General features: G+C 66.9%; 31 protein-coding genes and 1 riboswitch (2 of these 32 only partly in view). Of the genes, 14 read left to right on the top strand and 17 right to left on the bottom strand.

Annotated elements, in window-relative coordinates; all coding sequences use genetic code 11:
• The 5 genes from glgX to EWH10_RS12405 form a co-directional block, all read left to right on the top strand.
• A protein-coding gene (glgX, locus tag EWH10_RS12385; RefSeq protein ID WP_065846686.1) for a glycogen debranching protein GlgX crosses the window boundary here: on the top strand, positions 1-1,148 show its 3' portion. It extends 958 nt beyond the left edge of the window; only the last 1,148 of its 2,106 coding nucleotides appear in the window; its start codon lies beyond the left edge, outside the window; the stop codon is at positions 1,146-1,148.
• Positions 1,145-2,851 (top strand): malto-oligosyltrehalose trehalohydrolase, encoded by a 1,707-nt coding sequence (gene treZ, locus EWH10_RS12390; RefSeq protein ID WP_065846684.1) that lies wholly within the window; start codon positions 1,145-1,147, stop codon positions 2,849-2,851. The genes glgX and treZ overlap by 4 nt, the downstream gene beginning before the upstream one ends.
• A complete protein-coding gene (gene malQ, locus EWH10_RS12395; protein WP_065846682.1) occupies positions 2,848-4,563 on the top strand; it encodes a 4-alpha-glucanotransferase in 1,716 nt (571 codons plus the stop codon). The genes treZ and malQ overlap by 4 nt, the downstream gene beginning before the upstream one ends.
• Complete coding sequence (treY, locus tag EWH10_RS12400) at positions 4,560-6,977, top strand: malto-oligosyltrehalose synthase (protein ID WP_065846680.1); 2,418 nt, start codon at positions 4,560-4,562, stop codon at positions 6,975-6,977. Before malQ ends, treY begins: the two co-directional genes overlap by 4 nt.
• Positions 6,978-7,067: 90 nt before the next feature.
• On the top strand, positions 7,068-7,379 hold the full coding sequence (locus EWH10_RS12405) for a hypothetical protein (protein ID WP_065846678.1): 312 nt from the start codon (positions 7,068-7,070) through the stop codon (positions 7,377-7,379).
• Positions 7,380-7,415: 36 nt separating this feature from the next.
• Here EWH10_RS12405 and EWH10_RS12410 read toward each other — a convergent pair whose 3' ends face one another.
• The 5 genes from EWH10_RS12410 to EWH10_RS12430 all read right to left on the bottom strand — a co-directional run bounded on the left by EWH10_RS12410 (position 7,416) and on the right by EWH10_RS12430 (position 14,482).
• Positions 7,416-8,183, bottom strand: a complete 768-nt coding sequence (locus EWH10_RS12410) for an SDR family NAD(P)-dependent oxidoreductase (protein WP_065846676.1) — start codon at positions 8,181-8,183, stop codon at positions 7,416-7,418.
• A 127-nt stretch (positions 8,184-8,310) separates the two neighbouring features.
• Positions 8,311-9,156: a metallophosphoesterase gene (locus EWH10_RS12415; RefSeq protein WP_065846675.1), complete on the bottom strand. Its 846-nt coding sequence runs from the start codon at positions 9,154-9,156 to the stop codon at positions 8,311-8,313.
• A 130-nt stretch (positions 9,157-9,286) separates the two neighbouring features.
• Positions 9,287-11,083: a cytochrome c3 family protein gene (locus EWH10_RS12420; RefSeq protein WP_065846674.1), complete on the bottom strand. Its 1,797-nt coding sequence runs from the start codon at positions 11,081-11,083 to the stop codon at positions 9,287-9,289.
• 7 nt (positions 11,084-11,090) lie between these two features.
• Positions 11,091-11,969, bottom strand: coding sequence for a hypothetical protein (locus tag EWH10_RS12425; protein ID WP_025546680.1), 879 nt, complete (start codon positions 11,967-11,969; stop codon positions 11,091-11,093).
• Entirely contained in the window at positions 11,969-14,482 is a 2,514-nt protein-coding gene (locus EWH10_RS12430) for a cyclic nucleotide-binding domain-containing protein (protein ID WP_065846673.1), read from the bottom strand. Before EWH10_RS12430 ends, EWH10_RS12425 begins: the two co-directional genes overlap by 1 nt.
• A 168-nt stretch (positions 14,483-14,650) precedes the next feature.
• On the opposite strand from EWH10_RS12430, the gene EWH10_RS12435 reads away from it, so the two are divergent.
• Positions 14,651-15,556, top strand: a complete 906-nt coding sequence (locus EWH10_RS12435; protein ID WP_065846728.1) for a TPR domain-containing protein — start codon at positions 14,651-14,653, stop codon at positions 15,554-15,556.
• 8 nt (positions 15,557-15,564) lie between these two features.
• On the opposite strand, the gene EWH10_RS22235 is transcribed toward EWH10_RS12435, so the two are convergent.
• The 9 genes from EWH10_RS22235 to EWH10_RS12480 all read right to left on the bottom strand — a co-directional run bounded on the left by EWH10_RS22235 (position 15,565) and on the right by EWH10_RS12480 (position 39,949).
• On the bottom strand, positions 15,565-17,502 hold the full coding sequence (locus tag EWH10_RS22235) for an LVIVD repeat-containing protein (RefSeq protein WP_422917699.1): 1,938 nt from the start codon (positions 17,500-17,502) through the stop codon (positions 15,565-15,567).
• A 2,144-nt stretch (positions 17,503-19,646) separates the two neighbouring features.
• Positions 19,647-21,470 (bottom strand): hypothetical protein, encoded by a 1,824-nt coding sequence (locus EWH10_RS12445; protein ID WP_065846670.1) that lies wholly within the window; start codon positions 21,468-21,470, stop codon positions 19,647-19,649.
• 3 nt (positions 21,471-21,473) lie between these two features.
• Positions 21,474-23,444 carry a heme-binding protein gene (locus EWH10_RS12450; protein ID WP_130029994.1) on the bottom strand — a complete coding sequence of 657 codons (1,971 nt, stop codon included), beginning with the start codon at positions 23,442-23,444 and terminating at the stop codon, positions 21,474-21,476.
• Positions 23,441-24,832 (bottom strand): multiheme c-type cytochrome, encoded by a 1,392-nt coding sequence (locus EWH10_RS12455; protein WP_065847842.1) that lies wholly within the window; start codon positions 24,830-24,832, stop codon positions 23,441-23,443. The genes EWH10_RS12450 and EWH10_RS12455 overlap by 4 nt, the downstream gene beginning before the upstream one ends.
• Positions 24,833-24,943: 111 nt before the next feature.
• Positions 24,944-32,059, bottom strand: coding sequence for a histidine kinase (locus tag EWH10_RS22130; RefSeq protein WP_130029995.1), 7,116 nt, complete (start codon positions 32,057-32,059; stop codon positions 24,944-24,946).
• Complete coding sequence (locus tag EWH10_RS12465) at positions 32,059-33,864, bottom strand: ShlB/FhaC/HecB family hemolysin secretion/activation protein (protein ID WP_065847834.1); 1,806 nt, start codon at positions 33,862-33,864, stop codon at positions 32,059-32,061. The genes EWH10_RS22130 and EWH10_RS12465 overlap by 1 nt, the downstream gene beginning before the upstream one ends.
• A gap of 232 nt (positions 33,865-34,096) precedes the next feature.
• The gene (locus tag EWH10_RS12470) at positions 34,097-34,846 is read right to left on the bottom strand and encodes a hypothetical protein (protein ID WP_130029996.1); all 750 of its coding nucleotides are present in this window, start codon (positions 34,844-34,846) and stop codon (positions 34,097-34,099) included.
• Positions 34,833-36,872, bottom strand: coding sequence for an adenylate/guanylate cyclase domain-containing protein (locus EWH10_RS12475; RefSeq protein ID WP_065847891.1), 2,040 nt, complete (start codon positions 36,870-36,872; stop codon positions 34,833-34,835). The genes EWH10_RS12470 and EWH10_RS12475 overlap by 14 nt, the downstream gene beginning before the upstream one ends.
• A gap of 5 nt (positions 36,873-36,877) precedes the next feature.
• Complete coding sequence (locus tag EWH10_RS12480; protein ID WP_130029997.1) at positions 36,878-39,949, bottom strand: CHAT domain-containing protein; 3,072 nt, start codon at positions 39,947-39,949, stop codon at positions 36,878-36,880.
• Positions 39,950-40,310: 361 nt separating this feature from the next.
• On the opposite strand from EWH10_RS12480, the gene EWH10_RS12485 reads away from it, so the two are divergent.
• From EWH10_RS12485 to EWH10_RS12495, 3 genes are all read left to right on the top strand, one after another.
• On the top strand, positions 40,311-42,740 hold the full coding sequence (locus EWH10_RS12485; protein ID WP_065846928.1) for a TonB-dependent receptor: 2,430 nt from the start codon (positions 40,311-40,313) through the stop codon (positions 42,738-42,740).
• Positions 42,741-42,867: 127 nt separating this feature from the next.
• A complete protein-coding gene (locus EWH10_RS12490) occupies positions 42,868-43,791 on the top strand; it encodes a formylglycine-generating enzyme family protein (protein ID WP_065846930.1) in 924 nt (307 codons plus the stop codon).
• Positions 43,792-43,815: 24 nt separating this feature from the next.
• Entirely contained in the window at positions 43,816-44,058 is a 243-nt protein-coding gene (locus EWH10_RS12495; protein WP_025546665.1) for a hypothetical protein, read from the top strand.
• A 64-nt stretch (positions 44,059-44,122) separates the two neighbouring features.
• Here EWH10_RS12495 and EWH10_RS12500 read toward each other — a convergent pair whose 3' ends face one another.
• The 3 genes from EWH10_RS12500 to EWH10_RS12510 are packed head-to-tail and all read right to left on the bottom strand — an operon-like array spanning position 44,123 to position 49,887.
• Positions 44,123-45,517: an efflux transporter outer membrane subunit gene (locus tag EWH10_RS12500; protein WP_065846932.1), complete on the bottom strand. Its 1,395-nt coding sequence runs from the start codon at positions 45,515-45,517 to the stop codon at positions 44,123-44,125.
• On the bottom strand, positions 45,507-46,700 hold the full coding sequence (locus EWH10_RS12505) for an efflux RND transporter periplasmic adaptor subunit (protein ID WP_065846934.1): 1,194 nt from the start codon (positions 46,698-46,700) through the stop codon (positions 45,507-45,509). Before EWH10_RS12505 ends, EWH10_RS12500 begins: the two co-directional genes overlap by 11 nt.
• Complete coding sequence (locus tag EWH10_RS12510; protein ID WP_065846936.1) at positions 46,693-49,887, bottom strand: efflux RND transporter permease subunit; 3,195 nt, start codon at positions 49,885-49,887, stop codon at positions 46,693-46,695. The genes EWH10_RS12505 and EWH10_RS12510 overlap by 8 nt, the downstream gene beginning before the upstream one ends.
• Before the next feature lie 395 nt (positions 49,888-50,282).
• Between EWH10_RS12510 and EWH10_RS12515 the strand changes: the two genes are divergently transcribed.
• From EWH10_RS12515 to cobO, 5 genes are all read left to right on the top strand, one after another.
• Entirely contained in the window at positions 50,283-51,176 is an 894-nt protein-coding gene (locus tag EWH10_RS12515) for a LysR substrate-binding domain-containing protein (RefSeq protein ID WP_025546659.1), read from the top strand.
• Positions 51,177-51,267: 91 nt separating this feature from the next.
• Positions 51,268-51,496: riboswitch (cobalamin riboswitch) on the top strand.
• 154 nt (positions 51,497-51,650) lie between these two features.
• Positions 51,651-52,742: a HoxN/HupN/NixA family nickel/cobalt transporter gene (locus EWH10_RS12520; protein WP_044660794.1), complete on the top strand. Its 1,092-nt coding sequence runs from the start codon at positions 51,651-51,653 to the stop codon at positions 52,740-52,742.
• Positions 52,739-53,779, top strand: a complete 1,041-nt coding sequence (gene cobW, locus EWH10_RS12525; protein WP_025546655.1) for a cobalamin biosynthesis protein CobW — start codon at positions 52,739-52,741, stop codon at positions 53,777-53,779. Before EWH10_RS12520 ends, cobW begins: the two co-directional genes overlap by 4 nt.
• Entirely contained in the window at positions 53,779-57,558 is a 3,780-nt protein-coding gene (cobN, locus tag EWH10_RS12530) for a cobaltochelatase subunit CobN (RefSeq protein WP_065846938.1), read from the top strand. The genes cobW and cobN overlap by 1 nt, the downstream gene beginning before the upstream one ends.
• Positions 57,555-57,671, top strand: the beginning of a protein-coding gene (gene cobO / locus EWH10_RS12535; RefSeq protein ID WP_025546651.1) for a cob(I)yrinic acid a,c-diamide adenosyltransferase. The gene runs 489 nt beyond the window's last position; only the first 117 of its 606 coding nucleotides appear in the window; its start codon is at positions 57,555-57,557; the stop codon falls past the right edge of the window. Before cobN ends, cobO begins: the two co-directional genes overlap by 4 nt.

The following is a 57,671-nucleotide window of genomic DNA, read 5'->3' on the forward strand; positions in this document are numbered from 1 at the left end:
AGCTGACCCATGCCCGCGTGATCCAGATGGTGGCGGATTCGCTGCGTTACTGGGCGACCAGCTTCGGCGTCGACGGTTTCCGCTTCGACCTGGGGCTGACGCTGGGGCGCACCGACCATGGGTTCGATCCCAATGCCGGGCTGTTCGACGTGCTGCGGCAGGACCCGATATTGGGCCGGCTGAAGCTGATCGCGGAACCGTGGGACGTCGGCATGGGCGGATACCAGCTCGGCAATTTCCCGCCGGGCTTTGCCGAATGGAACGACCGCTTCCGCGACACCACCCGCCGCTTCTGGCGCGGCGATCCGGGGCAGCGCGCCGATCTCGCCGCGCGGCTTTCCGGCTCCGGCGACCTGTTCGACCGCCGCGCCCGCCGGCCCTGGGCCAGCGTCAATTTCCTCACCAGCCATGACGGCTACACCCTGGCCGACCTCGTTTCCTATGAGGAGCGGCATAATGAGGCCAATGGAGAGGATAATCGCGACGGGCATGACAATAATCTCTCGCGCAACTGGGGCGCGGAGGGACCGACCGACGATCCCGCCATCAACGACACGCGCAACCGGGTGCGGCGGGCCATGCTGACGACGCTGCTCGCCTCCCTCGGCACGCCGATGCTGGTGGCGGGGGACGAGTTCGGGCGGACCCAGGGCGGCAACAACAATGCCTATTGCCAGGATAATGAGATAAGCTGGCTCGACTGGTCGATGATGGAGGGCGAGGCCGGCCAGGCCTTGTTCGACTTCACCGCCCGGCTGATCGCCCTGCGCAGGAGCCATCCCGTGCTGCGCGCATCGACCTTTCTCTACGGCCAGGACGGCCCGGGCTCCGGCGTCGGCGACATCGAATGGTGGGACGAGCGCGGGAACCCGCTGAGCGAGGAGGACTGGAACAATCCGGAGGGGCGCGCGCTGGCGATGCGCCGCGCGCACCGATTAGAGGACGGGCGGGTAGAGGCCCTTTCGTTGCTGTTGAACGCCAGCGATGCGCCCATCGACTTCCATCTGTCGGCGCCCTCCGCTTCGCATGAAGTGCTGATCGACAGCGCCCAGCCCGAGCGCGAAGCGTTCGAGATCGCCGGCGATTATGGCGTGCAGGCCCATTCGGCCGTGCTGGTGCGCTGGGTGGACGAGAAGCCGGACGCATGACGCTCTGGGGCCCTGTCGAACTGGAAGAAGGCCGCTGGCGCTTCCGCCTTTGGGCACCGGACCGGGATGCGGTGACGCTGGAGATCGAAGACGCGGCGCCGATCGCCATGGCCGCGCAGGCGGACGGATGGTTCCTTGCCGAAGCGCCCGCCGGGCCTGGAACGCGCTACCGTTTCCGCCTCGATCCGGAACGGGCGGTGCCCGACCCCGCCTCCCGACGGCAATCCGGCGGAGTCCATGGGTGGAGCGTCATCACGGCGCTCGACCCGCCGGCCGAAAACTGGCGCGGCCGTCCCTGGACCGAAACGGTCATCTATGAAATCCATGCCGGTCTTGCAGGGGGCTTCGCTGGAGTCCGGGCCCGGTTGCCGGAACTTGCGGAACTGGGCGTGACGGCGATCGAACTGATGCCGGTCAATGCCTTCAGCGGGGCGCGGAACTGGGGTTATGACGGTGTCCTGCCCTTCGCCCCGGCCGAAGCCTATGGCTCGCCGGAAGACCTGCGCGCGCTGGTCGATGCCGCCCATGGCCATGGCCTCATGATCTTCATGGACGTGGTCTATAATCACTTCGGGCCGGACGGAAATTATCTCGGCGCCTATGCCTCGCCCTTCTTCCATGCGGAGCGGCATACGCCCTGGGGTGGCGCGGTCGCCGTGGAGCGTCCTCCGGTCGCCGCCTTCTTCCGCGAAAACGCGCTGATGTGGCTCAACGACTATGGCTTCGACGGTCTGCGCTTCGATGCCGTCCATGCCATAGGCGACGACCGGTTCCTCGACTGGCTGGCGGGTGAAATCCGCAGCGCCATCGGCCCCCAGCGCCATGTCCACCTGATGCTGGAAAATGAACGCAACGATCCCGACCGGCTCATGCCCGGCCGCTATGACGCGCAATGGAACGATGATTTCCACAATGTCCTGCATGTGCTGCTGACCGGCGAGCGGGACGCCTATTATGCCGACTTCGCCCGGCAGCCTGCGGAAAAGCTCGCCCGCTGCCTCGAACAGGGCTTCATCTATCAGGGCGAAGCCTCGCCGCACCAGCAGGGCAGGACGCGGGGCGCACCCAGCATGCATCTGCCGCCCACGGCCTTCATCGCCTTCCTCCAGAATCACGATCAGGTCGGCAACCGGGCGATGGGCGAGCGGATCATCGACCTGACCGATCCGGCACGGCTCAGGGCGGCGACGGCGCTGTTGCTGCTGATGCCGCAAATCCCGATGCTGTTCATGGGGGAGGAGGTGGGCGCGCACAGCCCGTTCCTCTTCTTCACCGATTTCCATGACGAACTGGCCGATGCCGTGCGCGAGGGGCGGCGGCGTGAATTCGCCGGTTTTGCTAGCTTTTCCAGCGCGGAAGCCCGCGCGCGCATTCCCGACCCCAATGCCCTTGAGACTTTCGGGCAGTCCCGCATCGCCGCAGGCGAGGACGCGGAGGAATGGCGCGCCCTCTACCGCAATCTGCTTGCCCTGCGCCACGCCTATGTCGTGCCCGGTCTGGAAGGATGCCGCGCGATCGGCGCTCGGGCGCTGTCCCCGAACTGCGTCAGCGCCCGGTGGCGGCTGGGAACAGGCCGCCATCTTTCCATTCTGCTCAATCTGGGCGACGCACCCGTCGATCCGATCCTGGCCGATCCACCCCTGTTCGCCACCAATTCCCCCGGCGCCCCTGCCAGCTTCGCCGCCTGGATCGAGGAGCCATGAGCGACCTTCATCGCCTTGCCGCCGAAGCCGGGCTGATGCGATGCTGGACCGATGCCGATGGCGCGGGGCAGGAGGTCAGCGACGGCAGCCTGCGCGCCATATTGACGGCGCTGGACCTGCCGGCTGGGACGCCGGAGGAGATCGCCAGAAGCAGGGCCTCGCTCCGCCACCGGCTGGATCGCCTGCCGGCCATGATCACGGCGGACCGGAACAAGCCCATCCCCCTGCCCGACCGGCTGCACAACGCGCAATTGCTGGACGAAGCAGGCCATGCCGTCGACATCGGCATGGACAGCCTGCGTCGATCCGGCTTGGCGGAACCGGGCTATTACCGCCTGGAATCCGCACAGGGCAGCATCCGCATCGCCATCGCGCCGGATTGCTGCCCGCCGATAGGCCGCCGTTGCTGGGGTGTCGCCATCCAGATCCCGTCCCTTCGCAGCTCCGGCGATTTCGGGGATTTCGGCACGCTGTGCGAGGCGGTGCGGCTGCTGGGCGCGAAGGGCGCCGATGCCGTGGCGATCAGCCCGGTCCATGCGCTGGACGACCCTGCCCGCTTCGCGCCCTATTCCCCTTCCAGCCGCCTTGCCCTCAACATCCTTTTCGGGGAAGCCGAGCCCATAGCCGCAGCGGATGGATCGGACCTGATCGACTGGAGCAAGGCCGGCCCGGCCAAATTGGCGGCGCTCCGCCAGACTGTCGGCGGTGACGACGCCGGCTTGTTGCAATCCCATGCCCGGCGTGGATTGGATGCCGTCCAGCAGGCGGCGCGGGAGGCGGGCATGGCCATCGGCCTCATCGCCGATCTTGCCGTCGGCGTCGATCCCGGCGGCAGCGACGCCCGATCCGATCCCGCCGCCTTTCTTCAGGGATTGCGGATCGGCGCGCCGCCCGACCCGCTCGGCCCCCGGGGGCAGGATTGGGGGCTGACGGGCTATAGCCCGCTGGCGCTGGTCGAACGGGGTTTCGAACCCTTCATCGCCATGTTGCGCGCCAATATGCCCGCGGGCGGCGGCATCCGCATCGACCACGGCTTTGGCCTGCAACGGCTCTGGGTCGTGCCGGAGGGACGGGCGGCGAGCGAAGGCGCCTATCTCCGCTATCCGTTCGACGATCTGCTGCGGCTGGTGAAGCTGGAAGCGTGGCGCGCCCGCGCCATCGTGATCGCGGAAGATCTGGGCACCCGGCCTGCGGGCTTCAGCGCCGCGCTGGAGGCGGCGGGCATCCATGGCATGGCGGTGCTGCCCTTCTCGCGCGATGAGGCTGGCGAATTCCTGCCCGCCGCCGCCTATCCGGCGCGATCGGTGGCGATGAGCGGGACGCATGACACGCCGACGCTGGCGGGCTGGTGGACCGGACGCGATCTTGAGTGGAGCCGCCTGCTGGATCGCGGCGGGGACAGCGGGGCGGAGCGGGACCAGCACCGCAAGGCGCTGTGGCGCGCCATCGGTGAAGCAACGCCCATGCCCGCGAAGGACGATCCGGACATGGTGATCGACCGGGCGCTCGCCTTTCTGGCCGGGACGCCTTCGTCCCTGCTTCTTGTCCCGATGGAGGATATGGTCGGCATGATCGAACAGCCCAATCTGCCGGGCACCGTCGACACGCATCCCAATTGGCGGCGGCGCCTGCCCGACAGGATGGAAAAGCTGCTCGACCGGCCGGATGTGTCCCGCCGCATCGACCGGCTGAACCGGGAGCGGGGCGCATGATCCCGCGCGCCACCTACCGCCTGCAACTGACCCGCGACTTCCCCTTCGCGGCGGCGGAGGACATCGTTCCCTATCTGGCGGCGCTGGGGGTGAGCCATGTCTATGCATCCCCGATCACGATGGCGCGCAGCGGATCGACCCATGGCTATGACGTGATCGATCCGACCCGCATCAATCCCGAACTGGGGGGCGAAAGCGGCTTCCGCAGCCTCGCCGCCGCGCTTCGCGCGCGGGGCATGGGCATCATCATCGACATCGTGCCCAATCACATGGGCGTGGCGGGCGGCGAAAACCCTTATTGGAACGACGTTCTTCGCCTTGGGCCGGATAGCCCCTATGCGGGCTGGTTCGACATCGACTGGCAGAGCGGTCCGCTGGTGCTGCCGCTGCTGGGCGCGACCCTGACCCAAGCGATCGAGGATGGCGACATCAGGCTTTCAGCCGGAAACGATCCGCACCTGCTGCTCTATGGCGACCAACGGCTGCCGCTAAAGCCGGGATCGCTGGAACAGGAACCTGACGAGCTGCGCCGCCTGCTGGACATGCAGCATTACCGGCTGGTCCACTGGCGCGCCGCCAATGACCTGCTGAACTGGCGGCGCTTTTTCTCGATCAACGATCTGGCGGGCCTGCGGATCGAGGACACCGCCATATTCCATGCCACGCACCGGCTATATTTCGACCTGTTCCGGGAGGGGCTGATCGACGGCGTGCGGGTCGACCATGTCGATGGCCTGTCCGACCCCGCCGCCTATTGCCGGTCCCTGCGCGCCGCATTCGATGCGATCCGTTCCGGACCGGATCGCGCCTATATCGTGGTGGAGAAGATCCTGGCCGCGGACGAGCCGCTTTCGCCCGATTGGGGAGTCGACGGCACCAGCGGCTATGATTTCATGAGCGACATGACGGCGCTTCTCCACGATCCGTCCGGTGAAGCGCCGCTCCGGGCATTGTGGCAGAACCTCGACCCCGAACATGGCGATCCGGCCAGGGTGGTGCTGGAGGCGCGCCGCGACATGCTGTCCTGGCAGTTCGAAGGCCAGCTTGCCGGCTGCGCCGCTGCGTTCGCTGCCATTGCCGGTTCGGCGCGGACCGCCGACGCCGCGCTGGAAGCCGTCACTCCCGCAATGATCCGCAGGGCGATCGAACGGCTGCTCTGGGTCTTTCCCGTCTATCGCACCTATGGCGACGGCCGCGCTGCGCCGATGAGCGACGCGACGGTCCGCGAACGGGCCTGGAACGCCGTTCAGCCGCACCTCCCACCCGGCGAGGCAGAGGTGGCAAGGCATATCCTTGACTGGTTGGGAGGCACTGGTCCGGGCGATGCCGATTGCGCTGCGGAGGCCGTGCGGCGCTTCCAGCAGCTTTCCGCACCCATCGCCGCCAAGGGCGTGGAGGACACCGCCTTCTACCGCTACGCCCCGCTGCTATCCGCCAATGACGTGGGGTCCGATCCGGAACGGTTCGCCCTTTCTCCGGAGGAATTTCACCGAAGGGTGCAGGCCCGTGCAGAGGTCTTTCCCCATGCCATGCTCGCGACGGCGACCCACGACCATAAGCGCGGCGAGGATGTTCGTGCCCGGCTTGCGGTGCTGAGCGCCGTCCCGCGACTGTGGGAGGAGGCGGTCGGCCGATGGTCGCGCATGGCGGACGAATGCGGCGCAGACGTTCATCCCGCTGATCGTTACCAGCTCTTTCAGACGCTTTTCGGCGCATGGCCGGCATCGGCCGATCGGGCTTTGCCGGAGGATTTTCCCGGCCGTATTTCCGGCTGGCTTGAAAAGTCCCTCCGCGAAGCGCGGCTGCGATCGAGCTGGGAACAACCCGAAGCGGGCTATGAGGCGGACGCCCGGAAGCTGCTGCATCACCTTCTGGCAAAACCGGAATTCACGCGGGACATGGGGGCCTTCGTGGCGCGGCTCCTCCCCGCGGCGCGCGCCGACAGCCTGGTCCAGACCGCCCTCAAATTCACCCTGCCCGGCATGCCCGACATCTATCAGGGTAGCGAACTGGAAGACCTGAGCCTCGTCGATCCCGACAACCGGCGGCCCGTCGACTATGCACGCCGGCTCCGCCTATTGGACGAGGGCGACGTGGCAGAGGGGGAGAAGATGGCCCTCATCCAACGCCTGCTCCGCTACCGGAAGGATCATCCCGACCTGTTCGCGCTGGGCAGCTATCGTCCGCTTGGCCCGGCTGGCCCCAGGGCGGAGCATATATTCGCGTTCGAACGCCGTCATGCGGGCGTGCGCCTTTGCTGCGCCGTCATGATCCGCTGCGGACGGATTTTGACCGAACAGGGCACCCTGCCCCCAGCCCAATGGTGGAGCGACAGCCGGTTGGAGGGTAAGGTCGATCCGATGGCAGCCGAAATGTTCGCCAGCACCCCCTATTTCATTAACCTGAGTGAATAAGGAGAAATGTCGAGGAACATAAGCAGGTTCCGCGAGTATACGCCAGAAGCGGCGATCTGTGTACCGGCCGCGTCATGCAAAGCAGGCCCGATGATCGACAGCAATATTCTTCCATGGTTGGCAGCCAACAGCGAAAATATCCAGTTGCACTTCAACGCGCATCTTGAAAGCCACACAACGGTTGCGCGTCATCTTCTGCACCGCGAGCGGCTCGGCGACGTGCTGCATTTCGCCGGTCAGGACGCTCGCGCCGCCTGCATCGACAGCGGAACGCTCTGGGAATTGAGCATCCGGCATTGGGACGGCAGCGACACGCATCTGGCCGGGCCGTCGCTCGAACAATGTCTGGCGCTGGCTGAGGCCCTTCTGATCTCCTCGACGCGGGATGCGCTCGCCGCCTGATCGCGGCGGCAGGTCATGTCCGGCAGGCTGGCGCAATCAGGGCAGGCCTATGCCCGTTATCTCCTCCAGCCTCTGAAGCAGCCGGTCCTGAAAGCCGGTGTCGGTCACTTCGCCGGCCGGCTCCTCCATCTGAAGATCGTGCCAATAGCGACCGCTGACCAGCGCCGCCGGGTCGGTGCTGGCGGCAAGCCAAACCTGAGTCCTGCGGCCCGTGTCGATGTCGACGGGCGCGCTGGCCCCGCCCATGCGCGTGCGCACCCATCCGGGGTCGACGGCGCTGCAGACGACATCCGGCCAACGGCGCGACAATGCGGCGGCAAGGGCAGCGACATGCAGCTTGGTCTCCGCATAGGCCTTGCCCGCGTCCCATTCGCGCTTTTCCCAGTCGAGATCGTCAAGGGAGCCCTCGCCGCCCCGATGCAGGCTGCTGCTGAGATAGACGAGGCGTGACGGCCGATCGATGAGGGCGGTGAGCATATAGGGCGCCAGGCTGTTCACGGCGAAGATCGTCGCATGTCCCGCTGCAGCCGGTCCCCGGTCCGCCGTGCTGTAGATCCCGGCATTGTGGATGATGGCGTCCATCCTGCCCAGGGCATTGACCTGATCGGCCACGTCGCGTGTTTGGGCGGCGCTGCTGAGATCGCCCACGACAAGCCCGCCGGACCGCTTTCCCAGCCCGTCCAGTGCCGCGGCCCGCTCCGGCGAACGCGCATGCAGGATCACCTCATGCCCATCGTCCATCAGCGCTTCGGCGGCGGCACGTCCCAGGCCTTCGGTGCTGCCGGTTATGAAAATGCGCGACATATCGGCTCCTTCCTTTTGCCGGCTTTGCCCCAGCCATATCCAATTGTGAACAAGGATAACGCATGCCGAGGCATCGGGTAGCAGCCCGGAACGGGCCAAACCGATCCGGCAATGCACAACCCTTGCCTCAGGGCCGCTCGTTCATCAGCGTCCGGACCAGAAGCTGCATGCTGCCGTCGAATTTCGCGAGCATCACATGATCGTCCGCGGTTTCGAAATGGGTGATCAGCCCCTCTTCGGTCCATCGGTGGAGTGCATAGGCCGGCGGATCGGCAACGATCATCGGGCGGTTGTCCGGAGCGTCCGGGTCCATCGGCCGCAGGTCGAGGGCAAGCTGCGGCGCGGTCGAGGAGCAGATCGCAATGGTCGTGCCTTTCCACGGCGCCACTGCGGATCGGTGAATATGACCGCAGAGGATCGCTTGCAGATTGGGGCGACCGGCGATCGTCGCAGCGAAGCGCCGGACCCAGGGTTCTTCGGGATGGGTGTTCATCCAGTCGATGCCGACCTCCACCGGGGGATGGTGCATGACGATCAGCGTCGGAGTGATGCTGTCCTCGTCCAGCCGCGCGGCGAGCCATTGCGCGCGCCGCTCGCAGAAGGCGCCACCATGACGCCCCGGCTCCAGCGTGTCGAGCATGATGATCCGCCGCCCATCCTGCGCGATCGCATAATGGACGAAGCCATCCTCCTGGGGAATGTGAGGGAAATGCGCGGCGAAATGCGCCCGGTCGTCATGATTGCCCATGCAGGGCCACACCGGGAAATCGCACTGGCTGAAGGCGTTGGCGAGGCGGCGGTAGCTGTCCGCATCGCCCCGGTCGGTCAGGTCGCCGGTCGCCAGCAACAGATCGGGCCGGTTGGGACCATCATTCAGGGCACGCAGGACCTGGTCCAGCCGCTTGCGGTTGAACTCGGCGGGATTGTCCGGATCGAACCCCAGATGGATGTCCGTGACCTGCGCGATCAGCATTGGTCCTTGCTCCCCTTATTCGTGTCCTCGGCCACTCGTCGGCGCCATCCGCTCCTGCAAAGGCTATGCCCGGTTCCGCCGTTTCAACCGGGCTCCCGCCCATGCAGCAGCACGCGATAGGCTGATGTGCTCAGCGCCTTCCGCCTGTGGCCGCATCTTTCCCGATCGAACGGCTGGCGGGAACCCATGGCGCGTCATCGCCGGCATGATAGCTGTGACACATGGCGCAACCCGATGGCACGTCCGCCTTGGCCTTTTCCCCGCCATGGCAGGTGCGGCAACTGTCGATGCCGGGCAGCAGCAACTGCTTGGCATCGTGCGATTTGGGCGCGGCATGGCAGCTTTCGCATTTCTCGGTCCGGTGTGCGGCATGGTCGAACCAGCCGTTCATCATATAGCGCATCGGCTGATGCACCGGCAGCACCTGCCAACCCGCATTGCCGTTCGTGCCCGGCGGCGTGACGGTATGGCAGTCGTAGCAGGCGCCGCCCCTGGAGAAGACCGCCGTGACGGCATCTTCCGCGCGGGACGGACGTGCCGCCGCCGCCCCGAAATAGGCATGGTAGAGCCGCCCCTGCGCATAATCGCCGGGCCGCCGCCGCGCCGTTCCGCCCAAGGCCGTCGGCTGGGCCGGGCCGGTCGAACGGAAATAGGCCCGCAGGTCCGCGACAACCTGATCCGGCTGGCCGTGGCGCAGCGTGCGGACGGTGCCGCCGATCGTCTCGAAGGCGAGGCTGTGGCACATCTGGCAGTCGCGCTCCATGTCCACCGGCAGGAAGCGCACGCCATCGGCGGTCGGCTTGTGGCAATCCTTGCAGGCAAGCGCGTCGCCAAAGCCATATTGCGCCTTCATCGTCCGCGCCATTTTCGCGACACCGCCCCTCGCGGACAAGTGGATGTCGTGCGGGAATTTAAGGCCGCTATCGTCCATCGGCCTGCTGTCGAGCGATGCGCGGGAGAAGCGGGGATGCTGGCCCGGCCGCGCCTGCACCAGCGCGGAAAATTGCGGATGGCTGGTGCCGAAATCGGCGGCATTGCCCAGTTTCGTGTCCTTCAGCCGGTCCTTCAGCGTACCGTGGCAGTCGGTGCAGAAGGCCTGCTGCGTGGGCTGCATCGGACCTGCGCCCTCATGTTCGCGGTGGCAGTCGACGCAGGCGCCCTCAGGCGGCTTGCCGAAGGCGGCGGCCACTCCCGCCAGCAGCTTGTCGCCCAGTCCCCCTTCAGCCCGTGCCATGGCGATGCGGGCGGCCGGTGCATGGTCGTGCGCATCCCTGTGGCATGTCTGGCAGGCGCTGTCGCGGACCGAGACGAACGCCTTTTGATGGCAGGTTTCGCAGCGGCCTTCGAGGGCGTGGTGGGCCTGACTGAGCGGACCGGAGGACCAGGCCTTGTCGCCTACCATCTTGTAGATGTTGCGCGTGTCGTCCACGGGACGACCGGCATAGCTCCAGATCGGAATGGCGAGGAAGCCGATCAGGATCGCCAACGCCAGCGCCCAGGCCGTCAGCCGCTTGCCGGGCAGCAGGCCGCGCAGGGAGAAGACCTTCGTCTCCTCCTTTTCCTCCGAGGCTTCTGACACGGCGTCGACGCGGCGGATGGAGAGAATGGTCGCGCCGTCGTCGCCCCGCGACAGGGTGACGCGATGACCGCCGAAGCGCAGTTCCGCGCCCTTGGCTGGGTCGATCTCCGCACGCAGCACCGTGCGGCCCTCCAGCTCGAAGCCCAAGGTGCCGGTGGCGCGCACGCGGATGGTGCGTTCGTCGACCTGCTCGATCCGGGCATGGTCGGGCTCCAGCGCCAGGTCGGGCAAGTGGATGTCGCTTTCAGCCGCGCGGCCGAGGGAGAGTTGCGCCTGGGCGATGGTGGCGGCGCGAACGATCTCACGGCCATCGGCGGTGAGGCTGATCTGGCGGACTAGAAAGCTCATCTCAGGCTCACCAGTAGAAGAAGACGCTGACGACATGCGCGGTCAGCGCGGCCAGCAGGGCAAAGGTGGCGGGCACATGGACGTAGAGCCAGATTTCCAGCAGCGCCTTCAGCTTCAGGTGGCGGCGCAGACGGGCCAGCATGGCCTGCTTGCGCTCCAGCAGGGCGTCGATCCTCTCCAGCGGGTCGTTGCCGGTATCGGGCGTCTCGCCCGTCCAGCGGCGCAGCGCAGCCTGCGCCCTCGCCGTGGCGCAGCGGGGATAGCGGCCCGACAGGCGGGCGATCAGGCCGCCGCCGAAGGGATCATCCTCCAGCGACTGGCGCACCAGCGCGGCCTGTTCATGGGTCAATGGCTGCGCGGCATCATGCAGTTGCCGGTCGATGGCGCGCACCGCGTCGAGCATCTGCACCTGCGTCATTTCGGCGCGGTTGTTGCTGAGCGCGGCGGGCAGCGTCGCATAGACGGCGATGCCGAACAGACCCGACAGGATCACCAGCATCATCAGCGCATAGGCGAGGGTATGGACATTCCATCCGAGCTGGAAGCCGGTGTGCAGCGTGGCGATGACGATCAGGCTGAGGCCGAGATAGACATGGGCGGAGGTCCAGGCCTTGAGCGACCAGCGTCCCCGCGTCATCGCCCGCTTGCGCAGGCCGAGCAGGGTCAGCCAAAGGATCAGCAGCACGCCGATCGTGCCCATGGCATAGCCGTACCAGCTCCCGCCATTATGACGCGGCGTGACGTCGACCAGCATGTAGCTGGCGATCGACAGGACGCAGATCAGCGTCGCGATCTTCAGCCAGCGGAAACCGGCGTGACGAAGAAAGCCGTCATGCAGCACTTCACCCTTGGCGCGGCGAATGGGGCTGGCGGCTCCGGCAGCCATCAGCGCGCCTCCCCGCCCAGCCGGGCGACCGTCAGGAAATCCTCCGGCGCGACACGGATGGCCGCGCCGGTGGGGCAGGCGCGGACGCAGGCCGGGCCGCCCTCAATGCCGGAGCACATGTCGCATTTGATGGCCTTCTTCGGCTTTTCGACGCCGGGCTCCGCATTTTTGGCGCGCCATTTCTTCGATGGTTCGCCGGGGCCGGGGCCTGCGCCGAAGAACATCCAACTGAGCAGGCCCGGCTTCCTGGGCGGCACGCTGTCCATGCGGATCACGCCATAGGGGCAGTTGCGTTGGCAATTGCCGCAGCCGATGCAGGTCTCGTCGATGAAGACCTCTCCATCGGGGCCGCGATGGATGGCGTTGGGCGGGCAGTCGGCCATGCAGTGCGGATGCTCGCAATGGCGGCAGCTCGTCGGCACATGCAGATGGGCATAGGTCCGGCCCGCCTCCCGATCGAGGCGGGAGAGACCGTCGTGACTGTCCGCGCAGGCCTTTTCGCAATTGTCGCAGCCGACGCAGAGATGTTCGTCGATCAGCAGCACGTCCGTCGCTTCGCCGATGCCGTTGTCGACCAGGAACTTCGCCGTTTCCGAATACATGTCGACAACGGTGGAGAAGCTGTCCTTGCGGCTTTCGATGAAGGCGTTGACATCCTGCCGCGCCGCCATGTCGCGGCGGGCGCGTTCCAGCAGGGCGGGCTTGGCGGCCATCAGCCGGGCGAAGGCGTCGCCATTCAGCCTGATGACCTCCGACTTGACCGTCGCCTTGACCGTGGCCGTGCGCGGCCCGCCCGCGATCAGCGCCATTTCCCCCACATAGCTGCCGGCGGGAAGATAGGAGAGGAAGACGTTTTTCCCGCCGATCTTCTTCTCCACAATCATGGAGCCGACCCGGATCACATAGATGTCATTGCCAAGGTCGCCTTCGCTGAGGATCGCTTCCCCCGCCTTCACCGTCCGGATTTCCGCCGTGTCGAGAATGTCGGCAAGATCCGCCGGGGTCAGGCCGGCGCCGAACATCTGGAGCAGTTGCCGTTCGGTCGAGATGCGGGTGATGGCGCGCTTGGCCGGCGGGTTGGAGGACATGAGCTTGAGCGCCGCCGTGCGCGACACCTCCACCATGATCGAGTCCGCGCCCGCCCGCACGGTCGCGCCGCGGCGGCGGCCGGAAATGAGGCCGACTTCTCCGAAGATCGATCCCTGGTCGATGGGTATGTCGACGCCCGGCGCGACCTCCACCAGCGCCTGCCCCCGCGCGATGCCGAAGAGCGAGGAGCCGGGATCGAACTTCTCGAAGATCACATCGTCCCTGCGATAGGCGCGCACTTCGCTGTCCAGCATGAATTCGCGCATCTGGAGCGGAGAAAGGCCCTCCAGGACGGCGACGTTGGCGCGCAGATACTCCAGCCAGTCCGCGACGCTCTTCTTTTCCGGCAAACCCGCGAATTTGGCGGCGAGTATGGGTTCGTCGGCGGGCTTCAGGTCGCGATTGCCGTTGATATATTCGACGACGTCATAACCCTGGTTCATGCAATGCTTGATCAGCGGATAACCCGCCAGCGCGCCGATCACGAAAATGCCGGGGGCGGTGCTTTCGAATACCGGCGACAATTTCGGGAAGGCCAGGCGGTCGCCGCTGGTGAACTCAATGCCGCAACTCTCCACAAAGGCGCGCGGCGGGGCGGAACCCATGCGGGCGATGATGCGGTCGCATTTCAGCTTCACCTCGCCGTCGCGGCTGTCGAGCGTGATGAAACCGGGTTCGACCTTCGCCGTGGTGGTTTCGGTCATGATGGCAAGGCGTCCCGCTTCGGCGGCGGCCATCAGCGCCTTGACGTTCGCGGCCTTGGCGCTGGCGAACTCGGTCGAGCGGTTGAGGATGGTGACGGCATTGCCCTGCGCCTCGTCGGCGGCGAGGCCCAGGGCGTTTTCTATGCCCGCATCGCCCGTGCCGACAACGAAGATATGCTCGTCATTATATTCCCCCGGATCGTCCAGCTGATATTGGACATGGGGCAGGTCGGCGCCGGGCACACGCATCAGATTGGGATTGCCCTGCGTGCCGATGGCCATGACGACCGCATCGGCAATCACATCCCGCCCGTCGCTCAGGGTCAGTCGATAGGGCGGAGCGAGCCGCTGGATTTCCTTCGTTTCGGTCGTGCCGTCGCGCCTGCGCTCGACGATCTTCTGGATGCTGCCGGGGATGGGATCGCCGATGCCGACAATCGCCTTCACCTCCGCATTATAGGCGACATTGACGCCTTGGTCCGCCGCCTGCGCGTTCCAGCGATCGAGAATCGCTTCGCGCTTGCCGGCTTCGAAGTCGCAGTCGGACCGCAGCACGAGCTGGCTGGGCGTCGCCATCACATGCTTGCCCTTCTGATATTTGAATATGGTGTCGGACAGATGGTCCGTCTTCTCGATCAGCAGGTGCGAAAGCCCCAATGCAGCGGCGCGCGCGGCCGCACTCAGCCCCGCCGGCCCCGATCCGACGATCGCGATACGCACGCGGTCAGTCAATGATTATCCCCCAATATGCCCCTGCGTTCCGGCTGTTACCGGATGCCTGTCCCGAGCGGCACTCTATCATTTCCGCAGCGTCACGCTAGAGAAGATCGCGGGGAACAGCCGGGGAGTGGAAGAATAATGGGTTGGAACTGGAGGCGCGTGGTCCTGATGGGCGCGGTCGGCATCGCCGCCGTATCGATCGGCTATAATCTGACGCACGCGCCGGAGGAGACGAAAGCGCCCGTCCTGCCCTCGCCGCTGACGAACGAAGGGCCGAGCGACCCGGAAGCGGCGATCCTCGCGCTACAGGACCGGGTGGGGGCCAATCCCAACGATGCGGAGGGCTGGCAGAGGCTGGGCTGGGCCTATTTCGAGAGCGGCCGCCATGCCGATGCGGTGCGCGCCTATCGCCATGCGACGAAGCTGGCGCCGGGGAACGCCACCTTCTGGTCTTCCCTCGGCGAAGCGGCAGTGATGGCGAGCGAGCGCGATCCCATGCCGAAGGAGGCGGCCGACGCCTTCGACAAGGCGATCTCGCTCGACCCCAAGGACCCCAGGGCACGTTATTTCCTGGCGGTGCGCAAGGATCTGGCGAAGGATCATGAGGGCGCGATCCGAGACTGGCTGGCCCTGCTGGGCGACACGCCGCCGGGCGCGCCATGGGAAGCCGATCTGCGCCGGACGATAGAGCAGGTGGGAAAGATCAACGGCATCAATGTCGCGGAGCGGCTGGCGGCGGTGAAGCCGACCGCGCCGCATCCTCCCATGGGCGCCGGCATGTCCGTGGCGGCAGCGGCGATACCGGGTCCAAGCCGCGAGCAGATGCAGGCCGCCGCGCAGCTTCCCAAGGGGCAGCAGGATGCGATGGTCGAGGGCATGGTGGCCAGCCTGGAGGCCAGGCTGAAGGCCAATCCGGGCAATGTCGACGGCTGGATCATGCTGATGCGCAGCCGCATGACGCTGGGCGAGACGGGCAAGGCGACGGCGGCCTATGCGCAGGCGCGGTCGGCCAATCCGGCGCAGGCGGGACGGATCAGGGATGAGGCGCGGATATTGGGCGTGCCGGGCGTCTGAAACCCGGCTCAGCGCAGCAGAGGCGGCCGCCAGCCCTTCATATCCACCTCGTCGCTGACCTTATAGGGAATCCCCCTGGAGTTCAGGAACAGTCGCTCCATTTCCGGGCGGGTGAAGGGCCGCGAGCCGAGGCGTCCGAACACCGCGATCTGCCCGCCCGTTTCATCGACCGCCCGGTCGCGGTCCAGCCCCTTGGACAACGCCAAAGCCGGCGAAGGCGTCCTTGCCCAGGCAATCAGTTCCGGCTTGGGCGCGGGTGAAAAGCCATAGAAATTCGGCTGGCTGGCCGGACTGGTGAGCTGGATCACCTTGAACCCGTTCCGGCCGTCCGCGACATAGGCGAACAGCGACGCATTGGTGGTGCCGACGATCACATCCTCCACATCGGTCATCTGCCCGCCGAACGTCTCCTTCGCATAGACGACCGGCCGCAACGGGTTGGTGATGTTGACGATCGCCAGCCCTTCGGACTTGGCCGCGACATAGGCAAAGGTCCGGGCGAGATAGATGCGGCGCGCATCGGCCAGCGGCACGGTGGCGGACGGCACCGCCACCGGATCGGTGAGCTTCGTCACGTCGAAGAGCTTCAATCCTTCCGCATCCGTCACCCACAGATAGCGGAACTGGATCGCGCTCGCCCGCGCATCCTTCATCGGGCGGACGGCGGCGAGACGGGGGTGGAGCGGATCGCTGAGGTCCACCACCACCAGCCCGACATCCGCCGTGATATAGGCGATCTGCCCTGCCAGCTGGATGTGCCGCGCGCCGTTGAGCACGCCGTCGGGGTTCCAGGTCACGGCCCGCTTCAGGAAATTGTTGCGGAATTCGCCATCGGCCATGGTCTCGATATTGACCATGATCAGCCCCTCGACGCTGTCCGTCACCGCCGCATAGCTGTAGATCGGCAGGAACGCCTGCTCCTGATTGATCCGGCGCAGTTCCGGCGTGTTGCGCAGCGGATTGACCGGCTGGTTGGTGGCCAGCGCCATGCATGTCGCGTTCTTCGACGGCACGCCGCTATCGTGACCCAGCTTCGAGAAAGGCCCGCTCAGGATCGGCTCGGAAAAGCCCTTGTTGGCGATGGACGCCACGTCATAGACGCGGAAACCGCCCTTCCCTTCGGCCACATACATATATTCGCCGCGCAGTTGCAGGCAGCCGACGCGGCCCGCCGTGCCCTTCACGACATTGCGGAATTCCTCCACGGCCTGGGTCTCGCCCGAAGCCCTGGCGTCGAAATATTGGCCGCGCACCCAGTTCTTGAGTTCGCGCTTGTTCTGGTCGACATGCAGCTTCCAGTAATCGGGATAGGCATATTTCTGGAGATAGCTGCCGATCACCGCCTGCGGCTCGTCCCATTCGGTGACGCGGATCGCCTCGAACCCACCCTCCAGCCCCATCCAGGCATTCAACCCCACGAAGTTCACGAAATTGGTGCCGAGCAGCAGCAATTGCGACATGATGGCGTTGTTGTCGTCCTTGGCCGACAAATGGCACTCAGTGCAGGTCTTCGTCTCCGTCCGGCGCACCGTATGCGGGAAATGGGGTGCGAAGGCCTGCGACGAGAAGCCGATGCCGGATATGGGCGGCTGCTGGATATAGATGCGCTCGCGATTGATGTTGGTGGACGACAGGACCAGCGCCGACGTCGAGCGAACCGGGGCGGTTTCATTGCCCTTGGTAGTCATGTGCTTGCCAAGCTGGAACATCTCGTCGCGCGCCACCTGGGGATTGTAGGTGGCGAAGTTGCGCGTCTCCTCCCCGTCATAATGGTGGAGCGACGTCTTCCAGTTCGCCTCGATGGGCAAATGGCAACCGCCGCAACTGGTCGTCCAACTCAGGTGGCAGGTGAAGCATGCCATGTTGTCGTCGCCATGCGCCCGGTCGGCCTTCGCCACGCCGGGGCCGAAGGCGAAGCTGCCATCCTCCGCGCCCGACCGGCTCATCAGCTTTGCGCGGGCGGCCTTGGCGTTGAAGTGCGGATTGGCGGGGTCGACCGAATCCTTCACCAGGCTCACTTCCCACTCCAGTTTCGGATCGACGATCGACCGCTGGATCAGCCGTTGCCGCCCGCTGGCGTCGAAATACCATTCGAAGCGCCGCTTGCCGTCCGGATTGCGCAGCAGGGCGAGATTGGTGCCCTTGGGCGGCGCGGCCGGGCCGGAGGTCAGCAACGTCGGATAGGCATCCGCCGTACCGTGGCAGTCCTTGCATCCGATCTCTATGGCATTGGCCACTTCGCCATAGATGAAGCCGTTGCCGTGGCTGTCCTGCGCGAAATGGCAGTCGGCGCATTGCAGGCCCTTTTCGGCATGAATGTCCATCAGGTGCACGGACTTGCCGGGATTGGTGCCGACGGGAACGAACTTCTCCTCCCCCTTCTTCCGCCATTTTTCCGGATCGTCGGGCGAAACGATCCGGCCGTCCGCGTCGAGCAGATTGCCTTCCCGGTCGCGCTTGAACACGCCGCGGAAGTTCCAGCCATGGCCGTGATAGTCCGCGAACTGCGTGTCCTTCGCCCTGTCGTTCAGGTCGTAGACGTTGCGCAGAAATTCCAGGTCCGCCCATTTGCCGCGTGGGGAAGCCCCTTCCGGATTGCGCTCCAGAGTCTCATGCACTTGCGCGGCGGTCGGATATTTCTGCTTTTCCGGCCACATCAGCGGCGCGTCGGACTCATAGTCCCACATCGTATAGCCCAGATAGCTGTTCAGGAAGATATTGGGCTGGTGCATGTGGCAGTTCATGCACTGGGCAGTGGGGATGGCGCGGGTGAAGGCGTGGCGGATCGGATGGCCGCTTTCCTTGACGGCGCCGACAGGGTGTTCGGGGCTGGCCGGATGATCCGGCTTGACGGTCTCGCCATGCGGGCCTTTCAATCCGCCATGGCTCGTCTTGGCCGCGATGGTGGGATCGACCGTGGCGGTCTGCCCGTCCCGGCCATATTGGGCGTAGATCAGGCTGTGGCGCGGCTCGCGGTCGTTGGCGTAGACGACATGGCATCCCGAACAGCCCGAATGGCGATAATCGCCCGGCTGGTCGTTCGTCCCCATGAACCACATATAGGGATCGTTGAGGCGGGTCTTGTGGATGTTGAGCGCCGGGATCGCTACGCGCAACCCCGTGCCGGGCCCGCGATTGGACTGCTTGAGGTCGGGCCGTCCGGGTTCTTCCAGCCGCTGGATCGATCCGGTGGAATTGGGCAGGCCGATTTCGGGAAATTGCGTGCCGATATTGCGCCCGCCCCGCTCGAACACGCGGAAGACGTCGCCGGGCGGGATCACCTGCCATGTCGGCAGCGGATAGAGTTCCGCCAGGGCGCCGCGCGCCTTCTGTTCGGCGGTCAGCGTGCCGGGCGGGCTGCCGGGCGAGACGATCTTCGCGGGTTTCCCGTCCTTGGTATAGGCCTCGCCGAAGATGTAGTTCTTGAACGGCACGATCCCATTATTATAGGCCGCCCCGCCCCACAGCATCGCGCCCGACGCCATCAGCGAACGCTCCGCCGCCTCTATGACCTGCATATGGCAGGACCCGCAGGCGTCCCGCGCCACCCGATAGTCGCTGGGATTGACGAAGCGGACGAACTCCTGCGCCTCCCGGTTCAGCAACGTGTAAGTCCGCTGCGGATTGGCGGAGGAGGGATAGTGCCAGCTCTTGGGATAGCGCGGCAGCACATGCGCCCTCTCCCGCGCCGCGACATAGGCGGGGTCTTCGAAGCCCAATGCGGGATCGCCCCGCACCGCCGCATTGCCGCCATGGCAGTCGGTGCAGCCCAGCATCACCGCAGGGGTCGCGTGCATGGACGGCTCGTCGGTCTTGCTGTGGCAGCTGTAGCAGCCGTCCGATTTCGCCGCGACCTGCTCGGCGGTCTGGCTCATCGGCGCTGGCGGCGCGGGGGCATAGTGGCGCTCGACCGGCTTTTCGGCGTCGGATGCGTAGAGGATAGCCACGGGAAGGAGCAACGCCGCAAGCACCACCACCACCGTCATTCCCGCGAAGGCGGGAATCCATCTCCCACCCCGTCGTCTGGACGCAGCGCCGGAGATGGATTCCCGCCTTCGCGGGAATGACAGAGGGGAAAAAGGCCAACGCATCAGTAACTCAAGATCAAATTGGCGAGCACCGAATAATAGTTCCGGTTGCGCTCGCTATTGGTGAAGAGGTCGCGAAATCCCGCCCCCGGCAGCAAAGTCGCCCCCGACAGCCGGAAGACGATGTTCTGCGTCGCATGCGGCCGCCAGATCGCCGCCGTCGACAAATCCCAGCCGATGGCCTTGGGAATGCTGCCCTCATTGCGCAGCACCTGAAGCGTGGCCGTATTCTGGAACCAGAGATGATTGGCGTTGGCCGAAACCCGCAGTTCCGGCATCAGGTCGAAATCCGCCCCCGCCCCCAGCAGCATCGTGCCCGGATTGTTGAAGTTCGACTGCCCCTGCTCCTTCGACGACCGCAGCGAGTTCAGGATGCCGTTACGCCCATTGATCCCGATCACGCGCCCGCCGCCCGCAAAGGGAATGGTCTGCCTGATCCAATAGCTGGTGTCCGCACCCGCGAAGACGGGATTCTCGAAAATCGCATCGAACCCGTTCTCGCGATTGTCATAAGGGTCGCCATCCCCGCTGGCATAAAGACCCGACAGGCGAAACCGCATCCAATCCTTGTCGACGCTCACCTCCGCCGCAGCGAAAAAAGCCCGAATCCGCGCAGGTTTCGACGTGAAGAAACTGTTCCGATCCTCCCCCAGCGCGCCATAAAGCGACGCCGTCAGGTTCACCCGCCCGATCCGCCCATCGGCATTATAGCCCAGATAGACGACATCATATTCCCGCCCCCGCAAGTCGCCGAGCAACGCCGGACGCACCGGAAAACCATTATCGTCAATCTCCACGTCCCGCTTCTCACGGTTCATATTGTAAACGGCGGTGATCTGGCTGGTGAGACCGAGGACCAGAAAGTCCTGCCGATACAGATTGGCGACAAAAACCCAATCGTTGCGCGGCGACTGCACGACGGAATTCAGCCCACTATTCGTATCCTTCTCCAACCGCCAGAAAGCCGCCAGATTGAACTGGAAGCGATTATTGTCGCGATTGCCGAACAGCCTTATTCCCAACTGCTGATCATTGAACAGGAAGCCGCGAAAATCCGACTGGAAGGGCTGGATACCGACGCGCAGCGAGCGGAAGTCATAGCGGTCCGACGTGTTGGCGAGGTGATAGTCGACAAAGGCTTCCTGCACGCCCAGAAAATGGTCGGTGCGGCGCGACGGCCGGGAGGGTTGCACGAACAGCACGCGGCGTTCGGGCACGTTCACATGATTGACGTTGAGCGCCAGCGTCAGGCGATATTCGATCTCCGGCGGCTTGAAGGCGGTCGCGCCCTTAATGAGCGCCACGCCGCCGATGAAGGTCTGGCTGAACACATAGCTCGCATCCTTGCCGAAGACATCGATGCTGCCCGGCCGCTCCGTCGTCTGCACGCCCACCGGAATCGGGAAGGTCCGTGGTTCCAGCACGGTATCGCTCACCGCATTGGCGACGAAGAACCAGTCGTCGCCCTTGATCGGCAGCCACTTCGCCTTTTCCCGGTCGATCGGCCGGTCGCCCTTCAGCATATTCTGGTTATAGGGATCGAACCAGCGTTCCTTCACCACCCCCAGGCTTTCGATCAGGCGCCAGCGATCCGGGATCGGCACCTGATCGGTCGGAAAGGCCTCCGGCGGCGGCGCTCGAACCGCACCCTTATTGTCCTGCGTCACGGCTTGGGGCAGCGGCGCTTCATAGCCGGGGCGGCGGCGGCCCTCTATGGATTGACGGTCGGCATCCAAAAGCTCCTGCCAGTTTTCCGGCGGAGGGGGCGGCACAGGCTCGCCCGGCTGGGCCAGCGCGAACAGGGGCAGGAGCGAGACAAGGCCCATCCCCTACAGCCCCGTGCAGACATTTTGCGATGCGCTGTCCAGGAACGGCGCGAAGGGACAGCCCACATAGCGCAGCCGCACCGTCGCATTGCCCAGGTCCACCACGATCCGGTCGGCGCGGATCGCGGCGGGCGCATTGCCGACGCCGCCCATGCGCAGGCCGGCATTGTGCAGGCCAAGGAAGCTGATCATGTCATCCTGATCGATGCCGTCGCCCGACACGCCGATGGCGCCGACCAGCACATTGCCGCGATAGATGGGCACGGAACCGGGAAAGATCTGGATGCCGTTCTGCACCCGGTTCCGGTCGGAGACGGTCGGCACGGCCGAGCAGCGCTGCGGCGCGTCCGTCGCGCTGGCCCCCGTCACGAAGGCGAGATGGGCGGCGAGATCGCCCACCACCAGCGCCGATTGCAAGCCGGTGGAGAAGGGGTTGAACTGCGCTATGGGACGCGAAAAGGGCCCGTTGGGCCGCCCAACCTCGCCATCGGGAAAATAGGGACGGGAAAGATTGCCATTGGCGCGATCGGTGAAGGCATATCGCCCGGTCAACGCGGACGGATCGTTAAGGAAGGTCCGCGCCTTCCCCACGAAGGCCGCCACATCGGCGCTGCTGCTGCCCAGCAGGTCCGCCGCCGCGTGGGAACCGGAGAAGAAGGCCGCCGTCCGGGCCTTTTGCAGGCTGACGTCGGTGCCGAATATCGGCGCGTCGGGCGACCGGACGATGCCCAGCGCCTGCCCGCGCGTATCGACCAGGCTGATCGTCACCTGCGCCCGGCTGTCGAGCGGCTGGCGGATCTGCGCCCGCGCCCGGCTCATGACGGTGAAGGCTTCTTCGAGGATCGCGGTCACTTCCGCCGTCGTGAGCGGCTGCGCCACATCGCCGACGTCGGTTCCGGCGCGGATGGGGAAGCGGTCATTGCCCGACCCGTCGGTCAGGACGAAGGCGTCGGTCTTGGAAAATTCTGCGGACCGGGCCCGTCGGACGCCCGACGCCTCTGTACCATAAGCGACACCCGCCAGGATCATCGGTGCGGGATCGCCATAATAGCCGCGCACCGCGACCAGCGCGCCTTCGCTTCCGTTGATCGCGGCGAAGCTCACCGCACCCGTCGCGATCAGCCCGGAATAGGCCGCATCGGAATAGCGCAGCGAGGTGCCGTCCACCGTGATGCGATCAGCGCGGACAGTCTCGGGCGCCTCGAACCCCAGGGTCCCCGACAGCGCGATATATTCTTCCGGATCATTGTCATCGTCCAGCACATTGCCGTCGGAGCCATAGACGCCGTCCGCCATGACGCCGATGCCGCCGACCACCACGCCATTCTTGTAGAGCGGGAAGCCCCCCGGATCGCCCGCCAGCCCCAAGGGCGACCGCTTCGGCCCGATCATCGCCTGCGCGCCCGAGGAGACGAAGCGCGCCGAAAGGTCGGAACAGGGCAATTGGCTGAACTGCACGCCGAACAGCGGCCCGCTTTCCAGCCCGGCCGTGGTCGGCGCGGGCGGAAAATGCTGCTGCACGATCATGCTCGCCGTGCGGGTCGAAAAGGCGTTGCCGCCGCTCGACAGATAGGCGCCGGTGATCGCCTTGGCGATGGCGCCGGCCTCTGCGGGAACGGTCAGGTTCTGCGCGTCGATATTGTCGCCATTGGGTGCGGCGCTGGTGGTGGCGCCTGCCCGCGCGCCGGTCATGCGGAAGACCGCAAGCACATTGCCCACCCGGTCGGTCACGGCGATCACGGCGGGCAGGTTGCGCGCCCTTGCCTCCGCCACGGCATGCGCCACCACGGTTTCGACATCCGCGACCGTCAGCGATTCCTGCGCGGGCGTCCCATAGAGGCTGGCCGGCGTTGGCGTCGGGGTGGGCGCTGGCGTCGGCGTGCCGCTGCTGCCGCCGCCTCCCCCGCCGCAGGAAGAGAGGATCAACGCTGCGCTCGCGGCGAGTGCGCTCAGCCGATGATGCTGCGCCCTCATTGCAGCGCCCCGATGCTGCGCGCCGCGCTGCCCAATGCGGCGCGGAAATCGCCGGGGCGATAGCCGTTCGGCTCCCTGACCGCTGCATAGGCGCGGTTGACGTCCGCCCGGATGCCCGCCGCCGCGCCGATGGTGACGCGCCCGGATTTCACCAGACCGTTGAGCAGCGTGTCGACCGCCATCACCGCCTGCACCGACCCTTCATAATCGGTGAAGCGCGGCGAAATGGCGCTGCCCGCAATCTCGCGCACGATGGCGAAGGCCATGTCGCCCTGCATCCCGCCAGCCGCAAAGGCATCCGCCAGCGCTCGCGCGCTGCCCGCCAGCCTGCCCGCCGCCGCGACCGCCCCGGCCCGATCCCGCGCAATCGCAGCATGGAAGGCGCGGCTGTCCGCATCGAAGCGCCCGGCCAGTCCCGGCGCGGCCACACGCGCCGCCGCGGACAGCAGGATCATGTTCTCGTCATTGAAGGGCGGCATGCCCGCTGGAATCGGCCGGCCCGGATTGGCTTCCCATGTCTTGCTGCGCTCCGCCTGGTCGTAGATGCGGCGGTGGCAGCTCTGGCAATCGAAGAAATAGAATTCGGGGAAGGCTCCCTCCGTCCCCTTTGCCCCGGCATAGAGGGTCAGCGCCCGTTCCACCGCCATCGCCTGCCCCACGGCCCAGAGCTTCAGGCTGTCTGTCCGCCCCTTGCGCTGCGCATAGTCGCCATCCTCGTCATGATGCGCCTGCATGGAGGAGAAGAGGTCGAGTTCGAAGGAGATGCGCGGATGACCCGCCGCCATGATGCGGTGCGTGACGAACTGACCGTCCCGCGCGCTGCCGAAATGGCAATCGAGGCAGACCGATGCCCGTGCCTGCGGCCGGTCGAGCGGCGTCATGCCCGCCGCGACATTGGCGGCATGGCTCGCGCCCACGGCATAGTGGGAGGCGATCCAGCCGCTCGCCGGGCCATGGCAGGCCTCGCAGCCGACGCCATCCTGCGTCAGGAAGCGCGCGCCGCGCGCCGCCGCGGCGGTGGAATGGCAGCCAAGACAGGCCGGCGCGGAGGCGGCGTCGCCCAGCCCCAATGTCGCCGCGATCTGCCGGCCGCGCGTGCCGTTCAACACGGCATGGGCGCGGCTATGGGCGCCGCCCGGCGTCGACGGCTCCTGCCATCGCATCAGTTCGTCCTGACGCACGACCGTGCCGTCGCCCTCCATCCGGCCATGGCAGGTGGACCCCGCGCAGGAGGCTACGCCGGTATAGGCGCGCGCCGCCGGCGCGGCATCCGCCACGCCCCATTCGCCACCGGGCAGGCCGGACAGCAGCAGCCATCCCAGCAGCATGACGCCCAGCGCCATGCCGCCCAAGGACCTGCCTATCACCCTGCGCTTACCGCCCCCCATTCGTCACGCCCCCGTGCCGGCTGATTCGGACGCTTTCCCCTGCGTCCGCCGTGCATTTCTCTCTACGGGTTCAACCCGTTGTTTCAATCCCGTTTTACCTTTGTCCGCCGATCATCGCGCGCCGCCTTCTCCGCAGTCCGGTTCATCCGGTCCGCCGCAGGAGCGTTCCCACAGATCCTCATTGCCAGCGCCCGTCACCGGCTCGTCGATCAGCGGCGGATAGCCCTGCGCCACGATGTCGCGCAATTCGATGAGGGAGAGGGTGAAGATGCGGCTGACCGACACCGAAGGATCGAGCACGCCGTTCCAGGTATCCCTGCTGTCGAAGCCGGTGCCGGTACAGGCGGCGGGATTGCCGATGAGACAGCCGTTGACCTTCGACCCCAGGGCATAAGAACCATTGACGGCGACCAGCGGAACCGTCTCCAGCCCCTGCGCGAAACCGCCCATGGGCAGGGCAAGCCGCCCGTTGATGGCGATCTGCAACGCGGAGCCGCCCGAGCCGATCAGCAGCGCATTGGCCGTGAAGCCGCGCCGGTCCGGGATCGTGCTGGAGAGGCCGCTATTCTGGATGAAGAAGGTCTGGCTCGCATTCGCCAGGATCGTCCCTGCGCGCAGGATGCCCGTATCGTTCACCAGCCCATCATTCTGCGCCAGCCGCAATTCCCTGGCGATGAGCGAGCCTGTCGAAGCGACATCCGCCATGGCCGACAGGGACGCGGCGATGATGTTCGGGCTGTCCAGTGTCAAGACGCCGCCCAATCCGCCATTGCCGTCGCTGATGTCGATGGAGCCGGGACCGGCGACGATGTCCAGCATCTGCCCCGCCGACAGGATCAGCCCGCCCTGCCCCGAGCGTCCGGTCAGCCGTACCGCCCCTTCTACGCGCAGATGCCCGCCGGCGCCGATCGTCAGCAGGCCGCCACCCGGCAGATTGGCGGTGCCAAGGGTCAGATCCCGCACGACGATGTCGGGCGATCCCGCAACGCCCCGCGCGGGCGCGCCGATGGCGATGTCCGCCGCCGCTACCCGCGCCAGTTCCGCCGCCGACAGGCTGTAGGTTCCGGCGACGTCGCTGCCGCCGACATAAGCGGGCTGTTGCAGGTTCACCGCGTTGAAGACGATGCGGCTCGTTCCGCTCAGGCTGCCGATCCGCGCTGCCCCGCCAAGGACGATGTCGCCGGACGCCATCGTGATCGTCCTTGCGCCGACGGAAGCCGTCAGGCTCAGCAACCCTCCCGCGTTCAACAGGATGCCGCCCGTTTGCGACGTCACATTGCCGAAACTCGCCACGCCCGAGGCGGTGGCCGTCAGCGATCCCGCGGCGTCGAGCGCGGTCGCATCGATCGATCCGCCGGTGAGCGTCATATTGCCCCCCGCACTCGCATCGACAATGGAAAGAGCGCCGCCAGCGTTCAACAGCAACGCGCCTGCCGATGCCGTGGCCTGCGCTACGGCCATGTTGCCGGTCGCGCCGAGACTCACCGCGCCTCCGCTGGCCGTTATCGCTCCAGCCGATGCGATGTCGCCCACCATCAGGCTGCCGGCGCCCGCGTTCAGCAGGCTCTGGCCGCCCGCGCTTAGGCTGGCGGCGTCGATCCCCTGCCCGGACAGGGCCAGACTGCCGCCTGATGCTGCGTTGCCGATGGTCAGGCGATTGGCGGCGGCCATGACGATCGCGCCTGATGCACGGGCATCCGTTATGTTCAGGTCGGTTGAGGATTGCAGCAACAGGTCGCCATTGCGCGCCGTCAGGCCGCTGCTGACGATGGCGCCCGCGGCGATGTCGATCGCGCCCGCCGCCACTGCGCCGCCAAGCTGCGCAAGGCTCGACGGCCCCGGCGCGCGCACCTGGAGGAGTCCTGCAATATCGGCATTGCCCAGCAGCAGGCTGGAATTGACGATCAGATCGCCGCTCATCAGCGCATTGCCGATGCGGACCGGAGCGCCGGACGCCGCCAATCGCTGGGTATCGGCGGACAGCGTCCCGATGTCGATATTGGCGGCGGACAGGGTGCCGGTGCCCGCGCCAATGTCCAGCCGGCCGGAGACGGCGAAGTCGCCCCCGATCGCAATGCCGCCCGTCCCCAACAGATTGCCGGCGGAATCGACCTGATCGAGCAATGTGCCTGACGCCAGATCACCCAGCACTATGTCGCCCGCCCCGCCCAGGCCGATGGCTGCCGTGCCGCCCGCCCTGGCGGCAGCGCCCGTGCCGTTGACGCTGCCCTGCGCGAACAGCCGCAAGTCGCCGCCCGCCGTCAGGGCGCTGCCGCTGGCAAGGCCGATATTGCCCCCCGCGGCGAGGATCGTCAGACCTGCCACCGCGCGCAGGCTGCCCGCCGTTAACAGGGTGACATCGCCGGGAGTCGTGAACAGGATGCTGTTCGCAAACAGGCTGTCGCTGCCCAGTGGCCGCGCGGCATGGCTCAGGTCGATGCGCGTGCCCGAAGTTCCGGTGAGGGCGCCGGTCGCGGCCAGCCCCCCCGACCCTGTGAAGGCGAAGGAAAGCGGTCCATCGCTCGTGAAGCCGGCATTCCCACCCACCTGCACGGCATTGCTCGCCGCAAAGGAGATCCCGGAAAATCCGGCGACCGGAACACCTAGGCTGGAAAGCGCGAGCGATCCGTTGACGCGCAGCCCAGCGTTGGCGGCTGTGCTGCTGTCGGTGAAGCGGACCAGCCCGCTCATGTCGCCGTTCGCGCTCATGAACAATGCGTCGATCAGCCGCTGCGCGCCCGGTGACAGCAGGCCGCCATCGCCATTGGCCAGACTGGCGGTGCCGCCGCTGCCCAAGCCCGCCGCGCCCCCGGCCGATGCGCCCGCCGGCCCGGCGCCGCCGATTCCACCAAGCCCGCCCAATCCATCCGCGCGCAGGGTGAGGCCGCCCAGCACATAATCGCCATTACCCGCGTCGAACGCCGCAAGGCCGCCGATGCCGTTCCCGCCGCTACCACCCAGGCCGCCGGTGAGGCCCGCATTGCTGCCCGCGCTGCCATCTGCTCCGTTGCCACCCAGGCCGACCGCCGTGATGCTGTAGGCCGGCATCTGGGGCAAAGCGCTGCCAGTCGTCATGCGCGCATCCGCAATATGCAAGGTGGCGGAGCCAGCGAACCCATTACCGCCCGCACCGCCATTGCCGCCAACCGGCCCGGCCGTACCGATGGCTCCATCGCCACCCGTGGCATTGCCGCTGATACGCAGCGCGAGCCCCGTTATCGCCGCCGCTCCAGCATTGAGATCGAGCAGCGCCGTGCCGCCGGTCGCGTCGCCGCCATCCGCCCCGGCAAGGCCTGCGCCGCTGCGCACGCCGCTCTGGCCGCCCGCCCCGCCTAGCGCCTCGGCCAGCACGCCGATGTCACCGGCATCCAGCAGGATGGACGATCCGGTCAGGCCGAACGTCGCGCTACCGCCAAAGGCATCGCCGCCGCGCCCGCCGCTGCCGTCATGGCCCGTACCGCCAGCACCGCCCAGGCCGGCGGCGGTGACGCGCAGCGCGCCGCTCACCGTCGTCGTGCCGAACGCCAGATCGAGCATCGCAACGCCGCCCGTCCCCGTACCGCCGGCGCCGCCGGTCCCCCCGCCGCCGCCCATGCTGCCGATGCCGTCGGCGCTGACGGTCAGGCTGGCGAAAAGCGGATCGACGTCGACCAGCATGGCGGCGACGCCGCCCGTTCCCCGGCCGCCGGCTCCGCCCGCCGCGACGCCATAGAAAAATGTCGGATTGCCGTTATTGTCGAAACTGAAGAAGCCGCTATTGCCGGCCCCCCCACCCTGCCCGTCGGCCTTCACCGTGACCGTGCCGATCGCATGGCCTTCGTTCAGATAGGAGAAGCGCGCGGTCCCGCCCAAGCCATCGCCCGCTGCCGCGCCCGGCCCGTCGCTGCCGTTATTGCCGCCCGCCCCGCCAAGGCCCTCCGCCGAGATCAGAAGCGAAGGCGCGGTCAGCATGCCGCCTGCCAGCGTGACATCCGCGACGCCGCCCGTTCCACTGCCGCCGGAACCGGCGCCATAATTGCCGGGACCGTCGGAGCCCGTCTCCGCTCCATCGCCGCCCTGACCCGATGCGCGGACGACGGCCGCGCCGCTGATCGTGACCTGCCCGCCGCTCCCGGCGGTCATCAGCAGACCCGCAGTACCGCCCGTGCCGGTTCCGCCATCCGCCCCGTCGGCCTGAAAGACCGGATAGCCCAGACCGCCCGTGCCGCTGGCATCGATGCCGAGCGTCGCCATTTCCAGCGTGCCGCCCCGCGATTCGAGCAGTGCATGGCCGCCCAGGCCGGCACCGGCAATGGCTGCTACTGACGACGGGCCGTTCGCGCCGTCCGCTTCGCCGCCGGTGCCGTGAGCGCCCAGCGTCAGCGTGCCGATGGCCGCCGCGCCGCCGGAGATCAGGAAGCCGGCCGAGCCGCCCTGCCCGCTGCCCGCAAGGAACGCCGTAGTGCCCCCGCCTTCGCAGCTAAGGCAGTTCTCGCCTGCCGCGCCGCCGAAGCCGCTCGCCTGCGCATCCAGGAGATCGGCGGTCAGGCTGCCGCCCGATATGTTGATGTTGACCGTTCCGCCCGTGCCGCTGCCGGCATCGCCGCCATTGAAGGACATGCCGTCGCTGGAGGGCGCCGAGGCACCTTCCGCCGACAGGAACAGACTGCCGAAGCTGAGGTCGCCGGTGCCGGCAAGACCGAGGCGGCTTTCCACGAGGATGCTGCCGCCCAGCCCATCGCCCCCGCGACCGGCAACGCCGTCGGACGCCGCGCCGCCGCCCACGCCTTGGGCTTGCAGCGTCAGTTCGCCAGGCACCGAGAAATCGGCATCGCTGGCATGGAGCAGGATGGAACCGCCCGTTCCGTTCGATCCGTCGGCGCCCGCCGCGCCCCAGCCATCGGCAGAGACGCGGCAAAAATAGCTGGCGCAGTCGCTGAGCGAAAAACTGCCGCGCTGCCCGCCGGAAGCGCTGGCGAACAGGGTCACGCCGCCGCCGGTGCCGCTCCCCGCCACGCCCGGCGCATCGCCTGCAAAGCCTCCGGCGCTGGCATAAAGCCCCGCCGCACCGAAGCTGCCGCCCGCCGCGCCGATGCTGATGGTCCCGCCAAAGGCGTCGGCCGTTCGGGGCGTCAGGAAGGTCGATCCCGGAAAAGCGGGGAAGCTGGACGCATTGGCGGTGGCGAACAGATCCTCCGCAATCGCGAAGCTGCCCCCGTCATGCGCGGAGATGTTGATCCGCCCGGCCCGCAGCGTGCCGCCAGACGCGCCCCCGCCAAAGGCCTGCGCATCCGCATAGAGCGAAACGGATGTCAGGATATTGAGGTTGCCCGTGCCGCCGACGTCGATGTCGATCCCGGTGGCGCCGGGGATGGCCGCGCCATAGCTGCCGCCCTCCGTCGCATAGCCCGGCGCGGTGCTGGTGTCGGCGTTCAGGCTGGTCCATTCATGCGTGCCGCTGGAAATGGCGATACGGATGTCGCCGCCGGTCGCGTTGCCCGCCGCGCCCGTGCTGGCGATGCCGCCGGTCGCCAGCGCCCTGGCGCTGACGGTCCCGAGGTCGAGGCCGCCTGTTATGAAGCTGCCGGACGTGCCGTTGAGCGCAACGCTGCCGCCAATGGCGCTGCCGCCATCGACCGGCGGCACCGAAACCTGGAAAGCCGTGCCCGCGGAGGCGTCAAGCGCCGTGCTGCCGAAGCGCAGGCTCCCTCCCTCGGTGCCGGAGGGTCCGGCGGCGGTCAGCGCGGAGAGGGTGATCGCCCCGCCCGTGGCATTGCCGGACCTGTCGCTGCCATAGCCCGCATAGCCCACGGCATTGGCGATCAGGCTGGCCGCCGCGATCGATCCGCCCGTGGCGATCAGGTCGATCGTCCCGCCAATCGCGTCCCCGCCGATCAGCGGCGGCGCGCTGACGCCCGCCTCGCCATCGCCGCTGGCGTTCAGCGTCAGGCTGCCGGTGACGTCGATCTGTCCGTTGGTCAGGGCCGCGCCGCTGCCGCCGAAGGCGAGCAGGTCGATGCGGCCGCCCGTGGCGCCGCTTCCGGCGGTGAGGATCATGTCCCTGTCCGCGGCGATCGCGCCTGACTGATCGGCCCGCAGGGTGATGCCGCGTTCGGCGGACAGCGTGACATTTCCCAGGAAATGCGTTGTCGCGGCGGGACGTATGACGATGTCGCCGGTCGCCGTGCCGGTCAGGTCGTTCTGCCAGTCGCCCGATCCGATGCTGAAACCCGCCTCTACCGTCGCCGTGGCGTTGCGCGTGGTGATGAGGTTCCCGTCGGCGTCATGGGCGATGTCGGAACCCGCCGAGAGCACAAGGGCGCTCCCGTCCGGGGTGACCGCCGTCGCTGGCGTGTAGCCGACATTGCCCGACAGCAGCATGGTGAGTGCGTTGTTCTTCGGCACCGCGACCATGAAGATGCGCTGCGGGTCGGTGCTGCCCGCCGATTCAGGGCCGTTCGTCGTGCCGCTGTGCACCACGCCATTGGCGTCCGTGGTGCCGGCCGTGATGGCGATGTCGAACAGGCCGTTGTTGATCCGGATGTCGGCCGCTTCGGCCCCCACATAGGCGGTCGATCCGTTGACCGTGACCGTGCCGCCCTGCACCACGCGCGGCGCGACCAGAGCGACATAGCTGCCGGCCGAAAGCGCGTTGATCTGCGCGCCCGGAAGCAGTTCGACGGACGATGTGCTGCCCGCCGGGCCTGCGAAGCGGATATTGTTCCTGTCGAGGCCGTTGCTGATGTCGATGGCGTTGGCGGTCAGCACCAGCGATCCGACATTGAAGACGCTGTTCGCGCCCGCGATGATGCCGCCGGGCGAATAGAACCACACCGCTCCGCCGGTGCTTGGCGGGCTGCCGCTGACCTGGCTCTGCACCGTGCCGTTGAACGCGATCGCACGCGATACGGGCAGTCCGTTGCCGTCCAGCGGAAGGATGCGATTCAGCACCGTGAAGTCGCTGAACGAGCTGAACGTGACCGTGTTGCCCTGGGGCAGGAAGTCGATCGTGCCGGCACTGGCCGGCCCGCGATCGTCGGGCGTCCAGTCGATCACCGCCTGGGTCGAGTTCAGCGAGACGCTGTTCGTGCTCGGCGGGATATAGGCGTCGCCCGAAACTATGGATGGCGTGCCCTGGAACGCCTTCTGGCCAATGGCGGCGCCGGCCCCGAGCCCGACCGCCAGCGCCACGGCGCTTGTGCGGCCCAGCAGGGTCCAGAGCGAGAATGTGCCATGCTTCCTGGTCATCAACGCCTCCACGGCAAGATTTGCGTGGTCAGGGAAAGGAGCAGCCGCGTGTCGCCCCTTTCGGTCTGGAAACCGGCCTTGCGCAGGGGGGTCGCCAGTGTCAGGTCGAGCCGGGCATGATTGTCCCACGTGGCGCGCAGGCCGCCGCCCGCCGAATAGAGCTTCTGCGGGTCGAGCCCGGCGAAATTGGCGCTGTGATGCCACATCCAGGCCGCGTCGAAGAAGATGAAGGGCTGGAACGCGATGGCGCCGGGCGCCCGCGGCGTGATCCGTCCGTAACGCAGCTCCGCGCCTATGCCGACGCCGCTGTCGCCGGTGATGATGCCGGGATCGTAGCCGCGCCCTACAGTGTAGTTGCCCGCGCTCATCTGCTCGTAGGAAAGGAGCACGTCCGGGCTATATTGCGCCCTTGGCGACAGGGTGAAGGTCAGCCTCGGGGTCGGCCGATATTCCGCCTGGACACTCGCCCGCAGCACGAATGCGGAAGGATCGCCGTCCAACTGGCTGATCGGCGTTCTTGGGAAAGCGCAGTTGACGAGAGCCGCGCCGCACGCATCGCTCGCGCCCAGCCCTTTCAGGCCCTGGCGCGCCTCCATCATGCCGCCCAGCCGCCAGCGAGGCTCTATTCCCGAATAGCCGAGGGTGCTGACGATGCTGTCGGGATCGATCAGCTCGCCTTCCAGCCGCAGGAACAGCACGCGCAGCCGGTCGCGCGACAGCGGCACCTTGGGCGTGGCGGTGCCGAAGCGCAGGTCCTGGTTGACGATGTCCAGCCCGCCCGTCGCCAGCAGCGTATGCACCTGCCGCCGCGCCAGCGGATAGGCGAGCGCCGCCGTCGCGATCATCGTTTCGGACGATAGCGGTATGCCGTCGATCCCCGGCTTGCTCCAGGCATAGGTGAGGTCGCCCGACAGGCGCAGCCCGTCGTTGCCCAGCGCCATGCTGTGGCCGACCTGAAGCACCGTCTGCTCGCTCGGCTGGGCGGTGTTGAAGATGCTGAACAGCGTGCTGTCGCCCAGGCCGGTCATGTCGTTGAACCGCACGCGCGCCAGCCCGCCGAAGCGGCCGACCGCGTTGCTGCCGTAATTCTGGATGTTGACGTCCAGTTCGACGCGCTGGCGCACCACCTGCACCTCGCCCACCACTTCGCCGGGCGCCGTTCCCGCCGGGCGCAGCGCCAGCCGCACGTCATAGCCCGGCAGGTCGCGCGCCAGCAGCAGATGCCGTTCCGCATCGCGCACGTTGAACACCGGCTGGCCCTTCAGCGCCTCCATATGCGCGGCGATCAGCCTTTCGCCATTGCCGGCGTCGCCCCGCACCTCGATCGCCACCAGCCGCGCCATGAAGATGTCGAAGCGGACCGTGCCGCCCTTCTCGATACGCTGGGGCGGAACCTGCACCGCCGCCAGATAGCCCATTTGCCGCAGCATGGTCGCGGCCCGGTCGCGCACTTCGCACAGGGTGGCGATGGGCACCTCGCGCCCCGCATATTCGCGCCAGCTATCCTCCAGCGCCGCCGGATCGACGACACGCAGCCCTTCGAAACGCACATCGGCAAAATCGACCGCCACGCCGGCGTAGCGCGGATCGGCCAGCGGACAGGGTGCGCGCTCGACGCCGCCCACGACCGTCAGGCGGCTGCCCTGCGCGGACGCCTCCCCTGTCAGTTGCCCGCGCGTCAATTCCTCGCGCGTCGGTGCGCGCGGCGCGACCTGCGCCGTCGCCGCCATGGGCAGCAGCATCGCCAGCGCCATGGCCGCCGAACCTCCCAAAGCGGAAGCCCGCTTGTGCCCCTTCTTCCCCATAGACGTCCCCAAAGCGTCAAGGGCAGCCCTTTCCCTCATGGCTGCCCCACCCCTGTCTTCAGGCGCAGGCTTTTTGCCCGTCACCCCTTTCCCGCGACCAGAGCGTTTCCCAGGCAGGCGAAACCTGCTGACCCGGAAAACGCTGCGAAGCTAATCTGGAGCAGCCGAACCGATGCCACCGGACCGGACTGCGCTCCAGCCGCCGGTTAACAGCGGCCGCGCCCCGCGACAATCAATTCCGCGCAGCGCCGTCCGACAGCGCCGCCGTCTCCACCAGCAGGTCGAGCTGCGCCGTGCATTGATGCGCGATCAGGCCCGATGCCATGCCGTCCAGCCCCGAAGATGCAGGATCGAGCAGTGCGAAGCGGACATCGGCGGCGCGGGAGCCATCGGTCAGGCGATAGGCCGCGCCGTCCCGCACCGGCGCGGCGACCGGCCAGGCGGCGATCGATTCACCCGTCCCGAAACTCGCCGTCGCCTGCACGCCCCCGCCGCTGATGCGCACGGTCGCGGGCCTTGCCGCGTCCACGCGCCACAGGCGCACGGCGGCGGGATCGGCGATGCAGAGCGTTCCGGACTGCGCGATGTCCACCATCCAGAGATTGGGCCGACGGGGCGGCGTGGCCGGCGCTTCACCGACGCCGCCGCGCACCGCCCCGGTTCGCGCCCGCCGCACCCGCTTCGTATCCAGCAGGGCGGAGAGCATCACGCCATTGGCCGGCGCTGCGCTGGCGGCGGCGGCCGCATGGAAGCTTCCCGGCCCGCGCAGCGTCCGCGTGCCCCTTGCGTCCAGCAGCGTCACCACATCGCCCGCCTTCAGCACCAGCGACCCGCCATCGGCCAGCTTGCTTCCCGGCCTGTAGGTCGCGGCCGATGGACCGGTAGCGCGGACCACCATGGTCTCCGCCGCGGCCTGCGCACCCAGCCCGGCGGCGACACATCCGGCCAATGCGCATTGCGCGGCAAGCTTACCCCAGACCATAGCTTCCTCCTTCCCCGACATATTCATAACGATATAGCAGATTGGCGATGGCCGCATCATCGGGATGATGGTTAACCATCGCTTTGAGACGTTCTCGCGCGGCGCTTTGCGCTACGGCATCCTCGCCGTCGAACGCCGCCAGTATCTCGGCCAACGCCGCCCGGTCCTCCACCGGAAATTCAGGCGCGGGCTCGAACAGGTCGACGGGGGTCGAGCGTCCGCGCAGCCGCACCCGTCCCATCGGCCGCCACCAGTCCAGCCCCGACAGCAGCATCGCGTCCCGGCTTACCAGCACAGTGGTTTCCAGTGCCTTGTTCGCCGCTTCCAGCCGGGACGCCGTGTTCATGCTGTCCCCCAGCGCAGTATATTGGATGCGCCCCTCACCCCCGAAATTGCCGACGATCGCTTCGCCATGGTGCAGCCCGACGCGGGTTCGCCCGATCGGCGGCACGCCCGGCGGCAGGTCGCGGCGAAAAGCCTCCCCCGCCTGCCACATCGCATAGGCGGCGAGCGCGGCGTTGCGCCCGTCGTCGGGCCGCGCGATGGGCGCGCCCCAAAAGGCCACCACCGCGTCGCCGACGAATTTGTCGATGGTCCCGCCATGGGCCAGCACCACGTCGCTCAGCATGTCGAGATAGCGGTTCAGCAATTGGGCGACCATTTCCGGCGCGATGGCGTGGCTGAGCTTGGTGAAGCCCTCCAGATCGGTGAACAGGGTGAAGATCTGCCGCTTTTCACCATGCAGCGCCAGCTTCTCCGGCTCCGCCAATATCTGCGCGGCGATGTCGCGGGGCAGATATTTGCCGAGCGCAGCCTGGGCAAAGCGCCGCTGTTGCGAGGTCACGGCCCGCGCCGCCACCCCGATGGCGGTGAAGGCCAGCACCCATCCCAGCACCCAGCCGACGGCCGGCAGTCCCTTGGTGTCCCACCCCCGCGCCTGCAACCAGAGCGGCACACCCGCAATCGCTCCCGCCTGCGCCCCCAGCGCGGGAACCAGCGCGAACCAGCGCAATTCCGCCAGGCTGGTGAGCCCCGCCGCACAGATCACCAGCAGCGCGGCCAGCCAGCGCCACCCCTCCGGCACCGCGACCAAGCGCGCGCCATCCAGCAATTGCGCCAACATCGTCGCATGCACTTCCAGCCCGATCATGGTCGACCGGGCTTGCCGCCCCGACAATGGCGTCTCGAACTGGTCGATGTCGACAATGTCGCCGCCGATCAGCACATGCCGTCCGCGCACCATGGCGGCCAGCGCCGGGGCCATGGCGGGATCGGCCAGGGTGTCGATCTGGAGGCTGGGGATCACCGGCTCCTCCGATCCGTCCGCCTGCCTGACCGGCAAACGGAATCGGATCGCGCCGCGATAGTCGCGAAAGGATGGCGAGGGCTGCATCGCCAGCGTCAGCAGGGGCGGTTGGCCCGGCGTGGGGACGGGCCAGCTTCGCGCCACATTGTCGGCATCGGTCTCCAGCCGGATGCTGGCCGGGCGGACTTTCGCCGTCCGCGCCGCCCGCACGAAGCGATCCAGAAATTGCTGTTGCTCGAAGATGATCTGTTCCTGATTGTCGCCCAGATTGGCGTAGCCCAGCCAGACAGGCGTGTGCATGGACCGCAGGACGGAAAGCAGTTCGCCATCCTCGTCCTGCGGCTGGTCGAACAGGATGTCGATGCCGATCGATTTGGCTCCCATGGCATCCATGTTGCGGAGCGCCTGCGCCAGCAGACCCCGGTCCAGCGGCGACCGCTTGCGCGTGGCGATCAGCGTCTGGTCGTCATAGACCACCATCAGGATGCGCTGGTCCTGCGCGACCCGCGGTGCGAAGGTGGCGGCTCGCCAGTCGTAAAGGCCCCTTTCCGCGTCGGCGGTCGGTATTTCCCGCGCCGCGCCGCTGCCGAGCGGCCTGTTCCAGTCCCAACCGGCGAGGAACAGCGCCAGCAGCAGCAGCGCGCCGGTCGCCACCAACCGCCAGCGGCCCGTGTCCCGCACCAGTCGCGCACCGCGGCGCAGCAGGCCCCGCGTCGGCATGGCGATCAGCGGCGCGCGATCAGCGGACGCGCGCCGTCACCGATGATGGCAAAGCCGGACCAGTAGAAAGGATGCGACGTCTCCGGATCGTCCATCAGCCTGATCTGCGCCGCCCGCAGCGCGTCGGCCACAGGCTGGTCCGCCCCGACCGCGAACAGGCCGCCCATCAGCCTTTCGGTCGCGCGATAATCCTCCGGCGCCGGCCAGTGGCTGGCGATGACGGCGCGGCTCCCCGCGCCGATGAAGGCGCGCACCAGCCCGTCCAGCGCCCCGCCGCCGCCGGAAAGCCCGGCCGCCCGCGTCGTTTCCACCCCCGCCGCGCCCGCCGTGTCGCAAGCGGACAGGACGACCAGATCGGCATTCAGCCGCAGGTCGAAAATTTCGCTGAACTGCAACAGCCCGTCCGATTTGCCGTCCGGCGCGAAACTGGTGAGCAGGGCGGGCCGGGCCGGGCATCCCGGATGGGGCGGCGTCACCAGCCCATGGGTCGCGAAGTGCAGGATGCGAAAGCGGTCGAGATCGCCGCGCGCCATCACCGCTTCGTCAGTGAAGGCCGCGCCGGTGATCAGTTCGCTGCCCTGCCCGCCAATGGCTTGCGCCGCTTCCCGCAACTCGGTGGCCGGAATCGGCCGGTTCCACTGCTGTGGCGACCAACCGCAATCGTCGCCCGTCCCGTTGGACAGGCTCCCGCGGCTGGAGGCGGCCAGCACCGCCCCTGCCAGCGGCGCATTGTCGCCAAAGCCGATATAGTTCTGCGCCGCGCCGGAGGGCGCAGCCGCCCGCGCATCGCGAAAGGCGCGGGCCGACAGGGCCGTGCTCACCGCATGGTCGCGCCCCAGCCATTCGACGCCGCGAAAGTCGAACTCGTCGCCCCCGCGGGCCACCCGCGCTTCATAGGCATTAACGCCCGCCTGCCCCGCGACCAGCAGATTGACCGGCAGTTGCAGCATCGCTCCGTCCGGTTCGAAGATCAGGTGCCGCGCCGCCGCCAGCCGCTGCTCCACCGGCCCGAACAGGTCGAGATAGAGGCTGCGCGCCACCGGCAGGTCCAGCGCATAGGTGGTCTGTGCGCCGTTCACGTCGATGGAGATCGTCTCGCGCAGCGCCGCCACCTTGCGAGCCACGTCCGTCGCGCTTGCCGTGAGCCGGTATCCGGTTGCCCCCGCGCCGTCGATCCACAGCGCGTAGAGCGCGTCGCCCAGTTGCGCCAGCTTGTAATAGCCCTCCCCAGGATTCAGCGTCGCCTGCATTTCGGCCAGCGTCAGCCCCTGCGGGCTGAGGGCGCGATATTGGGGATAAGCCGCCAGCGAGGACAGCGTATTGGCCTGATCGGCCGCGAGTTGGTCGATGTCGGCCTGCGCCCGCGCCATGTCGGGCAACAGCGCCTCCTGCCGCTCCGCCGCCTGCTGCAATTGCGCAAGCGCGATCCGTCCGCGCTCTATGTCGCGCGAGAGGGAGACCGACTGCCGGAACAGCCGCGCCGCCTCTCCATCCCCGGCGGACAGCTCGCGGCTCAATTGCTCCAGCGTATCGGCAGCGCCGGGCCGCAGCAGCATCTGCGACGCCGCGAACAGATCGGCGGTCAGTTCCGGTCGCGTGGGAATTTCCTGCGTCAACAGGTTGAAATAAGGCTGGAGCTGGTTCGCCATGCCGGTCAGCGTGGCGCGATTCTCCATGGTGGAGGCGACGATGCCGCGATAGATTGTCAGCGCATCCTCATTGCGGCCACGCCGGATGAGGAACGCCCCCAGCCGCGCCCTTGCGCCGTTCAGCGCCACCGTTTCGGGATATTGCGCGCCCAGCAGGGTCAGCGCCTGATTCAGCTGACGCTCAGCCTGCCCATAATCCCCCTGCGCTTCGTAGGTCAGTGCGATCTCGCCCAGAAGCTGGGCGCGCAGGCGCGTGATCGACGTGACCCGCCCGTCGCGGATCGCAACCGCGCGCGCCATCGCCTTCGACAGCACGTCCCGAGCCGGTCCCGGCTGGCCCGACAGGCGCAGGATCGTTCCGCGCAACTGCTGCGCCTGCGCGTCGATGATCGCCGCCCGCTCGACCGGCGTCAGCCTATTGTCCTGCCGCACGCCGAGCGCGCGGGCCTGCATCGCCCCGCTGCTCATTTCGGCGGCCACCTCGGGCGGCACGGAAACCCCGCCGTTTCCGTCTGCCGCCACGGTCGCAACGCTGCCAGCCAGGGGACGGTCCAGTATCGCCAACGCGCCGGCCGTATCCTGCCGGTTGATATGGTGCATGGCCTCGAAATTGCGGCGCAGGCGGATTTGCACCGCATCGGCGGTCGTGATCCCGCGGGCTTCCGCGAAGGCCGCGTCGGCCTGATCGAACAGCCCCAGATTGGACAATTGCAGGCCGCGATTGACCAGATATTCATGCGCCCGGTTCGCCCGCTCCGCCGGCGTCAGCTTCGCCGCATCGGGATCGCGCGCCAGCCGGTCGGTCAGGCTGTCGAAAAACTCCGCCGCTTCGGCATAATTGCCCGACGCATTGCGCCGGTAGCCCTCGGCCAGCACGGTCTGCGGGTCCAGCGTCGCGGCCTGCAAGCGGGCGTAACCCGCATCGTTCGTCCCCACCGTCGCAATGTCGACCTTGCCCGGCACGATCCGCCCTGCCATGACGGAGCGCAGCCCCAGATCCAGGGCGCTTGTATAGGCTGCATAGCCCTGGGCGACATAGACCGTCTTGCTGCGCTCGACAGTCAATATGCGATAGGCGCCGACTGCGCCCGTGCAGTTGCGCATGAGCGCCGCCCCCATGCCGGGCAGGCTGACGCCGCCGGGGGCATTGCACTCGACCGCCATCTTGCGCGACGACGCCAGCCGGTCCAGCAAGCTTGCGTCCCCATCGCCCGAACCGCGCCGCAGCGCATATATCTGTCCCACCGGGCGCGCAGCATCCCGGCACACCAGCGTCCATGCGCGATCGAACATGGTTCGCGCGGCGGGATCGCCGGTGGCGCTCTGCGCCTGGCACAGCGCGCCGCCCTCGCTGCCGATGCGGAAGCTGTCCCTCAACAGCGGACGGTCGCCAGCTGCCTGGGCATGTGCCGCCACAGACAGACTCAAGGCGGCCCACATGGCAGGCCCGCGAACCAACTTCCCCAAAGCGCTCAAAGGCTTGTCCCCCAAACCCCGCCGGATATGTCCGTGCAAGGCCCCCCTTAGCATGATCGGGCCGTCATAACGCCGCCCGATGGTGCGCCGCAAGGCGAAAGGCACCGGGCAAGGCCCTGTTCGCCGCCTCGTTCGAAGGAGTGAGGCAGGGATGTGACAGTTGAGCAAGAATCAATCTTTCCAGCGCAATTTTCATTGCATCATGGGAAAGGCCTGATCTAGATTGTCTCAACCCAATATTCATGGATGATCGAAGTTGAACAGCCGGCGTCCACAATAACCATAATTGCATGTTCACTACAGGGAGGATGATATGACAAGATTTCCCCGCCATGAATCCGTATTGCGTTTGTCCGCATCATGCCTTGTTCTGGCACTGTCAGGCCTTTCTACTGCTGCGCTTGCGCAAGCGACCGACAGTTCGTCCAACTGGTCGGGCAATGAGATCATCGTCACTGCGACCAAACGCAATGAATCGATCCAGAATGTTCCCTTTTCCATCAACGCGCAGACCGCCGAAGCCATGCAGCGCATGGGCGCCACCTCGATCGAGGATGTGTCGCGCAGCGTCGCGGGGCTGACCGTCCAGAATCTCGGGCCCGGCCAGAGCCAGGTGTCGGTGCGCGGCGTATCGGCGGGCCAGGTGGTCCGCGACCAGCCGGGCGTCAAGGAACAGGTCGGCGTCTATCTGGACGAATCCGTAATCTCCATGTCGCTGTTCACGCCTGATTTCGACCTGTTCGACCTCGATCGCGTGGAAACGCTGCGCGGACCGCAGGGCACGCTGTTCGGATCGGGCTCCGAGGGCGGCACCGTCCGCTACATCACCAAGCAGCCGAAACTCGGCCAGACCGAAGGGACGGTGGAGGGCGGCGTCAATGTCCTGAAGGGCGGCGATGTCGGCTATTCGGGCAAGGGCGCGATCAATCTGCCCCTGGGAGAGACGGCGGCGATACGCGCGGTCGGCTATGCGGAACATTATGCGGGCTTCATCGACGCGATCGGCCCGGCCGCGGGCAAGAACGTCAATGACGGGCGCCGTTATGGCGGGCGTCTCAGCCTGCTCTGGGAACCCGCGCCGGGCATCAAGCTGACGCCGCGCATCATCTATCAGGACATCAAGACCAACGGCTTCAACCGGGAGGACAGCTATCATCTCTATTATAACGAGCTGATCAGTCCGCTCGACATCCTGCCCGAGCGCACCCAATATCTGAAGCTGCGCGAGGAGTTCCGCGACAAGACCACGCTGGCGGACCTGACGGCGAACATCGATGTGGGATCGGACATCGCGCTGACCTCGATCACCACCTATATCCATCGCGACATCCTGGTCAGCCGCGATGCGTCGGCGCTGACCGGATCGGTGTCCATCACGCCCTTCGTTGACAGATTCGGCGCCGATCCCGCCATCGCCAATCTGCCCTCAAACCTGCGCGACACGACCAAGCTTGAACAATGGACGCAGGAACTGCGCCTCGCCTCGACCGGGGCAGGCCCGTTCCAATGGGTGATCGGCGGGTTTTACAGCCATGTAGACCGCGACTATGCCCAGCGGCTCCCGACCCCCGGCTACGACGCGTTCATCGACGCGGCGCTCGGTGCAGGGACTTCGGCAGGGGCAGCCAATGGCTTCCCGCTCAACTCGCCCTATAATGCCGATATACCCTACATCATCAAACAATATGCTGCCTTCGGCGAGGCGAGCTACAAGCTGGGCCAGTTCAAGCTGACCGCGGGCGGACGCTATTATGACTTTAGCGAAAAGCGCGATTTCAAGACCGGCGGCGTCTTCCCCAATGGCGATAACCGCGTGGGCGACAAGACCGGTTCCACCGGCTTCTCCCCCCGCTTCATCGCCAGTTATGAGGCCAATCGCGACCTGACCTTCAACGTCCAGGCGTCCAAGGGCTTTCGCCTCGGCGGCGTCAACGATCCGCTGAACCTGCCACTTTGCGATGGCGGCGCGACCGGGCCGGATGCGGCCACCTACGGCAACCGGCCGACCTTCGACGACGAAACGCTGTGGAACTATGAAGCTGGGGTGAAAGCGTCGGGCGGCGGCGTCACCTTCAACGCGGCGGTGTTCTACAACGACATCAAGAACCTTCAGGTCACGGCGGATGCGGGAAGCTGCTCCTCGCGCATCCTCTTCAACGTGCCGAAGGCGCATACGGCAGGCCTGGAAGCGGAACTGAGCGCCCGCGTCTCCCCCAATCTCGACCTGTCGCTGAGCGGCAGCTACATCGACTCGGAAATCGACAGCAACGTCACCGACGCGGGCGGCGCGATCATCGCCGGCATCCGCAAGGGCAACCGCCTGCCCACCGTGCCGAAGTTCCAGATGGCGGCGGCGGCAACCTATACGGCGGAAGTCGCGCCGGAAACCGACTGGTCCTTCACCGCCAGCTTCCAGCATGTGGGCGACCGCTATACCCAGCTTGCCGATCAGGAACCGGGCGCGGGCAGCTTCCCCAATTCCATCTATTATGATCCGGCCACGGGCGCCTATGGCACCGGCGCCTTCGACTTCGGCTCCTACAAGCTCGGCGCCTATAATCTGGTCAACCTGTCGACCGGCATTAGCTGGAACAGCGGCCTGTCGGTCACGCTCTACGTCAACAATCTGTTCGACGAGAATGCGCTTTACTCGCTGGACCGGGAGCGCGGCGGCCGGGGACGGCTGGGCTATAATATCGGCACCCCGCGCAAGATCGGCGTGACTGTCCGCAAGGACTTCTAGAACCGCCTCCACCCGGGACGCCGGAAGCGAAGCCGCTTCCGGCGTCCTTGTTTTTGGGCGATACAGCCGGCCGATCCGCCGCTATGGTCGCCGGGTGATCGAGACCGGGACTGTCGTTGCGCAGGGAATGCGCTTTATCGAGGGCGGCGCCTTCGCCATGGGCTCGGACCGTTTCTATCCGGAGGAAGCGCCGGTCCGGCAGGTCCGCGTGGACGGCTTCTGGATGGACGAGACGCCCGTCACCAACCGGCAGTTCGCGCAGTTCGTGGAAGCCACCGGCTATCGCACCGCCGCGGAGACCGCGCCGGACCCCAAGGATTATCCCGGCATGGCGCCTGAAATGGCGCGTGCCGGATCGCTGCTGTTCCAGCGCACGGCGACGCCGGTGGACCTGGGCGACTTCAGCCAATGGTGGCAGTTCAGCTTCGGCACCGACTGGCGTCACCCCCATGGCCCTGACAGCAATCTGGACGAGCTTTGGGATCATCCGGTCGTCCACATCGTCTTCCAGGATGCGGAGGCCTATGCCCGCTGGGCAGGCAAGGCGCTGCCGACCGAGGCGGAATGGGAATTCGCGGCGCGCGGCGGGCTGGACGGCGCGGACTATGGCTGGGGCGACGAGCTTGCGCCGGGCGGAGCGATGCTGGCCAATTACTGGCAGGGCATGTTCCCCTACAGCAATCTGCTGGAGGACGGCTATGAACGGACCTCCCCGGTCCGGACCTATGCGCCCAATGGCTATGGGCTCTACGACATGATCGGCAATGTCTGGGAATGGACCGCCGACTGGTATGCCCCACCCAGGGTCGAGCGCAAGGCGAAGGGAAGTTGTTGCGTTCCGGCGAACCCGCGCGGCGGCGCGAAGCGGGAAAGCCTGGACCCCGCCAATCCGCATGTGCCGATCCCGCGAAAAGTGCTGAAGGGCGGTTCCCATCTCTGCGCGCCCAGCTATTGCCAGCGCTATCGCCCCGCCGCCCGACACCCTCAGGCGGTGGACAGTTCCACCAGCCATATCGGCTTTCGCTGCATCGTCCGCGAGCCGCGGCCCTGATTATCCAAGAACGGAAAAGACGTCATGCTCAACATGCCCTGGGACCAGCCCGCCACCATGATCGACCTGGACGGCAAGGCGCCGATCATCGGCACGATCCGCGATTGCGCCCAGCATTTCGCGATCTTCAAACCCCATGCGAAGGAACAGGCGCGCATCCTGCTGACCCAGCCCGTCCATCGCGAAGGCCGCAAGACGCGGACCTGGGTGCTGGAACCCTGGGAGATCGAAAAGCTGGTCGAGCGGATGAAGGCGGAGGTGCATTGAATTTGCGCCGGATTTGACAAGGACCATGCTTCTGCGCAGGCGGGAGCATCCAGCGTCCGGGATTTCAGACCGCGCCGCCCAATGCCTTGACCAACGCAACGCTCGCCCGCATCCGCTGCGTCTCCACCGACAGCAGCGCGCGTTGCGCCTCCAGCGCGTCGGTCTGCGCCGTCACCACCTCCAGATAGTCCGACGCCCCATCCCGATAGCGGGTCAGCGCCAGTTCACTCGTCCGCCCTGCCGCCGCGGCCGCGCTGCGCTGGTTCACCGCCTGATCGGCCAGATGCCGGTTCGCGGCGATCGCATCCTCTACCTGCCGGAACGCCCCCAGCACCGTCTCCCGATAGCCCGCGCTCACCTCTTCATATTCCGCGCGGGACATCTTCACCTCAGCCCTCCGCCGACCGCCGTCGAACAGCGCCAGCACCGCCGAAGCCGGTCCCAACCCCCAGAAACTGCTGGGCTTGCTGAACAACTCGCCATGCGTCGTTTGATACCCGCCGGACAGCCCCAGGGTCAGCGTCGGGAAAAAGGCTGCCCTCGCCACGCCGATCCGTGCATTGGCCGCAAACATCCGCCGCTCCGCCGCCGCAATATCCGGCCGCCGCTGCAACAGCTCCGAAGGCGCGCCCGCCGGCAATGGAGGCGCGCCGAGAGGCTGCACCCGCACCGGGACGGAGAAGTCGGACGCCACCGCCCCGACCAGCGCAGCGATCTCATGCTCGGTCGCCGCCCGCTCGTTGGCGACGGCGGAAATCTGCGCCTGCGCATTATCCAGCACGGTCTTGGCGCGGTTGACGTCGATCCCGGAGGCGATGCCGCCATCATGCCGCGTTGCCGTCAGTCGATAGGCCTTGCCGAATGCCTCCACCGTCTGGCGCAGCAATTCCGCCTCTGCGTCCAGCCCGCGCAACCGCGCATAGGCGTCCGCCACCGCCGCCTGAAGGCTGAGCCGCGCGGAGGCCAGATCGGCCTCGCTGGCCTGTGCATCCGCCCGCGCCGCCCTCACGCCGTTGCGGATGCGGCCCCAGAGGTCGAGTTCATAGTCCAGCGTGGCCCCCACGGAAAAATCATCATAGGTCGGCGCCGTTCCATTGCCGCCGAAACGCCTTCCGGACAGCCTCTGACGGCTGGCATCGCCCCCTGCATTCACCTGCGGGAACAGGTCCGCCCTCTCGATTCGCGCCGCCGCCCGCGCCTGGTCATAGCGCGCAAGGGCGGCCGCCAGCGTCGGACTGGCCTGCTCCGCCCGCGCCTCCAGATCGTTCAGCACGGGATCGCCAAAGGCCTCCCACCATTTGCCGCGCGACGCCTGGTCCATCGGCGTCGCCGCCGTCCAACCCTCAGCCTCCTTGAACGCCTGCGGCACGGCGGTTGCAGGCGGCCGGTAGGCTGGCGCCATCGAGCATCCCGCCAGCCCTGCCAGCAACAGGGCCGCCGCCCCGCGATCAACCCCCATGGGCAGCACCCTTGGCGGCGGCCTGGACATGCACCTTGTCGCCGCTGCGGATCGCATCGGGCGGCGTGTCGATGACCCGGTCTGTCGGCAGGACGCCACCCGACAGCAGCACGACATTGCCTTCGTCCCGCGCGATCGTGACGGGCTTGACGGTCACGCGGTCGTCCCGGCCCACCACCGCCACGGTCGGCCCGTCATTGCCGTAGAGGATCGCGCTGCCCGGCAGGGTCGCGCCATTGCCCGATCCCGCCGGCACCTTGAAGCGGACCTGCGCATAGGCGCCCGGCTTCAGCGCGCCGTCGCGATTGTCCGCCTGCAATTGCACCAGCACCGCGCCAGACTGGGCATCGACGGCGCCCGAACTGCTGGTCAGGGTCGCGTCGAAGCTGCGCCCGGGATATTCCGGCAGGGTCAGCGTCGCCGCCATTCCCGGTCTGATGGCCGCCGAATAGCCTTGCGGCACCCGCACATAGATACGCATGCGATGCGTGTCGGACACGGTGAACAAGGGCTGGGCCGCCGCATTGCCCGCCACCACCAGCGCGCCGATCTGCGCCGACCGGCTCGTCACGACACCGCTGAACGGCGCGGACAGACGGGTGAAGCCCTGCAAGGCCTGCAAGCGCTTCACATTGGCGAGCGCCGCATTGGACAGGGCCCTGCGCGCGGCAAGATCGCCGGCCTTCTCATCCGCCTCCTGCCGCGAGACGGCGTCCTGCGCGAGCATGGAGGCCCAGCGCTTCGACGTGGTGGCGGCCAGCCGTTCATTGGCGAGCGCGGTCTGATAATCGGCCTGCGCCTGTGCGAGCTGCTGGTCCACCTCCGGCGCGTCCAATATGGCGAGCGGCTGCCCGGCCCCGACATGATCGCCTATATCGGCCAGCCACCGCCGCACATAGCCATTGGTCCGGGCAAAGATCGCCGCGCTGTTATAGGCCTGGACATTGCCCGGCAGCACCAATGCGTCGCCTTCGCCACCGGCGGACGGCGTCACCACCGAGACGGTGGGAATGGATGCGTCGGCAGCGACCTGCCTCAGTTCATTGGTCGCGCTGATCCGCGACGCCACGCCGATGCCGACGATGGCGACCGCGACGACCGCCGCGCCGATCCCTACCCGCTTCAACGTGCGGCTATCGGGTCCTTGCGCCTCGGGATTTTCGATGGGGTTGTGCTCAGACATGGCTCGGCTGCATTTCCAGGGAAGGCGCCTTTTGCCCATGCTTGCGATGGACGAAGGCGAATATGGTGGGAACGAAGAACAGGGTGGCGACCGTCGCGCAGATCAGGCCGCCGATGACCGCCCGGCCCAGCGGCGCATTCTGCTCGCCGCCGTCGCCCAGCCCCAGCGCCATCGGCCCCATGCCGATGATCATCGCAAGGGCGGTCATCAGCACCGGTCGGAACCGGACCATCCCCGCCTCCAGCGCGGCCTTGCCGGCGTCGCCCAGTTCGGCAAGCTTCTCCCGCGCGAAGCTGACGACCAGTATGGAGTTGGCGGTGGCCACGCCCATGCACATGATCGCGCCCGTCAGCGCTGGCACGGACAGCGTCGTACCGGTGGTGAACAGCATCCAAACGATTCCCGCCAGCGCCGCCGGCAGGGCCGTGATGATCACGAAGGGATCGACCCAGCTCTGGAAGTTGACGACGATCAGCAGGTAGATCAGCACGATGGCCCCCGCCAGCCCCCATCCCAGCCCGGAAAAGGCCGTGTTCATCGTCGCATATTGGCCGCGGATGGTGACGGTCGTCCCCTTGGGCAGTTCCTTCTCCAGCGACCGGATCGCCCGCTGCACATCCCGGGCGACCGCACCCAGGTCACGCCCCTGCGTCGTCGCGAAGATGTCCAGCACGGGCGCAATGTCATAGTGACTGACGATGGGCACGGTGTTGGACCGCTTGATCGTGGCCAGCCCGCCCAGCGGCTGAACCGAGGCGCCCGCCGCGCTGCCCGACACCGGCACATTGCTAAGGTCGCTCATGGAGCCCACCAGATATTCCGGCGCCTGCGCCACGACCGGATATTGCACGCCGTTTTCCGGGTTCACGAAGAAGACGGGCGCGGTCTGCGACGTGCCTGCAAGCTGGCTTGCCAGGCTGGTCGTCACGTCCCGCTCCGACAGGCCATATTGCCCGACGCGCGAGCGGTCGACCTCGACATCGAGCTGCGGCGAGCGCGCCGGCTGCTGGATGCGGGCGTCGGCCAGTCCGGAAATGGTGGCCATCTTCGCCAGCAGCTTCTGCGCATAGGCGCGATTGCCGGCGGCGTTCTTGCCCGCGATCTGCACGTCGATGGGCGCCGGCGCGCCGAAGTTCAGGATCTGGCTGGTGATGTCGGCCGGCAGGAAGGCGAAGCCGGTGCCGGGGAAGCGGCGCGGCAGCTCCCGCCGCAGGGTGGCGACGATCTCGTCCGTCGGCCGATGACCTTTGGTCAGCGCGATCAGCATGTCGCCATCCTGCGGGCCGATGGTGCCGCTATTATTGTAGATGGCGTTGATGCCGCTGACCGGCAGGCCGATATTGTCCGTGATGGAGGCGAGTTCCTTCGCCGGGATCAGTGAGCGGACTTCCCGCGCGATGCGGTCGAAGCGGGCGGCGCTGTCTTCGATCCGGGCGCCCACCGGCACGCGCACATGCATCGCGATCTGCCCTGAATCGACCGAGGGGAAGAAGTTGCTGCCCAGCATCGGCAACAGCCCGAAGGACAGCAGAACGACGGCCATGAAGCCGAGCAGGAAGGGCTTGCGCGCATTCAGCGCCCGGTGCAGCAGCCCGACATAGCCGCGCCTTATCCTTTCGAAGCGCCGTTCGAACCCGCGCTGGAAGCGTACCAGCGGATTGCGCGAGGCAGGCGCCCCGGCCACATGCGCGTCGCCCTGTTCGACATGAGGCCGCAGCAGATACATGGCCATGGTCGGCACCAGCGTCCGCGACAGGATGAAGGATGCGATCATCGCGAACACGACGGAAAGCGCCATCGGCACGAACAGGAATCCGGCGACCCCCGGCAGGAAGAACATCGGCACGAACACGATGCAGATGCACAGCAGCGACACGAAGGCGGGCGTCACGATCTGCGCCGCGCCGTCCAGTATCGCCTCGATCACGCCCTTGCCCTGCTCCAGATGCCAGTTGATATTCTCTATGGTCACGGTGGCGTCGTCGACCAATATGCCGACCGCCAGCGCCAGCCCGCCCAGCGTCATGACGTTCAGCGTCTGGCCGAAGGCCGCCAGCGCCGCGACCGCCGCCAGGATCGCAAGCGGGATCGACAGCGCGATGATCACCGTCGAGCGCCAGGAGCCCAGGAACAGCAGGATCATCAGGGACGTCAGCGCCGCCGCGATGGCGCCTTCGTGAATGACGCCTTCCACCGCCGCCTTCACGAACAGCGACTGGTCGCCGATGGGCAATATCTTCAGGCTGTCCGGCAGGCCCGCCGCGATCTGGGGCAGCTTTTCCTTGACGCCGTCCACGATCGCCAGGGTGGAGGTGGCGCCGTTCTTGAGGATGGTCAGCAGCACGGACCGGCTGCCCTCGACATGCACGATATTCTGCTGCGGCCCGCTGCCGTCGCGGACATGCGCGACGTCGCGCATCGTGATGGTCGCGCCGTTGACCACCTTGACGGGCAGGTCGTTCAGCGCCTCTATGGAGGAAGGCGCATTGTTCAGCTTCACGCTATACTGGGTTTCCCCGATCTTGACGAAACCGGCCGGATTGATCTGGTTCTGCGCCGCGATCGCCGCACCCACATCCTGCGCCGACAGCCCCTTGGACTGAAGCGCCAGCGGATTGAGGTCGATCTGCACCTGCCGCTGCTTGCCGCCCGATGGGAAAGGCATGGCAAGGCCGGGGACCGTGATCAGCGGCGGACGGACCTGGTTCATCCCCATGTCGAACAGCTGCTGTTCCGACAGCCCCTTGCCCGACAGGGCGAGCTGCAGGATCGGCACGGTCGACGCGCTGTAATTCAGGACAAGCGGCGGCGTGATCCCCGGCGGCATCTGGCGCAACACGGTCTGCGACACCGACGTCACCTGCGCGGTCGCGGTGCGGATGTCGGCGCCCGGCTGGAAATAGATTTTGATGATGCCGATGCCCTGAAGCGACTGGCTCTCGATATGTTCGATGTCGTTGACCGTGGTGGTCAGCACGCGCTCATAGGGATTGACGATGCGGTTGGCCATGTCCTCCGGCGACAGGCCCGCATATTGCCAGGCGACCGCCACCACCGGAATGCGGATATTGGGAAAGATGTCGACCGGCGTTCGCGCCGCCGCCAGCACCCCCGCGATCGCGATCAGGATCGCCATCACGATGAAGGTGAGCGGACGATGCAGGGCAACCTTGACGATACCGATCATTCACGACTCCACGGATGCGCCGCCGGACGATCCCCGCCGCACATGACGATACAACCTCTCCAGATATTTTCGCCGCCTGATACCAGAGACGAAGCGCGCCAGGAAATGCGCATATCGTTTGCCGCATTTCCGGCCGTCGCCAGAAAGGCGGCCAGCGCGGAAATGCTCCAGGACGCGTGGGAACTTCGTTCGGGGCGAGGCGAATTTCCACACATCCTAGAATGCGACGGCATCCCCGGCCATGGCGGAGTGCTGCGGCAATGAGGGGGCATAGCCCGCGCATCTCCGCCGGCCAGCCGGGAGACGCCGCCACATTCGAAGCCGGCCATGCGCCCTTGGACATTCTGCGTCTAATATATAATATGGCATGATCGATATGTTGAGCGACATGATCCATGGACCTTCGCCATCTCCGCTATTTTCTGTGCGTCGCTGAGGAGATGCATTTCGGCCGCGCCGCGCTGCGCCTCGGCATATCGCAGCCGCCGCTCAGCCAACAGATCCGTGCTCTGGAGGAGGAACTGGGCGTCCGCCTGTTCGACCGCACCAGCCGCAGGGTGCGACTGACCGAGGCCGGCCGGCTGTTCGAGCCTGAAGCGCGCCGGACCCTTGCCCAGGCGGACCGCGCCGCACAGATCGCGCGCATGGCCCAAAGGGCGGAGATCGGGCGGCTGGGGCTGGGCTTCACCACTTCCGGCCCCTTCGTGCCTCCGGTGGCGCGGGCGCTCTACCGCTTCCGCCAGACCTATCCCGATGTCGAACTGATCCTGCGCGAACAAGGGCGCGACGAGCAGGTGGAGAGCGTGGCGAGCCGTCAGCTCGACCTTGGCATCGTGCGTAATTTCGAGGCGCCGGCGCTGCCCGAAGGCATGCTGTCCCGATGCCTGCTCAAGGAAGAGATGGTGCTGGCCCTGCGCGCCGATCATCCGCTGGCGCTGCGCCCTGCCCCGCCGCGTATCGCTGACCTTTCCGACGAGCCGCTGGTGCTCTATGGCGCGCCCAATGGGACGGGGTTCACGGAGCATTTCCAGGCCCTGTGCGCGGAAGCAGGGTTCGTCCCGAAAATCTCGCATGAGGCCCGCAGCCTCGCGACCCTGCTGGGCCTTGTCGCGGCCGGCTTCGGCCCCACTGTGATTGCCGGGTCGATGGCGCGGCTGCATGTCGACAATGTGATCAACCGCCCGTTCGACGTGCCGGTCATGAGCGCGCTCTGGCTGATCCATCATGAGGATCTGTCACCGACCGGCCGGGCCTTTCTGAAGACCCTGCTGGAAGAACGTCATTTGTAGGAGTTAATTCACGAAACATCTTCTGCTCAAGCCTCCTCTTCCCATTCCCCTTTCCAGCCTCTATGCATGGCCGCGAAGGGTGGTTTCGACCGACCTTCATGATCGCGCCGGTGCCCTCCCAAGGGGCTTAATAGGGAATGCGGTGATGAATCCGCGGCTGTCCCTGCAACTGTAAGCGGCGAGCGAGACGCATAGCGATCCCCCGGAAGCGCCGGAGGATCAGCCACTGGGCCGGACGCTAAATCATGCGAGGCCTGGGAAGGCCATGCGCCAAGCTATGACCCGCGAGCCAGGAAACCTGCCTGCGTCTGGTCGCTCTTGCCTTGGTCCAGGGGATGGCCACGGCACGGTCCTCCGTCTGAGCGACGCTTCACGCAGCGGGAGCTGCTGTCCGTATGCCGGGCGCAAGAGCGTCCGTCCGGCATGAAGGCGGCTCCCGTCCGGTTTCGCAGACGCAGACGGGGTACCGACCCTATGAGCATATCGACCCATGAGCCGGAATCGCCCGGGGCGCCGGCCAGCCGTCTTCGCCGCCGCGCGACCGGCATGTTCGCCGGGCTCATCGCCGCCAATCTGACGGCCTGGATCGCAGCCTTCACGATCTTCGCGGGCGATCCGGTCATGCTGGGCACGGCGTTGCTGGCCTGGAGCCTGGGCCTCCGCCATGCCGTGGACGCCGATCATATCGCCGCCATCGACAATGTGACCCGCAAGCTGATGCAGGACGGCCAGCGGCCCCTGACCGTCGGCTTCTGGTTCGCCATCGGCCATAGCGGCATCGTCCTGATCGCCGCCGTCGCCATCGCTGTCGCCGCCAATGCGCTGAGCCGGGTGGAAGCGGCGGGAGCCATCGGCGGCACCATCGCGACAATGGTGTCGGCGACCTTCCTCTTCGCCATCGCGGCGATGAACCTGATCATTCTCCGATCAGTTCTCAGCACGTTCAACCATGTTCGAAAGGGTGGAGCCTATGTCGATGAAGATATGGACATATTGCTTGGCAACCGGGGTTTGCTCGCACGCCTCTTCCGCCCGCTTTTCCGGCTGGTGACGCGAAGCTGGCACATGGCTCCGCTCGGCTTCCTCTTCGGTCTGGGCTTCGATACCGCAACCGAAGTCGCCATTCTGGGCCTGTCCGCCGGTCAGGCCGCCAGCGGCCTTTCGGTTGCGACCGTCCTCATCTTTCCCCTGCTCTTCGCGGCGGGCATGGCGCTGATCGACACGGCGGACGGGGCTCTGATGATGGGCGCCTACCAGTGGGCGTTCGTGAAGCCGATCCGCAAGCTCTACTACAATATCACCATCACGCTGGTGTCGGCGCTGGTCGCGCTGCTCATCGGCGGGATCGAGGCAGCGGCCCTGCTGGGCGACAAGCTCGGCCTCAGCGGCGGCGTATGGACCCTTGCCGCCGACCTTGGCGAGCATTTCAACAGCCTCGGCTTCATCATCATCGGCCTGTTCGCCGCCTGCTGGCTGCTGAGCTGGGCCATCTATCGCTGGAAAGGCTTCGACGAGATCGAAGTCGCTCCCATCCCCAGCCACCAACCGCAAGGAAATCCCGCATGAAAAAGGTTCCTGCCACCGTCATCACCGGCTTTCTCGGCGCCGGCAAGACCACGCTGATCCGTCACCTCATCGAACATGCGGGCGGCCGCCGCCTCGCCCTCATCATCAACGAATTCGGGGACGTCGGCGTCGACGGCGCGCTGGTGCGGGGCTGCGGCGACGAAGCCTGCCCGGACGAGGACATCATCGAACTGGCCAATGGCTGCATCTGCTGCACCGTAGCCGACGATTTCCTGCCGACCATGCAAAAGCTGCTCGACCGGCCCACCCCGCCCGATCACATCATCATCGAGACCAGCGGCCTTGCCCTGCCCAAGCCGCTGGTGAAGGCCTTCCAATGGCCCGACATCCGCACGCGCGCCACGGTCGACGGGGTGATCGCCCTGATCGACGCCGACGCGCTGGCAGCGGGTCGCTTCGCCCATGACGAGGCGGCGCTCGCCGCCGCCCGCGCGGCCGACCCGACGCTGGATCATGACAGCCCTATCGAGGAACTGTTCGAGGACCAGCTTGCCTGCGCCGACCTTGTCCTGCTCAACAAGACCGATCTGGTCGCCGTGGACCGGCTGGCCGTGCTGGAGCGGGAACTGGCCCAGGAAATCCGCCCCGGCGTCCGCATCCTCCGCACGGCGAGGGGAGAGATCGATCCGGCCATATTGCTCGGCCTCGGCGCCGGGGTGGAGGACGGGATCGATGCCCGCCCCTCGCACCATGACGATGGGGAGGATCACGACCATGACGATTTCGAGAGCTTCATCGTCGACTTGGGCGAACTTTCCGGTCCGGAGCCGCTGTTGGCGGCGCTGGCGGAGAGCATCGCCGTGCATGACATCCTGCGGGTGAAGGGCTTCCTCGCCATAGAAGGGCGCCCCGCCCGCCTCGTGCTGCAAGCCGTCGGCCCCCGCATCCAGCATCATTATGACCGGCACTGGCAGGCCGACGAACCGCGCCGCTCCCGCCTGGTGGTGATCGGCCAGAGCGGCATGGACCGCGCCGCCATAGAGGCTGCGCTCGGCGCGCAGATGGCCGCTGCCTGATGCATCTGCTGACCGCCACGCCCGGCACCGTCTCCAACGGCGACGAAGCCATCGACCTCGGCCAGTCGCCGGGCGACATCGTGCTGCTGACCGTGGCGGACAGCGAACTTGCCTGTTTCGCGAGCGCAGCCCATGTTCTGGGGCAGGAACTGGGCAGGGCGGCGCCCGAAATCCGGCTGGCCAATCTCCTCCAGCTCAAGCACCCCTATTCCGTCGATCTGTATGTCGAAAAGGTCGTCGCCCACGCCAAATTCGTCTGCGTCATCCTGCTGGGCGGCAAGAGCTATTGGCCCTATGGCATTGATGAGATTGCAAATATCGCCCGGAAAAAGGGCATAGCCTTTGCGGCGATTGCCGATGGGCGAGAAGATGACCCCGCGTTGCGCGCCGCATCGACCGTCGCGGCGGAGAGCTGCGATCTCCTGCGCGACTATCTACGGCAGGGCGGCATTGCCAACGCCATCGCCTTCCTGCGCAACGCCGCCCGCCTTGCCGGCTTCGACGCGGGCGTTCCCGATGCGCCCGTTCCGGTGGCCGACGCCGGCCTCTATTTGCCCGGCGTCGATCGACCCACGCTGGATCAGGTCAGGAGCGGATGGAAGGCAGGGCAGCCGACGGCCCTCTTCCTCTTCTACCGCGCGCTGCTGATCGCGGGCACGCTGGAAGCCGTGGACCGCATGGTCGCGGGATTGGAGACGGCGGGCCTCAACGTCCTTCCCGTCCATGTGCGCGCCTTGCGCGAACCTTTCGCCCGGGACTTCCTACAAGGGCTGATGGCGGAGGCGCCGCCGGACGTCATCCTCAACGCCACCGCCTTTGCCGCCAGCGCGCCGGGCGAGCCGCGCACGCCCTCTATCCTCGAACAGGCGGATTGCGCGATCCTCCAGACGATCTTCGCCAGCGCCGAACAGAGCGCCTGGGAGTCGAGCGCCCGCGGGCTGGGCCCCCGCGACCTCGCCATGCATGTCGCGCTGCCGGAGGTGGACGGCCGCCTCTTCACACGCGCGGTCGCCTTCAAGGCCGCGGCACGGTTCGATGCCCGCACGGAATGCAGCATCGTCGTGCCCCAGATACTGGAAGATCGTGTCAGCTTCGTATCTCAACTTACTGCAAATTGGGCTAAACTCCGTAGAACGCGAGTGGAGGAACGTCGCGTCGCGCTCATCCTCGCCAACTATCCCAACAGGGATGGCCGCATCGGCAATGGCGTCGGCCTGGATACGCCCGCCAGTGCCGCCGCCATTCTGAAGGCCCTGGCGGAAGCAGGCTACGGAACGGATGATGCGCCCACCGACGGCGCCGCGCTGATGCAGCGCATGACAGGTGGCATCACCAATGCCGCGCCGGACCGTCCGGGTGAAATCACCCTCTCGTTCCAGGCCTATGACGCAGCCTTCGCCACGCTGCCCCAAGGGGTCCGCGAAGCGGTCCAATGCCGCTGGGGCGCGCCCGAAACCGATCCTTTCTTCCGCGATGGCGCCTTCCATCTGCCGGTGCACCGCTTCGGCCGGATCGCGGTCGCCGTGCAGCCGTCGCGCGGTTATCATGTCGATCCCAAGAGCAGCTATCACGACCCGGCGTTGCCCCCGCCCCATGCCTATCTCGCCTTCCATATCTGGCTGGCCAGCGATTTCGGTGCCCATGCCGTTGTCCATGTCGGCAAGCACGGCAATCTCGAATGGCTGCCGGGCAAGGCGATCGCGCTGTCCGAAAACTGCTTTCCGGAAATCTGCGCCGGGCCGATCCCGCAAATCTATCCGTTCATCGTCAACGATCCCGGCGAAGGCACCCAGGCCAAGCGTCGCATCGGCGCCTGCATCGTCGACCATCTGACGCCGCCATTGACCCGCGCCGAGAGCTACGGCCCGCTCAAGGAACTGGAGGCTCTGGTCGACGAATATTATCTCGCCGCCGGCATGGACCCACGCCGGCTGGAAACGCTGCGCAAGGACATTCTGGCCCTCGCCGCCTCGCAAGGGCTGGACAAGGATTCAGGCGCGCAGGGAAGCGGAGACGAGGCTTTAGCAGCGATCGACAACTATCTGTGCGAACTCAAGGAAATGCAGATACGCGACGGGCTGCACGTCTTCACGCAAAGCCCGAAGGGTTCGCTTCGCCGCGACCTGCTCATGGCCCTTGCCCGCTGCCCAAGGGGTATGGACGATGCCGGCCAGCAGTCCCTGCTCCGTGCGCTGGCGGATGATCTGGGGCTGGATTTCGACCCGCTCGACTGCACGATGGGCGCGCCTTGGGCCGGACCCCGGCCGGAAGCGCTGCAAAGCCTGACAGGAACACCTTGGCGCAGCACGGGCGACACGGTGGAACGGCTGGAACTTCACGCCATCCGCCTGCTCGATGAGCTGGAACATCGTCATTCCCGCGCGGGCGGGGATGACGGCAGTTGCCGGGAGGGCGCTCCCGGTCCACGGAGCGCGGCGGTTCTCAAGGCGATCGAAACCGATCTCGCCCCGCGCGTCGATGGCTGCGGAGAGGCCGAAAAAGCCGCACTCCTCAAGGCTCTCAACGGCGATTTCGTCGCCCCGGGCCCTTCCGGAGCGCCCACCAGGGGTCGCCCCGACGTCCTTCCCACCGGGCGCAATTTCTATTCGGTCGACACCAGGGCCGTGCCCACGGCGGCGGCATGGAATCTCGGGCAGCGCTCCGCCGATCTCATCGTGCAGGACTATCTCCAGCGCGAGGGCGACTATCCCCGCGCCATCGCCCTTTCCGCCTGGGGCACCGCCAATATGCGGACCGGCGGCGACGACATAGCGCAGGCGCTGGCCCTGATGGGCGTCCGGCCTCGCTGGGACTGGGCTTCGGGCCGGGTCATCGGTTTCGAGGTCATGAAGATCGCGGAACTGAACCGCCCCCGCGTCGACGTCACCTTCCGCGTGTCCGGCTTCTTCCGCGACGCCTTCCCGGAACAGATCGACCTGATCGACAGCGCCGCCCGCGCCGTCATGGCGCTGGAAGAGCCGGACGAGGACAATCCAGCCGCCGCCCGCCACCGCATCGAAACCGCCGCGCTGATCGCGCAGGGCACGCCGGAAAAGGCCGCGCGGCGCCGCGCGGGAAGCCGCGTCTTCGGTTCGAAACCGGGCGCCTATGGCGCCGGCCTCCAGGCGATGATCGACGAGAAGATCTGGCACGACCGGTCGGACCTTGCCAATGTCTATCTCGACTGGGGCAGCTATGCCTATGGCGGCGGGGTGGAAGGCGACAGCGAACGCGGCCTCTTCGCGCAGCGCCTGACCGAAGCCGACGCGCTGGTCCAGAATCAGGACAATCGCGAGCACGACCTGCTCGACAGCGATGATTACTACCAGTTCGAAGGCGGCATCGCCGCCGCGGTCGAGCATCTCTCCGGCAGGAGGCCGCTCAGCTATCATAACGACCACAGCCGTCCCGAACGTCCCGTCATCCGCACGCTGGAGGATGAGATCGGCCGCATCGTCCGCGCCCGCGTCGCCAACCCCAAATGGATCGCGGGCATGATGCGCCACGGCTACAAGGGCGCGTTCGAGATCGCGGCCTCCGTCGACTATCTCTTCGCTTTCGCCGCCACGACCCATGCGGTGAAGGACCATCATTTCGACGCGGTCCACGCCGCCTTCATCGAGGATGAGACGGTCCGCGCCTTCATGGCGGAAGCCAATCCGGCCGCCCTGCGGGAGACCGCCGCCCGCCTCCGCGAAGCGCTGGACCGCGCCCTTTGGAAACCCCGGTCGAACAGCGCCGCCATGCTTCTCTCCCAACTCAAGGATGCCCCGCAATGATCGAACGCACGCCCGAACAGCATGCCGAAAAGATGAAGAAGAAACAGGCCGCCCATGACAGGATCATGGCGACCAAGACGCAGGAAAAGGGCCTGCTGATCGTCCATACCGGC

The sequence above is a fragment of the Sphingobium fuliginis genome (assembly GCF_004152845.1).
Classification (GTDB): Bacteria; Pseudomonadota; Alphaproteobacteria; order Sphingomonadales; family Sphingomonadaceae; genus Sphingobium; species Sphingobium fuliginis.

Excerpts from the sequence above, each read along its gene's own strand:
- treZ (WP_065846684.1), top strand. The coding sequence starts at position 1,145 with ATGACGCTCTGGGGCCCTGTCGAACTGGAAGAAGGCCGCTGGCGCTTC.
- malQ (WP_065846682.1), top strand. The coding sequence starts at position 2,848 with ATGAGCGACCTTCATCGCCTTGCCGCCGAAGCCGGGCTGATGCGATGC.
- treY (WP_065846680.1), top strand. The coding sequence starts at position 4,560 with ATGATCCCGCGCGCCACCTACCGCCTGCAACTGACCCGCGACTTCCCC.
- EWH10_RS12405 (WP_065846678.1), top strand. The coding sequence starts at position 7,068 with ATGATCGACAGCAATATTCTTCCATGGTTGGCAGCCAACAGCGAAAAT.
- EWH10_RS12410 (WP_065846676.1), bottom strand. The coding sequence starts at position 8,183 with ATGTCGCGCATTTTCATAACCGGCAGCACCGAAGGCCTGGGACGTGCC.
- EWH10_RS12415 (WP_065846675.1), bottom strand. The coding sequence starts at position 9,156 with ATGCTGATCGCGCAGGTCACGGACATCCATCTGGGGTTCGATCCGGAC.
- EWH10_RS12420 (WP_065846674.1), bottom strand. The coding sequence starts at position 11,083 with ATGAGCTTTCTAGTCCGCCAGATCAGCCTCACCGCCGATGGCCGTGAG.
- EWH10_RS12425 (WP_025546680.1), bottom strand. The coding sequence starts at position 11,969 with ATGGCTGCCGGAGCCGCCAGCCCCATTCGCCGCGCCAAGGGTGAAGTG.
- EWH10_RS12435 (WP_065846728.1), top strand. The coding sequence starts at position 14,651 with ATGGGCGCGGTCGGCATCGCCGCCGTATCGATCGGCTATAATCTGACG.
- EWH10_RS22235 (WP_422917699.1), bottom strand. The coding sequence starts at position 17,502 with ATGAGCCGGTCGGGCGCGGAGGATGGCAGCTTCGCCTTCGGCCCCGGC.
- EWH10_RS12445 (WP_065846670.1), bottom strand. The coding sequence starts at position 21,470 with ATGGGCCTTGTCTCGCTCCTGCCCCTGTTCGCGCTGGCCCAGCCGGGC.
- EWH10_RS12450 (WP_130029994.1), bottom strand. The coding sequence starts at position 23,444 with ATGAGGGCGCAGCATCATCGGCTGAGCGCACTCGCCGCGAGCGCAGCG.
- EWH10_RS12455 (WP_065847842.1), bottom strand. The coding sequence starts at position 24,832 with ATGGGGGGCGGTAAGCGCAGGGTGATAGGCAGGTCCTTGGGCGGCATG.
- EWH10_RS22130 (WP_130029995.1), bottom strand. The coding sequence starts at position 32,059 with ATGACCAGGAAGCATGGCACATTCTCGCTCTGGACCCTGCTGGGCCGC.
- EWH10_RS12465 (WP_065847834.1), bottom strand. The coding sequence starts at position 33,864 with ATGGGGAAGAAGGGGCACAAGCGGGCTTCCGCTTTGGGAGGTTCGGCG.
- EWH10_RS12470 (WP_130029996.1), bottom strand. The coding sequence starts at position 34,846 with ATGGTCTGGGGTAAGCTTGCCGCGCAATGCGCATTGGCCGGATGTGTC.
- EWH10_RS12475 (WP_065847891.1), bottom strand. The coding sequence starts at position 36,872 with ATGCCGACGCGGGGCCTGCTGCGCCGCGGTGCGCGACTGGTGCGGGAC.
- EWH10_RS12485 (WP_065846928.1), top strand. The coding sequence starts at position 40,311 with ATGACAAGATTTCCCCGCCATGAATCCGTATTGCGTTTGTCCGCATCA.
- EWH10_RS12490 (WP_065846930.1), top strand. The coding sequence starts at position 42,868 with ATGCGCTTTATCGAGGGCGGCGCCTTCGCCATGGGCTCGGACCGTTTC.
- EWH10_RS12495 (WP_025546665.1), top strand. The coding sequence starts at position 43,816 with ATGCTCAACATGCCCTGGGACCAGCCCGCCACCATGATCGACCTGGAC.
- EWH10_RS12500 (WP_065846932.1), bottom strand. The coding sequence starts at position 45,517 with ATGGGGGTTGATCGCGGGGCGGCGGCCCTGTTGCTGGCAGGGCTGGCG.
- EWH10_RS12505 (WP_065846934.1), bottom strand. The coding sequence starts at position 46,700 with ATGTCTGAGCACAACCCCATCGAAAATCCCGAGGCGCAAGGACCCGAT.
- EWH10_RS12510 (WP_065846936.1), bottom strand. The coding sequence starts at position 49,887 with ATGATCGGTATCGTCAAGGTTGCCCTGCATCGTCCGCTCACCTTCATC.
- EWH10_RS12515 (WP_025546659.1), top strand. The coding sequence starts at position 50,283 with ATGGACCTTCGCCATCTCCGCTATTTTCTGTGCGTCGCTGAGGAGATG.
- EWH10_RS12520 (WP_044660794.1), top strand. The coding sequence starts at position 51,651 with ATGAGCATATCGACCCATGAGCCGGAATCGCCCGGGGCGCCGGCCAGC.
- cobW (WP_025546655.1), top strand. The coding sequence starts at position 52,739 with ATGAAAAAGGTTCCTGCCACCGTCATCACCGGCTTTCTCGGCGCCGGC.
- cobN (WP_065846938.1), top strand. The coding sequence starts at position 53,779 with ATGCATCTGCTGACCGCCACGCCCGGCACCGTCTCCAACGGCGACGAA.